The sequence below is a fragment of the Methylobacterium planeticum genome (assembly GCF_008806345.1).
Classification (GTDB): Bacteria; Pseudomonadota; Alphaproteobacteria; order Rhizobiales; family Beijerinckiaceae; genus Methylobacterium; species Methylobacterium planeticum.
The window spans coordinates 55,890-112,274 of record NZ_VZZJ01000006.1 but is presented as its reverse complement, the minus strand read 5'-3'; the positions used below and the strand labels follow the sequence as shown (position 1 = coordinate 112,274).

The following is a 56,385-nucleotide window of genomic DNA, read 5'->3' as shown; positions in this document are numbered from 1 at the left end:
TGCGCCGCAGGATCAGCGCGTAGGCGAGGCCGACCGCGAGGAGCCCGACCGTGGCCGCTGGCAAGAGACGGGGCGCCGCCAGGGCCGCCGCCAAGAGGGCCTGGACAATGGCTCCGAGCGCCATCGCGGGCACCAGGAGCCCGATCGCCAGGAGGCCGTCGATCCGCGACAGGGCCTCGCCCACGAGGTGGGCGAGGCTGCGGGCCTCGTCCCGGGCCCCGACCGGCGCGCCGAGGATCGCGCTGCTCGCGATCTCCCGCAGGCTCGCGGCAGCGCGCGATTGCGCCGCGAAGCAGAGATAGCCCACCCCCCAGGCCAGTCCCGCCAGCGCCAGGGCGGTCAGGGCCAGCGCCAGGAAGCCCGCGAGTTCGAGCCCCACCGGGTCGAGGGACCAGCCGGAGGCGAGGACGAGGTCGGCGCGGTCGCCCGGGAGCGGCAGTACGACGCGCAGGAAGGGCAGCGAGCCGCCGTCGTCGCGGGTGAGGACGCCGATGAGGTCGCGCAGGCAGAGCAGCGCCAGGGCGCAGAGCGGGCCGCCGAGGCCGAGCGTCAGGCCGATCGCGGCCGCGTGCCGGCCCGGCGCGGTGCGCCAGGCGAAGAGGATCGGGTCACGTTCCATCGTCGCCCCTGCCCGGCCGGAGGACCGGGGTCTCATCAGGATTCGGGCTTAGTGGATCGGGCGCGCGAGGCAAAGCGCGACAGCGCACCCGGCCGACGCCGCGCCGCCCGACTCCGGTGCCGATCGGCGCCTGCGACGAGGACGCGCCGCCGGTCGCCCGAACGGGAGCGGACCGCGGCCGCGACGGCCCGGCCCATTGATTTATGAGGGGGACGCCCTTCCTAAGCTGAGGCACAGAGTTTTCCGAACGCGCTAGGACGGCGATGACGGGACGATCCGGATTGCGGCACTCCGATCCCGTACCCGAGGCTCCGAGAGCTGGCCCGAGGGCCGGCTGATGGCGCAGCTGTTCTCGCCGGGCGCCGACGCGATCTACCGCCTGTCCCTCCTGACCGCCCTCGCCTGCCTCGCGGGCGTGCCCGTGATCGCGGCGGCCATCATGCGCTCGGACTACGTGACGGGCGTCGGCATCGCGCCGTCGCAGCCCGCACCCTTCAGCCACAAGCACCATTCGGGCGAGCTCGGGATCGATTGCCGCTACTGCCACACCGCCGTGGAGACCCAGGCGACCGCCGGCATCCCTCCGACCCATACCTGCATGACCTGCCACTCGCAGATCTGGGCGGGCTCGGACATGCTGAAGCCCGTGCGCGACAGCTACGGCAGGAACGAGCCCCTGGAATGGGTGCGGCTGAACCGGTTGCCGCAATATGTCTACTACAACCACTCGGTGCATGTGACGAAGGGGATCGGCTGCTCGACCTGCCACGGCGACGTGACGGCGATGCAGATGACCTACCGCGCCAACGCCTTCGAGATGCGGTTCTGCCTCGATTGCCACCGCAATCCGGAGAAGTACGTCCGCGCGCAGGATCAGGTCTGGAACATGAACTGGACCCCGCCGCCGGATCAGGCGACCCTCGGGCCGAAGCTCGTGGCGCAGAACCACATCCGGGGCGGCGAGCGCCTCGCCGAATGCTCCGTGTGCCACCGCTGATGCGCGCCGCGACCGATCTCGCCGCCCTGCGGGCGCGGCTCGCCGGCGGCGACGGGCCGGCCTTCTGGCGCAGCCTCGACGCGGTGGCGGACACACCCGCCTTCCGCGCCTATCTCGACGCCGAGTTTCCGGCCGCGGCCCGGCTCGCGGCGGCACCCGAGCGGCGCGGCTTCCTGAAGCTGATGGCGGCCTCCTTCGCGCTCGCGGGCCTTTCGGCCTGCGACGGGTTCGACGGGCGAAGCCGCGAGGTGCCCTACGTCAACCAGCCGGAGCGGATCGTCCCCGGCGCCTCGCTCGCATACGCCTCCTGCGCGCTCTTCGACGGCTTCGCGAACGGCGTTCTGGTCACCAACCGCAACGGGCGCCCGCTCAAGATCGAGGGCAACCCGGACCACCCCTGGACCCGCGGCGGCACCGACGTGTCGGCCCAGGCCTCGGTGCTCGGGCTCTACGATCCCTTCCGCTCGCAGGCCGTGCAGCATCTCGGGCGGCCGAGTTCGTGGGCGGCCTTCCGCGGCGCGCTGGCGGGGCATCTCACGGCCTGGAGGGAGGCCGGCGGACAGGGCCTCGCGCTGCTCACCGGGCCGATCACCTCGCCCGCGATGGCCGCCGAGATCGAGCGGGTCCGCCGGGCCTATCCGGGCCTGCGCTGGTTCTCCTCCGCTGGCGTGCCCCGCGACACCCTCTACGACGGCGCCCGCCAGGCCTACGGACGGCCCCTCGAGACCCTGCCGCGGTTCGAACGCGCCAAGGTCATCGTCTCCCTCGACGGCGACTTCCTCGATGCGGGGCCCGGGCAGGCCGGGCTGTCCCGCCGCTGGATCGAGGCGCGCCGTGCCGCCCACGCGGCCGGCGGCCTTCTGCCGATGCACGCCGCCGCGCCGACCCCGAGCCTCACCAGCGCCAAGGCCGACCACGCCGTTGCGGCCGGCACGCCCGAGATCGCCCAGATCGCCCGCGATCTCCTCAGCCTGCAGGACGGCGGCACCGCGACCTTCGCGGACGGGCCGCTCGGGCCGTGGCTGACGGGCGCCTTCGCGGCCCTCAAGGATGCCGGAGGCGCCGGGATCGTCACGGCTGGCCTCGCCCAGCCCGCCGAGGTCCACGCCCTCGTCCACCGCCTCAACGGCGCACTCGGCAATACGGGGACGAGCCTGGTGCACGTCGCGCCCGTTCCGCTCCTCGGAGCCGAGCCGGTCGCGTCCCTCGCCGAGGCGATCGACCGGGGCGCCGTCCAGGCGCTCTTCACCCTCGGCGCCAACCCGGTCTATGACGCGCCGGCGGCGCTCGAGTTCGGCGAGCGCCTGGAGCGGGTGCCGCTGAAGATCCACGCGGGGCTTTATTACGACGAGACCGGGGCCTATGCGGATTGGCACCTGCCCCTCGCCCATCCCCTCGAGGCCTGGGGCGACGGGCGCGCCCTCGACGGCACGGTCGGGCTGATCCAGCCGACGATCGCGCCGCTCTACGAGGGCCGCTCGGCCCACGAGATGCTGGCCCTCCTCGACCGCGGCGAGCCCGGGGACGGCCGCGCGCTGCTGCGCGACCACTGGCGCGGGGCGGGCGAGGACGACGCGGCCTTCGAGACGCGCTTCGCGGAGGCGCTGCGCCTCGGTTTCCTCTCAGATTCCGCGCTGCCGGAGGAGTCGGTCGCCCTCACGGGCGCCGCGCCGCCGCCGGCCGCGCGCACGGGGGCGACGGACGCCATCGAGGTGGTGTTCCGGCCCGATCCGACGATCTGGGACGGCGCCGCCGCCGATCTCGGCTGGCTGCAGGAGCTGCCGAAGCCGCTGACCAAGGTGGTCTGGGAGAATGTCGTCGCGCTGAGCCCGAAGCTCGCCGAGCGCCTCGGCATCGCCACGGGCGACATCCTCCGCGTCGAGGCGTCCGGCCGCGCGATCGAGGGACCGGCCTGGATCATGCCGGGGCAGGCCGCGAACACCGTGACGCTCACCCTCGGCTACGGCCGGGCCTTGCCGGACCACCTCTCGAACGGCCTCGGCTACGACGCGTCGGCGCTGCGCGGCGATTCCGGCTGGACCCTGGACGGCGCCGCGCTGAGCAAGACCGGCCGGAACAAGCCGCCCGCCACGACGCAGGACCTCGGGACCCTGCAGGGGGAGGACCTCGTGCGGGTCCAGGCCGTGGGCGCCCCGCCGGTCGGCGAGAGCGGAAGCGACGGCCTCCCCTCGTTCTACCGGGCCCCGGAGGCGGCCGATCCGGGAGGCGCGCGCGCCTGGGGCATGGTGATCGACCTCGACGCCTGCACCGGCTGCAATGCCTGCGTGACCGCCTGCCAGGCCGAGAACAACATCCCGGTGGTCGGCCGCGAGGAGGTCGAGCGCGGGCGCTGGATGGGCTGGATCCGGGTCGACCGCTACTACGCGGGCGGCCTCGACGAGCCGGACATTCATTTCCAGCCCGTCCCCTGCATGCATTGCGAGCAGGCGCCCTGCGAGGTCGGCTGCCCGGTGGAGGCGACGCTGCACGACGGCGAGGGACTGAACCTGCAGGTCTACAACCGCTGCGTCGGAACCCGGACCTGCCAGAGCTACTGTCCCTACAAGGTCCGGCGCTTCAACTACCTCGACTATACGGGCGAGATGGCGCCGGTCGAGCAGCAGCAGCGCAACCCCGAGGTCACGGTGCGGGCCCGCGGGGTCATGGAGAAATGCACCTACTGCGTCCAGCGCATCGCCGCCGCCCGCATCGACTCGGCCAAGGACGCGCACGCGCCGATTCCCGACGGCGCCGTCGAGACCTCCTGCCAGAATGCCTGCCCGACCCGGGCGATCACCTTCGGCGACCTTTCGGATCCCAACAGCCGGGTCTCCGCCGCCCGCAAGGATCCGCGCAACTACGCCCTCCTCGGCGCGCTGAACACGCGTCCGCGCACCACCTACCTGGCGAGCCTCGCGCCCGCCGCGAAGGCGGGGTGAGGCGCATGGCCGGTGCCGCCCTCGACACCGCCCGCCCGGGGCCGGTCGGCCCCGAGGCCGTGATCGGCGACATCGGCAGCACCGTGACGGGGATCCCCCTCGTCCACCCGGCGAACCGCCGCTGGTGGATCGCCTTCGCGGGGGCGCTGGCGCTGCTCGGCGTCTTCGGCGCCGCGATCGCGTGGCTCCTGCTCAACGGCGTCGGCATCTGGGGCAACAACAACGCCGTCGTCTGGGCGCTCGACATCGCCTCCTACGATTGGTGGATCGGCATCGCCTCGGGCAGCCTCCTGGTCTCGGCGGTGCTGCTGCTCCTCGGCGCCGAGTGGCGCGGCGCCATCAACCGGATCGCCGAGACGAGCGCGCTCCTCTGCACCCTCGCGGCCGGGCTCTACCCGATCCTGCACCTCGGCCGGCCGTGGTTCTTCTACTGGAACCTGCCCTACCCGAACACGCTGGCGCTCTGGCCGCAATTCCGCTCGCCCCTGGTCTGGGACGCGATCGACATCGTGTCCTACCTCGTGGTCTGCGTCAGCTTCTGGTACATCGGCCTCCTGCCCGATCTCGCCTCGCTCCGCGACCGCGCCCACGAGGCCGCCCTCGCGACCGGGAAGCGGCACGGCCGGGTCTGGCGGCTCGCGCTCCTCAAGGCCCAGCTCTACGGCATCCTGGCCGCGGGCTGGCGCGGCTCGGCCTCGCACTGGCAGCTCTGGGTCCAGGCCTACCGCACCATCGGGCTGCTCGGCGTCCTGCTGGTCATCTCCCTCCAGACCGGCGCCTCCGTGATGCTCGCCGGCTCGGTGCTGCCGGGCTGGCACGACACGATCATGCCCGTCACCTTCCTGGTGAACGCGGTGTTCTCCGGCGTCGGGGTCACGGCGGCCCTCGCGGTGATGATCCGCGCGGTCTACCGCCTCGAGGCGCTGATCACCGAGCGCCACCTCGCGATCCTCGCGCGTCTGATGCTCTGCCTCGGCCTCGCAAGCCTCTACTGCTACGGGACCGAGTTCTTCTCGACCTTCCTGCACGGGGACGCCTACGCGCGCGCTACCCTCGTCCGGCGCATCTCGGGGGCCCATGCCTGGGCCTTCTGGACGATCGTCGCCTGCATTCTGCTGCCGGTCCAGGCCTTCTGGTTCGCGTCGGTGCGGCGCTCGGCGTCCGCCGTCGCGGTGATTGGGATCCTCGTGGCGATCGGCGCCTATGCCGACCATTTCATGGTCTTGGTCGTGACCCTGCAGCAGAACTTCCTGCCCTCGTCGCGCCTCGCCTACAGCATCAGCCTCTGGGGCCTCGCGACGCTCGCGGGCTCGGTCGGACTGTTCCTGACGCTGCTGCTCCTGTTCCTGCGCTATCTGCCCGTTGTGTGGATCGCCGAGACGCGCCGGCTCGCCCTCGATCCTGCGGCGACTGCCCGTGCCGCCGCGCGCGAGCCCTCCGATCCCCTCGCGGCGACCGAGGGTGACCCACGGGATGCACCCCTCTGGGGGGTCAGCGCCGAGTTCGCCTCCGAATCCGAGCTTGCCGCCGCCGCCGAGGCGCTGAACCGCTTCCAGTCCGCGCATGTCCACCTCGACGCGCACGGCCCGGTGCCGATCCCGAACGTGCTGCATGCCCTGCGCATCCGCGACCGAACCATCCGCCCCTACGCCATCCTGGGGGCACTCCTCGGCGGCGGTGCCTTCCTGGCCATGTGCATCTACGCGACCGCCTACGACGACACCTTTCTGATCGGCGGGCGCCCGCGCTTCTCCTGGCCCTCCTTCGTGGTGCCGAGCGTGTCCTTCGCGATGATGAGCGGCACGCTGGCGATCCACCTCGCCCTCCTGGTGCTGAACAGGCTGCCGCGCCTGAACCACCCGGCCTTCAACATTCCGGGCTTCTCGCGCGCCACCGCGGAGCGCTTCTTCCTCTCGGCCGAGGCGCAGGGCGATGCCTTCGACGTCGAGCGCATCGAGGAGACCCTGGCGGACCTGCCGGCCGGCGCCGGGCGCCCGATTACGATCCGGCGGATCGTCCGATGAGCGCGCGGCGCGCCCTCGTGCTCGTCGGTCTCCTCGCCCTCGCCGCCTGCGGCGAGGCCAACATGACCGAGCAGGACCGGGCGGACACCTGGGACCGCAACGAGTTCTTCCCGCGCAGCATGACGATGCGCCAGCCCGTCGCCGGCACCGTGCCGCGGGTCGACCCGGCCCGGGAGATGCCTCAGCCGGCGACGATCACGGCCGCCATGCTCGATCGGGGCGCGGAGCGCTACGGCATCTTCTGCTCACCCTGCCACGGCAAGTCCGGCAACGGGCGCGGCATGATCGTCGAGCGCGGCTTTCCCGCCGCGACGGTGCTCAGCGATGACCGGACCCGCGCCATGAGGGCGGCCGAGATCTATCGGGCGATCGGCCAGGGCCACCGCGCCATGTACGGCATGGCCCAGATGATCCCCTCCGCCGACCGCTGGGCCATCGTCGCCTATATCCGCGCCCTGCAGACGAGCCAGAACGCCGAGGTGGCGAGCCTGCCCGAGGCCGATCGCGCCAGGCTGGAGGCCCTGCGATGATGACCGCCCTCTCCGCGCCCCGACAGGTTCTCGCCGTGACCGCCGGCCTCGCGTTCCTGGCGCTCTCCGGGCTGGCCTTCGGCTGGCGCGCGGCGATGCTCTCCTACCTCGCCGCCTGGCTCGTCCTTCTGGCGCTCCCGGCCGGCGCCCTCCCGGTGGTGATCGTCATGGAGCGCCTGGCCAGCGCCGGAGGCACGCCCGATACCGGGCTTCTCGCCGCTCTGCGCCGGCTTCTCGCGCTGATGCCGGTGGCCGCGCTCCTCGGCATCCCGATCCTGGCGACGCTCGGCCTCCTCTATCCCTGGGCGCGCGGCGCCGGAGCCGCGACCCCGCTCGCCGGCATCTGGCTCACGCCCGCCTTCGTCGCCGGCCGCGCGGTCCTGGTCCTCGGCACCTGGCTCTGGCTCGCCCGCCGGTTCTCGGCGCCCCGCGAGCGCGACGCGCGGAGCGCGATCCTCGGCGTCGGACTGCACGCGGTGATCGGGACGCTCGTCGTCACGGATCTCGTCCTCTCCCTCGACCACCGCCTCGGGTCGAGCCTCGGCGGCCTCCTGCTCCTCACCGCCTGGAGCGGCCTCGCCGTGGCGGCGGCGGTGCTGCTGGCGCCGGGCCCGGCCGGTTCGCCCGAAGGCGAGGCGCGGCTCATCCTGCTCGTCGTCCTGACCGCGCTCTGGGCCTTCCTGCACTTCGTCCAGTTCCTCGTCGTCTGGTCGGCGAACCTGCCGGCGGAGGTGCTCTGGTACTTCGCACGCGGCGGCTGGTCCGGCCGGGGTCTCGCGATCCTCGGCGGCGGCGTCGCATTGCTCGGCGCGGTCCTGACCCTGCGGCCCCGCCAGCGCACCGCTCGCCTCCTTGCCTGGCCGATCGTGGCGCTGCACGCGGTCGAAATGTTCTGGTTCGTGACGCCCGCGCTCCGCGACCGCTTCGGCCTCGGCTGGACCGATCTCCTCGCCCTCGTCGTCACGCTCTGCCTGACGCTGGCCGTCCTGCCCCTCGCGGCCCGCCTCGTGCCGGAGCCGGAACCCGCGAGGGCCGCCGCATGAGCGGGTTCAACGCGCGCTCGGGGCTCGGCCTGATCCCGGCGATCCTGGCGGCCCTCGCCCTGCGCCGCAGCGGCGTGCTTCCGAAGCGTGCCGAGGCGGCGGAGGAAGCGCACGGCTTCGAGCCGGGCTACGAGGAGACCGACGTCCAGGTCGGGCGGACGGCGCTCGTCATGGGCGCCCTGGCGGGCAGCGCCCTCCTGGCGGTCGCCCTGATGCTCTGGTTCCTGACCAGCTATTCCGCGCATGAGCGCCGGTCGCAGCCCGCGCTGACGCCGCAGCAGACGGCCCGCGTCAACCCGCCCGCCCCGAACCTTCAGCCAGACCCCTTCGCCGACATCGACCGGCTGCGCTCCGCCGACGCCGCGCGGCTCGACGGCTACGCCTACACCGACGCCGCGCGGCGGCGCGCCCGCATCCCGATCGATCGCGCCATGGCGCTGACGGTCGGCCGCGCCCTGGACCCGTGAGCGATGGGACCGCACCAGACCCCCCTCCATCTCTGGCCGGCTTCCGCCTCCGCCGTCGCGGTCGAGACCGACTACCTGATCCTCGCCTTCACGGTGCTGACGCTCCTCCTGACGGTGCCGGTCTTCCTCGGCATCACCTACTTCGCGATCCGATACCGCGACGGCGTCGAGGCGGACCGCGAGACCAGCGGCCTCCGCTCGAACCTGATCGAGATCAGCTGGATGCTGATCCCGTTCCTCCTGACGCTGATCTTCTTCGGCTGGGGCGCGCGCCTGTTCATCCTATCCAAGAACCCGCCCGCGGACGCGATGGTCGTCGAGGCGATCGGCCGGCAATGGATGTGGAAGTTCCAGCACCCGACCGGGCAGTCCGAGATCAACGACCTGCACCTGCCGATCGGCCAGCCGATCCGGATCCGCATCATCAGCCAGGACGTGATCCACGCCCTTTACCTGCCGGCGTTGCGGATGCAGATGGCGGCCCTGCCCGACCGCTACACCGAGCTCTGGTTCAAGGCCGACCGGACCGGCACCTACCGCCTCTACTGCTCGGAATATTGCGGCACCGACCACTCGGTCATGGACGGCAACCTCACCCTGATGACGCAGAGCGACTACCAGCACTGGCTGACCCACGGGGGCGCACAGATCACGGCCGTCGCGGCGGGACGCGCGATCTACAACGCCTATGGTTGCGGTGCCTGTCACGATGCCGGGTCCACCGTGAAGGCGCCGAAGCTCGCCGGCCTCTACGGCCGGGAGGTGAGGCTCGCGGATGGCCGCAGCGTCACGGCCGACGAGACCTACCTGCGCGAGAAGATCCTGAACCCGAACGGCAACCGGCTCGCCGAGGGCTACAAGCAGATCATGCCGAGCTTCGCCGGGGTGATCGCGGCCGACGATCTCGGCCGGCTGATCGACTACCTGAAGGCCTACAACCAGGCCGCCGACGGGGAGGCGACGCGATGAGCGGCACCAGCGCGATCGATTCCGGCATCGCCGAGCGCGAGCCCCACATCCCGGAGCCGACCCTCGACCGGCCGGCCGACTACCTGCACGCGCAATCCACCCTGCGCTCGTGGTTCCTCACCACCGACCACAAGCGCATCGCGATCCTCTATCTCGCCAGCATCACGGCGTTCTTCATCATCGGAGCGGTGGCGGCGGGCGTCGTGCGCCTCGCCCTCGTGGTGCCGAACGGCGCGATCATGACGAACGACACCTACAACAAGGCCTTCACCATCCACGGCGTCGTGATGGTGTGGTTCTTCCTGATCCCGTCGATCCCCGCGACCTTCGGCAACTTCCTGATCCCGCTGATGATCGGCGCGAAGGACCTGGCCTTCCCCAAGCTCAACCTGACGAGCTGGTACATCTTCATGGCGGGCGCGCTCTTCACCATGGTGTCGGTGGTGCTCGGGGGCGTCGATACCGGCTGGACCTTCTACGTGCCGCTCTCGACCGCCTTCTCGAACACCTGGGTGCTGCCCGCGCTCATCGGGGTCACGATCGTCGGCTTCTCCTCGATCCTCACCGGGCTGAACTTCGTCGTCACGATCCACACCATGCGCACCCCCGGCATGACCTGGTTCCGGCTGCCGATCTTCGTCTGGGCGCATTACGCCACGAGCCTGATCTTCCTGCTCGCCACCCCGGTGATCACCACGGCCCTGATCCTGCTGATCATGGAGCGCGCCTTCCATATCGGGGTGTTCGACCCGGCCCATGGCGGGGACCCGGTGCTGTTCCAGCACCTGTTCTGGTTCTACTCGCACCCGGCCGTCTACATCATGGTGCTGCCCGGCATGGGGGTGATCTCCGAGATCGTGCCGGCCTTCGCCCAGAAGAAGCTCTTCGGCTACCGCTTCGTCGCCTACGCGTCGATCGGGCTCGCCTCGGTGACCTTCTTCGTCTGGGGCCACCACATGTTCGTGAACGGGCAGAGCGACCTCGCGAGCCTCGCCTTCTCGGTGCTCTCCTTCGCGGTGGCGGTGCCCTCAGCGGTGAAGGTCTACAACTGGACCGCGACGATCCATAAGGGCCGCATCCGCCTCGACACGCCGATGCTCTACGCCATGGGCTATATCGGCCTGTTCGTGCTCGGCGGCCTCACGGGGCTCTACCTCGCGACGCTCGCGATCAACCAGCACATCCACGCCACCTACTTCGTGGTGGCGCATTTCCACTACATCATGGTCGGCGGCACGGTGCTGGCCTTCCTCGGCGGCCTGCACTTCTGGTGGCCGAAATTCACGGGCCGGATGTACAACGAGGCCTGGGGCCGGATCTCGGCCCTGTTCATCTTCATCGGCTTCAACGTCACCTTCTTCCCGCAATTCATCCTCGGCTATCTCGGCATGCCGCGGCGCTACGCGACCTATCCGCCCGAGTTCCAGCTCCTCAACGTGCTGTCCTCGGCGGGCGCCACCATCCTGGCGGCGGGCTACGTCTTCCCGATGATCTACCTCGTCTACTCCCTGTGGTTCGGGAAGCGCGCGCCCGCCAACCCCTGGGACGCGAAGGGGCTCGAGTGGGAGACGACCTCGCCCCCGCCGCCGCACAACTTCCTGTCCCTTCCGAGCGTCCCGCCCGTGCCCTACGATTACCCGATCCAGGAACGGGAGACCCGGAGCCAGCACCGGTGAGCCGCGGGGCCGAGGCGCAACCGGCGGCCGGCGTCGGCGTCGCGCGGGTCGCGCATTTCGCCACGGTGGAGCAGCAGCGCCACGCGGCGGTCCTGGGGATCTGGGCCTGGCTCGTGACCGAGCTCCTGCTCTTCGCCGCCCTGTTCCTCGTGGCCCTGATCCTGCGCGTCCAGCACCCCGAGGCCGTCAGGGCCGCGGCGCTGCACCTCAAATTCTGGGTCGGCGCGGTGAACACCGTGGTGCTGATCTGCTCGAGCCTCACCATGTCGATGGCGATCGCGTTCTCGCGCATGGGCTGGCAGCGCGCGATGGTGCGGGCGATGCTGGCGACCGCCGCGCTCGGGAGCCTGTTCCTCGTCCTCAAGGGCTACGAGTATTACGCGGATTACGAGGAGCACATGATGCCGTTCCTCACGGTGCGCCCCTACGCGCTCGCCGAGACGCCGGCCACGCGCCTGTTCGTGAACCTCTACTACGTGGCGACCTCGCTGCACGGTCTGCACCTGTTCACCGGCATCAGCATCCTGCTCGGCATGACCTGGATGGCCGCCAAGCCCGGCTTCCTCAGCCGCCACCAGAACTGGATCGAGGTCTACGGCCTCTACTGGCACTTCATCGACCTGATCTGGATCCTCGCCTTCCCGATCCTCTACGTGGTCAACCGATGATCGGCGAACGAGGCCCCCGGGATGACGTCGTGACGCCGCTCCGCTCCCTCGGGCCGGAGGACCGCGCCCTCCTCCGGCGCCACCTGCGCGCGCCGATCCTCACCTTCCTGGCGCTCCTCGGATTGCTGGCCGTCAACGTCACCCTCGGGGCGACGCTGCCCTTCGCGCATGTCTGGGTGGTCGAGCTCCTCGTGGTCACCGTGATGGTGGCGATCATCCTGCTGGTCTCGATGGAGGTGCGCCGCGAGCCGCCCCTCGTGCGCCTGTTCGCCGGCCTTGGATTCTTCTGGGTCGCGATCCTGATGGGAATGACGCTGACGGATTATCTCGCGCGCTGAGCCCGCACTGGCCGGTTGTTCCGCACACCCAAGGCTTCTAAACCTCGGCCGAAGCCCCCGCGCGCCGGGCGCTGCCTCCCGCCCGCGCGAACATCAAGGCCGAACGAGTCCCCATGTGCGAACTGCTCGGCATGAGCGCGAACGTGCCCACCGACATCCGCTTCTCCTTCGCCGCGCTGGCGCGGCGGGGCGGCGAGACCGGTCCGCACGTGGATGGCTGGGGCATCACCTTCTACGAGGGGCGCGGCTGCCGCAGCTTCCACGATCCGGAGCCGAGCGCGCGCTCGGAACTCGCCAAGCTCCTGCGCAACTATCCGATCAAGAGCCGGATCGTGATCGCCCATGTGCGCAAGGCCAATCGTGGCCGCGTGTCGCTGGAGAACACCCACCCCTTCACCCGGGAGCTGTGGGGGCGGCGCTGGACCTTCGCGCATAACGGGCAGCTCCGGGGCGTGAAGAAGCTGCCCCTGAGGGGCTTCGAGCCGGTCGGAACCACCGACAGCGAGCACGCCTTCTGCTGGATGATGGGCCAGCTCCAGGCCCGCTGGGGCGCGTTGCCGCGCCCGGCCGTCCTCGACCGCGCCGTGGCCGATCTCTCGGCCGAGCTGCATGCGCTCGGCGTCTTCAACATGCTGCTCTCCGACAGCCGCAGCCTCTACGCACATTGCGGCAAGCGCCTCTGCTACCTCACGCGCTGCGCGCCGTTCGGCACCGCGACCCTGATCGACGAGGATTGGCGGGTCGACTTCGCGCAGGAGACCACCGAGCAGGACATCGTCACGGTGATCGCCACCCAGGCCCTGACCCGCGACGAACTCTGGACCGACGTGGCGCGGGGCGATGTGCTGGTGCTGCGGGATGGCGGCATCCGCCTGCTCAAGCCCCGCTCGGGCCCGGCTTCCCGGTTTGCGACGCGCCAGCCGCCTGTTGACGCGCGGGCTTAAGCTCGACCGTGTGGCGGGCCGGAAGGGTGCGCTCCGCGGCGCGATGCGCTACAACAGACGCAAACCCCCGCGCTTGCCGGAACCGGACCGCCGGCCAGCGCCGACCTTCCAAGAACAAGACGAGCCATGAGAAGCGACGAGATTCAGACCGCCCCTGACCGCCGCTTGGATCAGGATTCGGATGCCCGTCCGAACCTGTCGCCGAGCATCCGCACGCATCTCGGCGACCACCTGCGGACGGCCTACGAATCGATCGGCCAAGCCGATCTGCCGAGCCGCTTCGCCGACCTGATCGAGAAGCTCGAGGCCGCCCTGAAGGCGCGCGGCGAAGCGATCGAGCCCGAGTTCCGCAACGGCCTGCTCGCCGCGGTGCCGAGCCTGCGTGCCTTCGCGCTGTCGCTGACCTCGAACCCGGCCCGCTCGGACGACCTCGTGCAGGACACCCTGCTCAAGGGCTGGCAGCACCGGGCCCGCTTCCAGCCCGGTACCAACCTCAACGCCTGGCTGTTCACGATCCTGCGGAACATCTTCTACTCGGATCACCGCAAGCGGGTCCGCGAGGTCGAGGACCAGGACGGCTCCTACGCGGCGCGCCTCGCCACGGCTCCGCACCAGGGCGACCGCCTCGACGTCGAGGATCTGCAGAGCGCGCTGGCGAAGCTCCCGCCGGACCAGCGCGAAGCCCTCGTGCTCGTCGGCGCCGAAGGCGTCTCCTACGAGGAGGCCGCCACCATCATGGGCTGCAAGGTCGGCACCGTGAAGAGCCGGGTCAGCCGCGCCCGCGGCCGCCTCGCCGAGCTTCTCGGCTACGACGAGGAGGATCTCGGGTCCGACCGGTTCATCCAGTCGGCGATGCCGAAGGACGCCTGATCCCGCGCCATCCGCGCGCCAGGGCTTGGATTCCGGGGCCGCGCGGCGGCCTCGGCGCAACGGATTTGCACGTGTGACGCGCAGTCGAACAAAAGTTCACCATGTAAACTTTTGACGCATCCGTTTCCGGAAGTCGTGCGTTACCGGCCCAAGCTCCACCCTGCCGTCAGGCTTGGTGGAGAGCTGGAAACGGAGACTTCTCACATGAACATCAAGACGCTTCTCGCAGCTTCCGCGATCGCCCTCGCCCTCCCGATGGCCGCGCAGGCCCAGGGCCTCGTGCGCGGCGCCGAGCAGGGCGCCCGCGACGGCGGCGACGCGGCCGGGCCGGTCGGTGCGATCGTGGGTGGTGCGGTCGGCGCCGCCACCGGCACGGTCGGCGGGATCCTCGGCATCGACGACCGTCCGCGCTTCCGCAGCTACGTCACCGAGCGTCGCGTGCGCTCCTACGATTACGACGGCAGCGTCGCCGTCGGTACGGTGCTGCCGGGCTCCGGCGTGACGTATTACGACGTGCCGGACGATTACCGGGTGAAGCCCGGCTACCGCTACACCGTCGTCAACGATCGTCCGGTGCTGGTTGACCGCGGCCATCGCATCGTCGAAGTGATCGACTAACCCGATCGACCCCGATCCGGCGGCGCCATGCGGCGCCGGCCGTGACGAGCCCCGGCGCCAGAAGCGCCGGGGCTTTTTTCGTGCCGGTCCCGTGTCGAGATTCACAGAGGTGGAATATCCGAAGGTCGGACTGCGCAACGCTCCGCCCGACCGCACGTTGTTGCGTTCAGGTGGTGGGAGATTTCAACCGATGCGTGACGACGACGTTCAGCCGCAGGTGGTTCTTCCGGAGCCGGTGCGCGATCACCTCGGTCAGCAACTGCGCACGGTCTACACCGTCGAGGGCGGGAAGCCGCAATTCCTCGGGGACGCCGAGACCCCGCCGGAGGAATTCGAGCCGCAGATCAAGCGCTTGGAGACCCGCCTGAAGACCCATGAGGAGGGCACCGTCGCGGTCGAGAACGCCCTCGACCGGATCCTCGATGCCTTCGGGGTCCAGGCGGAGGACGGCAAGGACGCCGCCCGATAGGCGATTCTCCGCGCCTGCGCCGGGTCCGTCAGGCTGCCGGCCGTGTCGCCAGGATATACGCGGATCTCGGCCAGGATCTTCACGTCGGCCGGCACTTCGGCCACCGCTTCCGGCTTCTTCTCCTCGCGTGCCGCGAGCTTGTTCATGGCGCGAATGACCAGGAACAGCACGAAGGCGACGATCATGAAGTTGAGCGCAACCGTGATGAACTGCCCGTAGCCGAGCACGGCGCCCTGCTTCTTGGCCTCCGCGTAGGCGAGGCCGGCCTGAACCTTCGACGAGAGCGGAATGTAGTAGTTCGAGAAATCGAGCCCGCCGGTGATCGCGCCGATCACCGGCATGAACACGTCCTGCACGGCCGACGTGACGATCGCCCCGAACGCGGCGCCGATGATCACGCCGACCGCGAGATCGACGACGTTGCCCCGCAACGCGAACTTCTTGAATTCCTCGAGCATCCCGGGCTCCCGTCATCCGGCCGACCGAACCGGCCCGCGCGAGCCTAGGGGCCGGATGCGTGCCGCGACAGGGGCGGGCGCGCCCTGTCCACGGCACGATGACGCGGGACCGCCGGCTCAGACGCCCCCCGGCGAGGAGCTCTCGGCCTGCGCGGGCTCAACCTGCGCCGGCACGTCCAGGCGGGCCGGCTCGAGCTTTGCCCGGCGCCGGTACTGGGCGGCGCCGACCGGGATCACCGCGAGGTAGGCGAGGCTGATCGCCACCATGGCCTCGAACGGGTAGCTGATGAACAGGCCGAAGGTCGCCACGCCCGCGAGGAAGATCGGCAGCACCCAGGCCCGCGGCACGCGCTTGCCCATGGTCTTTCCCGAGAAGGTCGGGACCGTCGAGACGACGAGGAGCGCGATGCACAGGACGTAGCCGAGGACGATCGGGGCCGCCCATTTCTCGAAGGAGAGGCCGAGGAAGTGCAGGTAGAGCGGCAGCATCGCAGTGAGCGCCCCCGCGGGGGCCGGCATGCCGACGAAGAAGTCCTTCTTCCATTCCGGCCGGTTCGGGTCGTCCAGCATGGCGTTGAAGCGGGCGAGGCGCAGCCCCATCGCGATGGCGAAAATCAGCGCCACGATCCAGCCGAGCGAGCGCAGGTGGAACAGGGCGAAGCCGTAGAGGATGAGCGCCGGGGCGCAGCCGAAATTGACGAAATCGGACAGCGAATCGAGTTCCGCCCCGAAGCGCGAGGTGCCTTTCAGGAGCCGCGCCACCCGCCCGTCGACGCCGTCGAGCACGGCTGCCACCACGATGGCGATCACGGCGGGCTCGAACTTGCCCTCGAAGGCGAGGCGGATCGCCGTGAGCCCGAGGCAGAGCGCCATCAGGGTGATCATGTTCGGGGCGATCATCCGGAACGGCACCGGCTTGAAGCGGCGCGGCTTCGGCTCGTTCGGGTCCGGGTCGAAGGGCGGGAAGAGATCGTCCATGGGGGCCGCCTCCCTCAGATGCGCCGGAATTGCCGCTCGGGCCCGCCGGAGAGGTCGGCGAGCACCGTCTCGCCCGCCACCGCCTTCTGGCCGAGGCCGACGAGGACCCGGGTACCGGCCGGCAGGTAGACGTCGACCCGCGAGCCGAAGCGGATCAGGCCGAAGCGCTCGCCGACATTGAGGGTGTCGCCGGCGCTGACGAAGCCGACGATGCGGCGCGCGACGAGGCCGGCGATCTGCACCACGCCGATGCGCAGGGGCTCGCCCCTGTGCATCGTCTCCATCACGAGGCCGTTGCGCTCGTTGTCCTCGCTCGCCTTGTCGAGCTCGGCATTGAGGAACAGGCCCGGCGTGTAGTGGATCTGCCCGATCCGTCCCGTCACCGGCACCCGGTTCACGTGGCAATCGAACACGTTCATGAAGACCGAGACCCGGACCATCGGCACGGGCGGCAGGTCGAGCTCGGGGGGCGGCAGCACCGTCGCGATCAGGTTGACGCGGCCGTCAGCCGGCGAGACCACGAGGCCGTCCGCCACCGGCGTGACCCGCTCGGGATCGCGGAAGAAGTAGCAGACCCAGAGGGTCAGGATCAGGAAGATCCAGCCGAAGAACTGCGAGAAGTAGCCGGCCAGCACGGTCAGGACGATGCCGATCAGGATGAAGGGGTAGCCCTCCTTGTGGATCGGCACGAGGACACGCCGGATCGTCTCGAAGAGATCGGTCATGGAGGTTCAGGCACTCTTGCGGTCGGCGGGACGGGAACGCCCGCTCCGGCCGGGCGGATGGCAGCCCCGGAGGCTCCCGTCAACCGCCGCGCCGGATGCGCGCCCCGCGGCGGCTACTCGGCGAGGACGGGTTCGGGCACCGCGCCGCGCCCGGCCGGCGCCGAATCGACGCGGCGCAGGGCGGCCTCGTCCTCGGCGCGCTTGAGGGCCTCGCGCGCCGCGTCGGCCTCGCGCTGGCGGTTCCACATCGCGGCGTAGACCCCGCCGGCGGCGAGCAGCCCCGCATGGTCGCCGCGCTCGACGATCACGCCGCGATCGAGCACCAGGATCTCGTCGGCGTTGACCACCGTCGAGAGCCGGTGGGCGATGACGAGCGTGGTGCGCCCCCGCGCGACCCGGTCGAGGGCGTCCTGGATCTCGCGCTCGGTGAAGGAATCGAGCGCCGAGGTCGCCTCGTCGAGGACGAGGATCGGCGGGCTCTTCAGGATCGTGCGGGCGATGGCGACGCGCTGCTTCTCGCCGCCGGAGAGCTTGAGGCCGCGCTCGCCGACCGGCGTGTCGTAGCCCTCCGGCAGGCCGGAGACGAAGCGGTCGATCTGCGCGAGGCGCGCGGCCTCGCGCACCTCCGCCTCGCCCGCGTCCCAGCGGCCGTAGCGGATGTTGTAGCCGATCGTGTCGTTGAACAGCACCGTGTCCTGCGGGACCATGCCGATGGCCGCGCGCAGGCTGTCCTGGCGCACGGCCGCGATGTCCTGCCCGTCGATGAGGATGCGCCCACCCTGCGGCTCGTAGAAGCGGAACAGCAGCCGCGACAGGGTCGACTTGCCGGCCCCCGAGGGCCCGACGATCGCGACGGTCTTGCCCGGCGGGACCGCGAAGGAGATGCCTCGCAGGATCGGCCGGTCCGGGTTGTAGGCGAAGCGCACATCCTCGAACCGCACCTCGGCGCTGCCGACCGCGAGGGCCGGCGCGTTCGGCCGGTCCACGATCTCGGGGTTGCGGTGCAGGATCGTGAACATGTCGTCGATGTCGATCAGCGCCTGTTTGATCTCGCGGTAGATCATGCCCATGAAGTTCAGGGGCATCGAGAGCTGCACCAGCATCGTGTTGACGAGGACGAAGCCGCCGATCGTGGTCCGGCCCGCCATGATGTCGCGCGCGGCGAGCCACATCACGATCGTCATGCCGATGGTGAAGATCACCGCCTGCCCGGCATTGAGCACCGCGAGCGAGACGTAGGTCTGGGTCGAGGCCTTCTCGTACTTCGCCATCGAGCCGTCGTAGCGGGCGGTCTCGCGGCCCTCGGCGCCGAAATACTTCACGGTCTCGTAGTTCAGGAGCGAATCCACGGCCTTCGTGTTCGCGTCCGTGTCCGAGTTGTTCATGCGGCGGCGGATCTCGATCCGCCACTCGGTCGCCTTGTAGGTGAAGCCCAGATAGGCCCCGACCATCCCGAGGACGACCACCGAGTAGAGCCAGTCGAACTCGTAGGCCAGGACGCCGATGACGAGCAGGAACTCCACGATGGTCGGCACCAGCGTCAGGACCATCAGGCGCGACAATTCCTCGATGCCGCCCCGCCCGCGCTCGAGCACCCGGGTCAGGCCGCCGGTCTTGCGCTCGAGGTGGAAGCGCAGGGACAGCCGATGCATGTGCTCGAAGGTCTCGAGCGCGAGGCGCCGCACCGCGTGCATCGCCACCTTGGCGAAGAGCCCGTCGCGCACCTGCGTCAGCCCCGCCATGAGGATCCGCGTGAGGCCGTAGAGGCCGATCAGCAGCATCGGGGCCGCGAACAGCCCGGCCGGCACCGGTGTGCCCTCCTTTGCGCCGATCACCGCCACGAGGGCGTCCGTCGCCCACTTGAAGGTGAAGGGCGTCACCATGGTGGCGAGCTTCGCCACGAGCAGCAGCCCGAAGGCGAGGAAGACGCGCTTCTGCAGGTCCGGCCGGCCGTGGGGCCAGAGATAGGGCCAGAGCCGGCGGTAGGTCGCGACGAGGCCGGGGCGTTCCGGCGGCACGGGGGTGCCGCGCGCCGCGGGCGCGGGATCGGGTGTCATGCGGGGCTTATCCGGGAGGCGGGCCAATCCGGGATGGATCTCTCGGCCGGCATATAGGCGCGAACCGCGCGCGCAGCCACCTGCCCGCCGGGCAGCCCCGCCCTGCGCGGGCGCGGCTCGCCCACCCCGGCGCCCACCCCGGCGCTCGGCCGGATCAGCCCCGGCGGCCGCCCTGGCGCTCCGCGGCCGCCGGCGCGTCCGCGGGCAGCACGAAGATCTGGCCGGGATAGATCAGGTCGGGATCGCGGATCTGGCCCTGGTTGGCATCGTAGATCACGGTGTAGCGGTCGCCCTTGCCGTAGGTGCGCCGGCTGATCTGCCAGAGGCTGTCGCCGCGGGTGATCCTGGCGGTGCTGACCTCCGCCACGAAGACGTCCCGGGGGGCCGCCCCAGGAGACGGCGTCGGGCCGGCCGGCGCCGGGGAGGCCGAGGCTTGCGCGGCGGGAGGCTGCGCGTCGGGAGGCTGCGCGGCTTCGGTATGGCGGTTGCCCGGATGCGGCTCGCCCGCCTTGCGGGTGGGCGCCGGCATCTCGGGCCTGATTCCGGGCAAAGCCATCGCGGCCACGAGCGGGTTGCTGCCCGGCCCGGGCTCCGGATGCTCGCGCGCCGCGACCTTCGGGGCCGACGCCGGGAAGGCGAAGGGCACCTCGGCGCGGTGACGCACCTTGCCGGTGACGGAATCGACCTGATCGATGCGGATCCGGTAGTCGCCGGCGCGCACGCCGCGCCCGATCGTGAAAGTCACCCGGCCGTCGGGGCCCGCGCTTCCGGGGGCCACCAGCGTGTCGTTGAGGTAGAGGCGGAGCGTCGCGCCGGGCGGCGCCTGGCTCGTGACGTAGAGCCGGCCGCCATCCTGCGCGTCGACGCTGACGATCTTGACCGGATCCGCCGGCCCCGGCTTCGCACCGGCGGGCTTCGCGGCCGGAGGGGGCATGTGCGCCACCGGCCCGGCCTCGGCCAGGCGCGCCGCCTCGGCGAGCTCCGGCTGCGACAGCACCACGGTCGGCTTGTCGGGGTCCGTCAGCGCCACGAGGGGCTTGGTGTCGCGCGTCCGGGCGACGACCACCGCGACGCTCTGCTTCGAGCGCGTCTCGCGTCCGTCGGACCCCGTCGTGCGCAGCACGATCTCGCTGTTGCCGGTGGGCAGGGCCGGCGGCACGATGGCGAATTGCCCGTTCGGGTCGACGAGGGCCTTCGCGACCGGCCTGTCGCCGACCAGCATCTCGACGGTGGTGTTCGGGGCGGCGCGCCCGGCGATCACGGTTTCGCCGTTCGGCTCGACCCGGACGATGTCGAAGGCGGGCAGCGTCTCGGCCGGCGGTGCCGGCGCCGCGCCCGGCGCCGAGGGCGGGCCGGCCAGAACCCCGTCATGGCCCGCATGCGCCTGCCGGCCGGCCTCGCTGCGCTCGGTCGGCGCGCCCGAACTCCCCTGCCCGCCCGGGCTCGCGGATCCGGGATCCTGCGGCAGGCCCGCGACCGGGTGCGGGATGCCGCCCGGCGCCATCCGCTTCATCATCTCGCCGCCGCCGAACAGGGCCACCACGAGCAGGAACCCGCCGACAAGTCCGACGCTCGCGAGACCCAGGCTCCGCCGCAACTCCGCCGTCATGGCGTCCTACTCCAACCGTGTCGATCTCACCCGCGCCCGCGCCAGGGTGTCGACAAAAACCGTCGACTGATCGCCGCATATTAACGTACATGGCCAGGACACCAAGTCTGTCCCGCCTGCCCCGGGACGAATCTCGCGCGAATTCAGCAGTTTGGCACTGTATGTGTCCGTCCCGGACAGGCTCTGCCGGGCGCTTCGCGCGGTACGCGAATCAAACGATGGAGGACGCCGGATGGCTCCGGTGAAGACGGTCTGTGTGTATTGCGGCTCGGGGTTCGGAGAGGATCCGGCCTTCCGGCAGGCGGCCGAGACGCTCGGCGCGGCCCTGGCGGAGGCCGGGATCGGCCTCGTCTACGGGGGCGGCAATGTCGGGCTGATGGGCACGGTCGCGCGGGCGGTCCTCGACGGCGGCGGACATGTCACCGGAATCATCCCGGACTTCCTGAAGTCGCGCGAGCGCATGCTCGACGACATCCAGGAGACGATCGTGGTCGGCGACATGCACACCCGCAAGCGCATGATGTTCGATCGCTCGGACGCCTTCGTGGCGCTTCCCGGCGGGATCGGCACGCTGGAGGAGCTCGTGGAGCAGCTGACCTGGGCCCAGCTCGGACAGCACCGCAAGCCGATCCTGCTGGTCTCGATCGCGGATTTCTGGACGCCGCTGCTGACGCTGTTCGACCACATGCGCGGACACGGCTTCATCCGCGCGGGGCTCGACCTGAACTACCTCGTGGCCCAGGACGCCGCCTCGGTCGTGCCGATGCTGCGTGAGGCGGCCGCCCGCACCGAACCCTCCCCGGAGGCCGAGGAGTTCATCGCCCAGAAGTTCTGAGCGGGCGGCGAAGGAGCGAGCTGCGCCCTCCCCTTCGCCGGACGTTTCACGCGGCGGCGAATCAGTGCAGCCAGCTGGTGAAGAAATAGATCAGCAGAATTATCGGCAGCGGAATGCCGATGAGCCAGAGTAGACCACCTTTGAGCATCGCAAGTCTCCGTCGAACACGAGCACTCTTCAACGAAGCCTGAGATATTCGGGTTCCGCCAAGACGGGCGCCCCGCGGCGGTGGACGTCGGAAAATTGTGGAAAGTGCCTCGCTCTGCTTGGCGGGGCGTCCGCGTCATCCCATGCCGGGTTCAGGCGATGGCCCGGGCCTCGCCGTTCCAGCGCCGCAGCAGCCCGGGGATCTCGGAGGACGGGACGGGGCGGCTGAAGAGGTAACCCTGCACCTCGTCGCAGCCCTCCCCGCGCAGGCGCGCCAGCTGCGCCTCGGTCTCGACGCCCTCGGCGGTGGTGGTCATGCCGAGGCTCGCGCCGAGGCCGATGACGGCGCGCACGATGAAGCCCGAATCGTCCGCCTGCCCGAGGTCGCGCACGAAGGACTGGTCGATCTTGATCTTGTCGAAGGGGAAGGAGCGCAGGTAGCTCAGGGAGGAGTACCCGGTGCCGAAATCGTCCATCGAGACCCGGGCGCCGAGGCCTTTCAGGCTGTGCAGCATCGCGGTCGTGGTGCCCGGATTGGCGACGAGCACCGATTCGGTGATCTCGAGCTCGAGGCGCCGGCCCGGCAGGCCGCTCACCGCGAGGGCATCGCGCACGGCACCGATCAGGCGCGCCGAGGTGAACTGCACGGCCGAGACGTTGACCGCGACCTTGAGCCCGTCCGGCCAGCGGCTCGCCTCCTGGCAGGCCCGGCGCATCACCCACTCGCCGAGGGGGATGATCAGGCCGAGTTCCTCGGCGAGCGGGATGAACTCCGCCGGCGAGATCCGGCCGCGCTCGGGGTGGTTCCAGCGCAGCAGGGCCTCGAAGCCGCAGACGCGCTCGGCGTTGAGGTCGTAGATCGGCTGGTAGTGAAGTTCGAAGCTCTCCGCCGTCACGGCCTCGCGCAGGTCGCGCTCGAGGAGGCGCCGGGCCTGGAGGCGGGCGTCCATCTCGGGCTCGAAGAAGCGGAACGAGCCGCGGGCCTCGGCCTTGGCCCGGTCGAGGGCGACGTCGGCGTTCTTCAGGAGCTTCTCGCACGACATCCCGTCGCTCGGCGCCAGCGAGATGCCGATGCTGACCCCGATCGTGATGGTCTGGTCGGCGAGCGTGTACGGCGCGCCGAGGACGTCGATGATGCGGCGCGCGAGGACGGCGGAATCCTCGGGCCGGTCGACGCCGCGCTGGACGATGGCGAACTCGTCGCCCCCGAGGCGGGCGAGGCTGTCGATCTCGCGCACGCAGGCGCCGAGCCGGCTCGCGGCGGCGCGCAGCAGTTCGTCGCCGATCACGTGGCCGAGGGTGTCGTTGACGAGCTTGAAGTCGTCGAGGTTGAGGCAGTGAACCGCGAAGCCGCTGTCGCGCCCGGCCTGCGCGATGGCGCTGTCGATCTGCTCGCCGAGGAAGATGCGGTTCGGCAGGTTCGTGAGCGCGTCGTGGCGGGCCATGAAGGCGATGCGCGCCTCCGCGTGGCGCCGCTCGGTGACGTCCTCGTAGGTCGCCACGAAGCCGCCATCGGCGGTCGAGCGCTTCTCGATCGCCACGATGCGGCCGTCGCCGAGCTCCTGCAGGAAGGTGCGGTTCTCCGGGCGGCCGAAGGCCTCGGCCTCCTCGTGCTGCAGGTCCGAGAGGGTGCGGCCCGGGTGGTTGCCGGCCTGGAGGCAGCGGCGGAGCACGTCGTTGGCGGTCATCCCGGCGATGATCGAGCCGGGCGCGAGGCCGTAGATCTCGCAGTAGCGCCGGTTCACCACCATCAGGCGGTAATTCGCATCGTAGAGGCAGAGCCCTTGCGACATGTTGTCGAGGGCGGCGTCGAGGCGCAGGTTCGTGGTGGTGAGGCGCGCCTCCTGCTCCTTCAGCACGCTGATGTCGCTGCACACCGCCACGAAGCCGCCGGCCTGGGTGGCGCTGCGGCTGACCCGGAGCCAGCGCCCGTCGGCCAGGCGGACCTCGCCGTCCCGCACCAGGGTGTGGACCGAATCGAGCACGCGGGCGGCCGGGTCGGCGCCCCGGGCCACGAGGCCCTCCACCGGCGTGCCGGCCTCCATGGCGCCGGCGCTGCCGCCGAAGAAATCGGCCGCCTGCGCGTTGGCGAGCGCGATGCGGCCCTCGGCATCGACCACCACGACGCCCTCGCGCGAGCTTTCGAGCGCGTCGGCGAGCATGGCCTGGGCGGAGCGGCGCTGGCTGACCTCGCGGGCCATCATCGCCCGGATGTTGTCGCGCATCGTCCCCATGGCGCGCAGCAGGGCGCCGAGCTCGTCGCGCCCGCCGATCGGGATCGCGTCGTCGAGGCGGCCCGCCGCGATGCGCTCGGCCACCGCCGAGGCGGCCTTGACCGGGCGCATGATGCGCCGGTTCAGGAGCCAGGCGACGATCGCCGAGAGCAGCAGCGCGATGCCGGTGGCGGCGGCGTAGAAGCGGATCTCGCTGGCGACGACGTTGCGGGCCGTCTGCCGGTAGGTGAAGCCGTCGCCGGCGGTGTAGTTCACCAGCATGTCGATCTGGCCGTCGACGATCGCGGCCTGTCGGTCGAGCGCCTCCCAGGCGGTCGAGGAGGTCGCGGTCAGGTCGAGGCCGCGGCGGATCTCGTCCCAGGTCGAGACGGCGCCCTGCACGGCGATGCCGGCGCGGGTGGCGCGGTCCGATTGCGAGCGCTCGACCGCGATGGTCAGGTCCTCGGCGAGGTTGATCGCCAGATCGGCCAGTTCCTCGTCGAGCCTCGTCCGGGCCGCGGCGTCCGGCGCGATGGTGCGGCGGACGAAGGCGGCGCGCATCTTGGCGAAGTCCGTCGCCGCCGCCCGCGCGTAGTTGATCGACATCAGCGACTGGTCGTAGGTGCGGTTGACCAGCACGCCCGCCTGGCGGATGCCGAGGGTCGCGTAGAGGCCGAGCGCGCCGGTGATCAGGCTCATGATCAGGAAGGCGACGAAGATGCGCCCGCGGATGGTCGACAGCAGGTCGGCGACGCGCCGCGGGCCCGCCGCCGCCGACGTCGGTTCGCCATCACTCGGTTCGGTCCGGTTCCGTCGCATCGAAACGCAGCTGCCCTCATGTTCCGCAGAGCCATCGTAGTTCGCACATATTAAGAGGGCATTAGCCGCGTGGTCCGGGGGGCTCTCGCGGCGCGAGCACGCTCGGCCCGACGATCGGGGCGCGCCGGTAGACTTGCCGAAACCTGCCCGACGCCCGTTTCGCGCGCTGAATTGCCTCAATGCGCATCCCTGCTGGGCGGAAATTGTGCGCGCGGCCGAGAACGGATGATGTCCTCAGCGGATTCTTAAGGCTTCGGGTCCTAGTCTGGCGAACCGCGCCAGAGGCCGCCGATGACCACCACGACCCTCCCCCTCGCCGATCCGCCCGCCCTTCGCCCGGACCTCGCCGCGGCGCGGAGCCTGAGGCGTCTCGCGGCAACGAGCGGTCTCGCTCTCCTGGCGGGGGCGCTCGCCGGGATCGTCCTCGTGACGGGGCTCGAGGCCAGCGGCCGGATCGTCTCGCAGAAGGGCCGGGCCTTCCTGCCCGTCAGCCTCGCGGTGGAGCGCGGCGAGACCGTCACGATCGTCAACGACGACAGCGACCTGCTGCACCACCTCTACGTCGAGTCCGACCGCTTCACCTTCGATTCCGGCGACCAGATGCCGGGCAGCCGCACGGCCATCACCTTCACGGAAGCCGGCACCTTCCAGGTGCTCTGCGGCATCCATCCGAAGATGAAGCTCGCCGTCCGGGTGAATTGAGCGGACCGCGCGCGACGTCTGACCAACGCGTCGCAGTCGCGTCTCAGCGGGCCGCGGCCTGGACCGGCTTGCCGGGCGCCGGATCGGGCGCGCGCTCGATCGGCTGGCCGTCGCGCAGGTCCGGCGGCGGGCTCAGCACGATGCGCTCGTGGCCCGACAGGCCCTGATCGAGTTCGATCGTCTGCCCGAAATCGCGCTTGATGTGGACGCCGCGCCATTCCGCGTGCCCGTCCTCGCGGGCGACCGCCACCTGCGTGCCGCGCTGGTTGAAGACCAGGGCCTCGGCCGGGATGATCACGGCGGGTTCGAGGCGCGGGATCTTGAGGGTGACGTAGACGTAGAGCCCGGCCCGCAGGGCCCCGTCCGGGTTCGGCACGTCGACCTGCGTCGTCAGGGTGCGGGAGGCGGTGAGGAGCGCCACGGAGCTGCGCTCGACGAGGCCCTGGAAGGCGCGGTCGGGCATCTGCGGCACCCTGATGGTCGCCTCGACGCCGGCGCCGACGCCGACCGCCGCGTTCTGCGGCACGTTGACGGAGATGCGCAGGATGTCGTCGCGGTCCATGGTCAGGAGCGCGGTGCCGGCCGCGTCCGCCTTGACGAGGTCGCCGACATCGACGGTGCGGGTGGTCACGACCCCGTCGAAGGGCGCGACCACGTCCTTGAAGCCCGTCAGCGCCTTGAGCCGGTCGACGGTGGCCGCCTGAGCCTTGATGTTGGCCTCCGCCACCTTCACGCCGGCCTCCGCCGAGGCGAGGTTCGCGCTCTGGCTGAGCACGCCGGCCTGCGAGTTGTCGGCGTTCTGGCGCGAGGCCCAGCCCTGGACCGCGAGGGTGCTGGTGCGGCTGTTCGTGACGTTGGCGAGGTTCACGTTGGCGCGGGCCTGGTCGACCATCGCCCTGGCCTGCAGGAGCTGCGCCTCCATCTGGCCGAGCTGCGCCTGGGATTGGGCGAGCTGCTGGTCGAGATCGGGCGCGGCGATGCGGAGCAGGATGTCGCCGGCCTTGACCCGGGACCCGATATCGACCCGGCGCTCGGCGATGTAGCCGGTGGCGCGGGCGAAGATCGCCGCCTTGGCGAAGGCCTGGGTCTCGCCCGGGAGCGTCAGGTCGATGGGCTTGTCGGCCCGCTCGACGGCGGCCGTGCGCAGGCGCGGCACGAAGTCCTTCGCCTTGCGCTGCGTCTCGGCGGCGGCCGCCCGCTGCTGCCACTGCCCGTATCCGCCCCATCCGAGGAGTCCGAGGGCCACGAGCCCGACGAGGACGAACGGTCCCTTGCGCGGCGGCGGCGGGATGTCGTGCACGTCACCGTGCGCTTTCATGAATCGCGGATCCTGAAGCCCGGAGGCGGCTGCGGAATGTGGCAGACCATATACGTCGGCGCCGCCCGGTCCTAGAGCCTCGCAGTGACGCACCGGGCCGCGTTGCAGGGCCGGCACAGCTGCGCGATGACGCGTGCGGGATCCGAAGGCGGAATGGTGGGCGCGACAGGGATCGAACCTGTGACCCTTCGCGTGTGAAGCGAATGCTCTCCCGCTGAGCTACGCACCCGGACCGAGGGCCTTCTAGGGCCGCCGATGCGGGCGCGTCAAGGCCCCGGGACGCGGGCCGCGCCCCTCGCGCCGGCCCGATGAGCCCGCGGCGGGCCCGGGCCTGCGACCCGGCCTCCTCCCGTGCGAAACCGCGCTCCTGCGCACGAAACCGAGCGGGCATCGCCCGAAGGCTCCCCGCCGACCCCGCGGGCTCCGATGCGCGAACCGGATCGACGCCGCGCGAAAATCCGCTAGGACGTCGGCCATGACAGCACTCGTCCGCTTCGCCCCCTCCCCCACGGGCTACCTGCATATCGGCAACGCCCGCCCGGCCCTCCTGAACGCGCTGTTCGCGCGGGCCGAGGGCGGGCGCTTCCTGCTGCGCCTCGACGATACCGACCGGGAGCGCTCGACCGAGGTCTTCGCGGCGGCGATCGAGGAAGACCTCGCCTGGCTCGGCATCGTGCCGGACCTGCGCGCCCGCCAATCCGACCGGGTCGCGGTCTACGATGCGGCGGCGGAGCGCCTGCGCGCCCTCGGGCGGCTCTACGCCTGCTACGAGACCCCGGAGGAGCTCGACCGCCGCCGCAAGCGCCAGCTCGGCCGCGGGCTGCCGCCGATCTACGACCGCGCCGCCCTGGCGCTGACGGATGCGGAGCGGGCCGCCTTCGAGGCGGAGGGCCGCCGGCCGCACTGGCGCTTCAAGCTCGACCACCGCGTGGTCGCCTGGGACGACCTCGTGCGCGGCGAGGCGCATATCGACTGCGCCTCCCTCTCCGACCCGGTGCTGATCCGGGCGGACGGCACCTACCTCTACACCCTGCCCTCCGTGGTGGACGACGCCGAGATGGGCGTCACGCACGTCATCCGGGGCGAGGACCACGTCACGAACACGGGCGTGCAGGTGCAGATCTTCGAGGCGCTGGAGCGGCCGGTGCCGGTCTTCGGGCATCACAACCTGCTCACCACCGCGGATGGCGAGGGCCTATCGAAGCGCCTCGGCCACCTCTCCCTGCGCGGCCTGCGCGAGGACGGCTACGAGCCCGCCGCGGTCCGCTCGCTGGCGGTGCTGACGGGCTCGGCCGAATCGGTCCGTCCGGTGGCCTCCCTCGACGCGCTCGCGGGCCTCGTCGACCTCGCGCAGATCTCGCGGGCGCCCGCCAAGTTCGATCCGCAGGATCTCGACGCGCTGAACGCCCGCCTCGTCCACGAGATGCCCTTCGGCGAGGCGCGCGACCGGCTCCTCGCCCTCGGCGTCCCGGAGGAGGAGGCCGAGCCGTTCTGGGGGGCGGTCCGGGCCAATCTCGGCAAGGTCGCGGAGGCGCGGGACTGGTGGCCGGTCGTCGCCGGCCCGGTGGTTCCGGTGCTCACGGACGCGGCCGTGACGGCGGCGGCCGCCGACACGCTGCCGCCGGAGCCCTGGGGACCGGAGACCTGGAAGGCCTGGACCGGCGCGGTCCGCGAGCGCACGGGCGCCAAGGGCAAGGCCCTGTTCATGCCCCTGCGCCTCGCCCTCACGGGCCTCGACCACGGGCCGGACCTCGCCGGCCTGCTGCCGCTGATCGGCCGGGACCGGGTCGCGCGCCGCCTCGGCGGCGAGACCGCCTGAGGCGCGGGGTCAGCGGCCCGGCGCGCCCGCCCGCGCGCTCACCGTCATCGTGTCCGCCGTGAAGGTCCCGTCCGGCTCGATCGCGAAGTGGCGGCGCACGGCCTCCGAGGCGCCGGCCTGGAGCGAGCGGATCGCCGCCACGTGGGTCGCGGGCGTGCGCATCCGGGCGATCCAGCTCGCGAAGTCGAGGCGCAGGCGGCGCAGGACCGGCGGCTCGGCGTCGAAGCCCGCCGCGCGCAGCATCGCGCCCCATTCGGAGGCCGTGTAGTCCCGCGCGTGCGACGGGTCGCGCAGCAGCTCGACCGCCTGGAGATGGGTGTCGAGGATCGGGGCCTCGGGGGCGATCAGGTCGGCCACGATCAGGCGGCCGCCGGGCCTCACCACGCGGCGCGCCTCCGCGAGGGCGGCGGGCACGTCGGCCCAATGGTGCGCGCTGAAGCGGGTCAGCACCGCGTCGAAGCTGGCATCCCCGAAGGGCAGGGATTCGGCCGCCCCCCGCCGGGTCTCGATGTTGACGAGCCCGCGCCGGCGGGCCTCGGCCGCCACGGCGCCGAGCATGTCGGCCGAGAGGTCGTAGGCGGTGACGCGCCGGGCCGCCTCCGCCACCGCGAAGGCGACGTGGCCGCCGCCGCTGCCGAGGTCGAGCACGTCGCCGGCGGGCTCGGCCCGCATCCGCGCGGCGATCTCGGCGAGGTCCTCCCCGGCGGCGTGGACCGCGCTCGCCACGTAGGCCGCGGCCTGGGGGCCGAACTGGTCGGCGACGTGGGTCTCGTGGCTGCGGGGCGCGGAATCCGTCGTCATCGCGGCATCTCCGTCAGGGGATCTTGAGGGGGGCGAGGCGCGAGAGCCGGATCGCGATCGCCAGGGCGACACCGTAGAGGCCGCCGACGAAGAGCACGACGCCGGTCCAGCCCGAATGCGCGAAGAACCAGCCGCCGGCGGTGCCGAGGACCGAGGAGCCGAGATAATAGAGGCAGAGGTAGATCGAGGAGGCCTGGGCCCGGTCGCGCAGGGCCCGCCGCCCGATCCAGCTCGACGCCACCGAGTGCGCCCCGAAGAACCCCACCGTGACCACTACGATGCCGGCGATGATGATCCAGAGGTGCTGCGACAGGGTCATCAGGATGCCGGCGAGGCCGACGCCGATGGCGAGCCAGAGCACCTTGCGGCGCCCGAGGCGGCTCGCGATCTCGCCGGTCAGCGCCGAGCTCGCTGTGCCTGCGAGGTAGACGACGAAGATCGCCCCGATCGCGGTCTGGCTCAGGGAGAAGGGCGGGTCGAGCAGGCGAAAGCCGATGTAATTGTAGACGCAGACGAAGCCGCCCATCAGCAGGAACGCCTCGGAGAACAGCCAGGGCAGGCCGGGGTCGCGGAAATGCTGGCCGAAGGTCGCCGGCACCGCCCGCCAGGCGAGCTTGCTGCGCACGAAGCGGCGGGAGGGCGGCAGCGCCTGCCAGAACGCGATCGCGGCGAACAGCGCCAGCACCCCGATGGTGCCGAGGCCGAGCCGCCACGAGCCGTGATCCGCGATGATCCCCGCGATCAGGCGCCCGACCATGCCCCCGAGGGCGTTGCCGCCGATCAGGAGGCCCATCGACAGGCCGATGGCGCGCCCGTGCATCTCCTCGCTCAGATACGCCATGGCGACGGCGGGCAGCCCGCTCGCGGTCAGGCCCGTGAGGGCGCGCAGGGCCAGGAAGCCGTGCCAGCTCGGGACCAGGGCGGCCACGATCGTGAGGATCGCCGAGGCGAAGAGCGAGGCCGTCATCACGGGCTTGCGGCCCCAGACCTCGGAGAGCGGGCTGACCACGAGGAGCGCGATCGCCAGCATGGCGCAGGGCAGCGACAGGGCGAGGCTGCTCTCGGCCGGCGACACCCCGAAATCCTCGGCGTAGATCGGCAGCAGGGGCTGCACCCCGTAGAGCACCGCGAAGGTCGAGAACCCCGCCGCCGCCAGCGCGAGGGTGGTGCGGCGAAACACCGGCGTCCCGGCCTCGATCAACCGGTTGCTCGCCTCGTCCATGCTCATGCTGCTCCCGCGGGCCGTGCCGGCCCCAGGGTGTTGAGCCCCGATCCCGCCCCCGTCAACCGCCGGTCATGCCACCCGCGCGGCAGCCGCGCAGGGCTGTCACGCCCCGGCCGCAGGCCGCACGTCGCGGGTGGCGCGACCGGCGGTCGACGGGGACGGCGCGAGCGGCCCGCCGCGCCCCCTCTCCCGTGCGGGAGAGGTTTGCCCGCGGAGCGGGCCGGGGTGAGGGAGGCGACTTGTCCGGAGAGGTCGCACCCCTCACCGTTCCGCTGTCGCGGATTCGACCACTCCCGGACGGGAGAGGAGGGCGCACCGCGGTCCGAAGTTCATTGTGGTTCCGTGGTGAGTGTGGGTGGCACGCCGCGCCCCCTCTCCCGGGCGGGAGAGGGTTGGGATGAGGGATCCGACCTCTCCGGATGCGTCGCACCCCTCACCGTTCCGCTGTCGCGGATTCGACCACTCCCGCACGGGAGAGGAAGGCGCACCGCCATCCGGAGTGCGTTGTGGTTCCGTGGTGAGCGCGGGTGGCACGCCGCGCTCCCTCTCCCGTGCGGGAGAGGGTTGGGGTGAGGGATCCGACCTCTCCGGATGCGTCGCACCCCTCACCCGGTGCGCGTTCCGCGCACTCGACCTCTCCCGGACGGGAGAGGTGGGGCGCTCCGCCGTCGGCGCGGCGGCGTTCCGGGGCGCTGGCCGACGAGCCCGGGACGGCGTCGCGGATGGCAGGACAGGCGCGGGTGAAGCGACTCGCCCCCTCGCCCGTGCGGGAGAGGTTTGCCCGCGGAGCGGGCCGGGGTGAGGGATGCGACTTGTCCGGAGAGGTCGCACCCCTCACCGATGCGCTCACGCGAACGGTCCCGGACCGGGGAGGCGTGGCCCTCGCCGTCACCGCGGCGGCGCGCCCTCGGCTTGCCCCTGCTGGATCAGCGGCGTGATGCGCCGGACGGTGACGCGGCGGTTCTCGCGGGAGGCGTTCTGGGTGTTCACCTTGAGGTACTGCTCGCCGTAGCCCTGCGTCGTCAGGTTCTCGGGCGGGACCTGGAATTGCTGGGTGAGCACGGTGGCGACCGATTGGGCGCGGCGATCCGACAGGGAGAGGTTGTCGATGTCGGCGCCGACCGCGTCGGTGTAGCCCTCGATCAGGAAGACCTCCTGCGGGTTGGCGCGGATCGACTGGTTGATGGCCGCCGCGATGGTGGCGAGCCGGGCCGCCTGGTCCGGCGTCACCGTGAAGGAACCGGTGTCGAAGTTGATCGTGTCGATGTCCACGCTGCGCATGCGGGCGCGCAGCTGCGGGCTGTTGCGGACCTGATCGAGGGTGTAGCGCCGGTCCACCGCCATCACCGGCGGGGCCGAGAGTGCCTCGTAGACGCTGCGCTCGTCCGCCCCCTCGTACTCGACCACGTAGCGGTCGCGCGGGATCCGGATGTCGGGGGGCGGCAGGTCGACCACGTCCTCGTAGATCGGGCGGGCCCGGCCCCCGTAGGCGTTGTCGATGAGCACGACCTCGCGCCCGTCCCGGAAGCGGCGGGAGCGCCGCAGCAGCCGGCCGTCATCGTCCACCACGGTGACGATGACCTCGCCGCCCGGCCGCTGCAGGTAGGTGACCGTATCGCTGCCCCGGCGCTCGCTGCGGTAGCCGCGCCGGTCGAGATCGCGAAAGCGCTCGTTCTCGTCGTGGCGGATGAAGTAGCCGCCGCGGTCGCGCACGATGAGGCGGCCGGGCTCGCGGATATAGGTGCGCCCGTCCTCGTTGAACTCGCGGCGGTCGCGGCGGATCCGGTCGTAGTCGCGGACGTCCGCGTCGTCCTCCCGGAAGCCGCCCGGGATGTAGTTCGGGCGCCCCGGCGCGTTGAAGCCGTCGCGTGCGCCGCGCCCGCCGCGGTCGTCGACGCGGCCCGCCGGCGGCCCGCCGAGACCGGGCTGGCCCGCATCCGGGACCGGCTGGCCGGGAATGCCGGGGCGGGCGTTCGGCGCCGCGCCGGGGGCCGTCTCGAGATTGCCGCCGCCGGTGCCGGGCGGCGCAGCGTTCGGCTGAACGGGACGGCCCGGAACGCCCGGGGCCGCGTTGGGCGCCTGGACGGGGCGGCCGGGGCCGCCCGGCGCCGCGTTGGGAGCCTGGACCGGACGGCCGGGCACGCCGGGAGCCGCGTTCGGCGGCGCGTCGGGGCGCGGCGCGACGGCCCCTGCGCCCGCATCCGGCGCGGCATTCGGCTGGACCGGGCGTCCGGGGACACCGGGGGCGGCGTTCGGGGCCGTGCGCTCGGCCGGCCCGGTGCGCTGATCGTTGGGCCCGCGGGGCTCGGGCGCCCGCTGCGGGGCCGGAGCCGGCGCGGCCGGGGCGGGCGCCGTCGGGACAGGCGCCGTCGGGGTGGGCGCAGTCGGAGCTTGGCGCTGGGCCGGCGCGGTGCCGCCGTCCGGCGCGCGCCGCTCCCGGCCCGGTCCCTCGCGGCGATCCGGGCCGGGCGCCTCGCGGCGCTCCTGATCCGGCGCCTCGCGGCGGTTCGGGGACGGCGCCTCGCGGCGGTCCGGCGCGGCGCGGTCGGGGCGATCGGGGGCGCGCTCGCGGGCGGCCGGGCGCTCGTCGGGGTCGCGCCTCTCGGGACGCGCCGGGGGGGCGCGGTCCTCGCGCGGTTCGGGCCGCTCCTGCCGCTCTTGCCGCGGCGCAGGCCGCTCGGGGGCGCGCTCGGGACGCGCCTCGGGCGCGCGCTCGGGACGCGCGGCCGGCCGTTCCTGCGCACGCTCCGGCGCAGGCCGCTCGGGCCGCGGCTCCGGTCGCTCGGGCCGGGGCGGGGCCGCCCGCTCGGCCGGTCCCCGCTCCGCGCCGGGGCCGCGCTCTGGGCGCCCGCCGCCGCGCGGGCCTTCGCCGCCGCCGCCGCGCGGGCCTTCGCCGCGGGGCTCGCGCTCGCCGCCGGGGCCGCCCTGCGCCAGGAGAATGGTGCCCGAGACCGCGTCCCCGGACCGCGACAGCGTCGGGCCCGAGAGGAGGAGGCCGGGCAGCATGGTGCCGGTCAGGAGCAGCAGGCGGGTCGTCCGCATCAGGTCATGTCTCGCATTCTGGGTCGGGGCGTTCCCAACAGGGTCGGGCCGATATGGTTCCAGAATGCCGGAGGTCAAATCGAGACGCGGGCGATGCTGTCGCGCGTGCCCGTTCGGTTGGGGTGGATGCTTCGGAGGATCTGCGCCGGGGCCGGCGCGCCGCGTCAGGGCGTGGCGGTGACGGGGCCCGGGACGGCCAGGAGCTTCGGCACCGCGATCACGTTCGGGGCGATGACGCGGATCGGCGCGCGCTCGTCCTTGGCCGTCGCCACCGCGGCGTCGGGCACGAGGGGGGCCGCCTCGCCGGCGCGTCCGGCCGCGTCCGCCGCGAGGCCGGCGGCGGTCTTGTCGGCGCGCCCGACGAGGGTCAGGCGGACCTTCGGGCGCGACAGGGCCTCGGCCTGCATCGGCGTGACGAAGATGTCGCCCTTGTGCCGCACCAGCATGCTCTCGGCCTTGACCAGGGACTGGGCCCAGCTCTGGCCCTCGCGCTTGCACGAGCAGTTCGGCACGAAGGCCTTCTGGAACTTGAAGGCGTTGGCGAGGGAGGCGTAGGCGCGGCTGCCCTTGACGGTGGCGGCGTGCTTGAGCGCGTCGTCGCCCCGAGGCATCGAGTAGGCCGCGGCCTCGGCACCGGGGCAGAGCGCCTGGCACAGCTCGTTCGCGCCCTCGCGCCCGTCCGGCAGGTTGTTCATCGGGAAGTAGGCGCCGTCGCAGGTGCGCACGCAGATCACCTGCGAGCCGCCGCGGGCGTAGAGGTCGGACGCGGCGTCGGCTCCGCGCGGCTGGTCGGCGCAGGCGCTCGCCACGGCGGCCTGGAGCTGGCGCCGCCGCGCGGCCGCGACCTCGCCGTTCTCGGGCCCGTAGCCGGCGTTGAGGGCGCGGATGCGCTGCTCGACGGCGCCGCATTGCGGGGGCCGCGTGTCGAAGAACAGGAACTTGCCGCCCTCGCAGTTGAGGGTGCGGAAATAGGCTTCGAGCCGGGCGATCTCGCTCTGGAGCGCGCGGGCGACGCTCGCCCCGTCGCTCACATTGGCGAGCTCGGCGCGGTAGCGCTGGCAGGCGCCGGAGGTCTGCGCCGCGGCCGCGCCGATGCCCGCCACGGCGACGCAGAGGGCGGCGGCGAGCACCCGGACGAGCTGACGTGTCTGCGAACGGATCAGCGGCATGACTCTCGTGGCAACGGGTCTGAAGCTTGGCGGTTCCAGTGCCGGGCCGAACGGTCCGGAAGGTGACGGAGCTTAACTTTTTTAAACCCCCTCGCTCCCCGGCGACAGCCCCCCTACATGCCCGACAGCGCACTTGCGGGGAATGGTCGGATGATGTGGCTTCGGGGTCTCACAGGCGGCACGGCGGCCGCCAGGACGGCGCGCAGGATGGCGGCGGCCGGAGCCATGGCGGTCGGCCTGATGGCGGCCGGGCTCTGCGTCCCGGCCTCGGCGCAGGAGCCGGACCGCATCTTCGACAAGTCGACGGTGTGGCGCCCGCTGACGCCCAACGACAAGCTGGTGGTCTACGGCATCGACGACCCGATCGTCGGCGGCGTGGCCTGCCACTACACCCAGCCCGAGAAGGGCGGCATCAAGGGCACCCTCGGCCTCGCCGAGGACGTCTCGGACATCTCCCTCGCCTGCCGGCAGGTCGGCCCGGTGCAGTTCAAGGGCAAGTTCGGCCAGGGCGAGGTCGTGTTCAGCGAGCGGCGCTCGCTGATCTTCAAGTCGATGCAGATCGTGCGCGGCTGCGACGCCAAGCGCAACACGCTGATCTACATGGTCTATTCGGACAGGGTGATCCAGGGCTCGCCCAAGAACTCGACCTCGACGGTGCCGCTGATGCCCTGGGGCACCGAGGCGCCGCCGAAATGCGCCGACTTCCTCAAGGGCTGAGGCTGCGGAACGGATCCGTCGCGGCGCGCCGGCCGCGGCGGGCTCAGTCCCGGCAGGTGATGCGGATCGGGCGCTCGTCGAGCTTCGGTGCCGGCGCGGCCTCGATCGCGCCGGTGTACTCGTCGGCCGCCGCGATGCCGTAGGAGCCGGCGGCCGCGAAGCCCTGCGCCTCGCACCAGGCGTTGGCGACGACCTGGCCGCACTCGCTCTTGCCGTCGCTGAGGCAGTCGCCGACGCCGTAGCCCTCGCTCGAGGGGATCAGGAAGGTCTTCTCGACATGGGCCGGGGCCGGCGACGGGGTCTCGCCGTCCGGGCCGGCGATCGCCGTGTGCGCGAGCGACGCGATGAGGGCAGCGCTGAACAGGGCGCCGAGGCCGAGAGCCGAGCGTCGCATGAAAGATTCCTCGTCACTGGGAAGTCCGGTTGGACCGAAGTTCCGACGGGTGGGTAAACAAAGGCTTTAGGCGTCGGTCCGCATTTGCCGGAGGCGCCGGGGCGTTCGCCCGTCGACGTTCTCGAAATGCTCACCGTTTTGGGTTAGCGCAGGTCAGCCGCCGGAGCCGTCGCCTCCGCGCAACACGGCCGGGAGACCCGTCGGCGGCCCCAGGGACGAGAGTTGGTTTCATGGCCCCGTTGTTGCGGCTCTACAACACGCTGACCCGCGAGAAGGCGCCCTTCGCGCCGATCGATTCGTCGAACGTGCGCATGTATGCCTGCGGCCCGACCGTCTACGACGCGGCCCATATCGGCAACGCGCGGCCGATCATCGTCTTCGACCTGCTGTTCCGGCTCTTGCGCCACCTCTACGGGGCGGAGCACGTCACCTACGCGCGCAACGTCACGGACGTGGACGACAAGATCAACGCGCGGGCGGCCGAGCGCGGCATCTCGATCCGCGAACTCACCGACGGCACCCTCGCGGCCTTCCACGCGGATATCCGGGCGCTCGGCGTGCTGATGCCCGAGGAGGTCAACGTCGCGGGCGCGCGCCCGCGCTTCGTCGAGCCCCGGGCCACCGACCACATCCGCGAGATGGTCGGCCTGATCGAGGGCCTGGTCGCCGCCGGCCACGCCTACGTGGCGGAGGGGCACGTCCTGTTCGACGTGCCCTCGATGCCCGATTACGGCGCCCTCTCGAAGCGGCCCCTCGACGAGATGGAGGCCGGCGCCCGGGTCGAGGTCGCGCCCTACAAGCGCTCGCCCCTCGATTTCGTGCTGTGGAAGCCCTCGAAGCCCGGCGAGCCCGCCTGGCCCTCCCCCGCCGGCATCGCGGCGCCCGGGCGCCCCGGCTGGCACATCGAGTGCTCGGCGATGTCGTGGAAGCATCTCGGCGAGACCTTCGACATCCACGCGGGCGGCATCGACCTGATCTTCCCCCACCACGAGAACGAGGTGGCCCAGTCGCGCTGCTGCTTCGGCACGCCGGTGATGGCCCATGTCTGGCTGCACAACGGCTTCCTGCAGGTCGAGGGCGAGAAGATGTCGAAGTCCCTCGGCAACTTCGTCACCATCCGGGAGGTGCTGAAGGACTGGCCGGGAGAGGTGGCGCGCCTCGCGATGCTGCGCACGCATTACCGGCAGCCGATCGACTGGACCCTGCGCAGCCTGGAGGAGGCGAGCCGGACCCTCGACCGCTGGTCCGCGATCGCCGGCGACGTCCCGGCCGGCGCCCCGGTGCCCGAGGCGGTGCTCGGGCCGCTCCTCGACGACCTCAACACCGCGGCGGCGCTGGCCGAGCTGCACCGGCTCGACGATCCGGCCGCGCTGAAGGCGGGTGCGGGGCTGTTCGGCCTCTTGGCGCGGACGCGCTCGGAGCGCGAGGCGGCGACCGTCGCGGCCTCGGGCGTCGATGTCGGGCGGATCGAGGCGCTGATCGCGGCGCGCCGCGAGGCCAGGGCCGCCCGCAACTGGGCCGAATCCGACCGGGTCCGCGACGCGCTCGCCGGGATGGGCGTGACCCTCAAGGACAACAAGGACGGGACCACGACCTGGAGCGTCGCCGGCTAGGGCGCCAGGCCGGGCGCCGTCCGCGCGGGCGTCCTCCCGGGACGGGTGATGCCCGTCCCGGACATGCCGGTCACTCCGCGGCGTCGAGGCGCGGGCGCTCGATCTCGGCCTGCTCGCGCTTGACGAGCTCGGCCGTGAGGAAGGCCACCTCCAGCGCCTGCTCCGCGTTGAGGCGGGGGTCGCAATAGGTGTGGTAGCGGTCCTGCAGGTCGTCGGCGGTGAGCGCCCGGGCGCCGCCGGTGCACTCGGTGACGTCCTTGCCGGTCATCTCGAGGTGCAGGCCGCCCGCGACCGAGCCCTCCGACCGGTGGATGTCGAAGAAGCTCCCGATCTCCTGCATCACCCGCTCGAAGGGCCGGGTCTTGTAGCGGCCCGCCGCGATGGTGTTGCCGTGCATCGGGTCGCAGGCCCAGACCACGTTGCGGCCCTCCCGCTCGACGGTGCGGATCAGGTTCGGCAGGTGGTCGCCGACCTTGTCCGCGCCGAAGCGGCAGATCAGGGTGAGGCGGCCGGCCTCGTCCTCGGGGTTGAGGGCGTCGATCAGGCGGATCAGCCCCTCCCCGGTCATCGAGGGCCCGCATTTGAGGCCGATCGGGTTCCTGATGCCCCGGGCGTACTCGATATGCGCGTGGTCGGGCTGGCGCGTGCGGTCGCCCACCCAGAGCATGTGCCCGGAGGTGGCGTACCAGTCGCCGCTCGTCGAATCGACGCGGGTCAGCGCCTCCTCGTAGCCGAGCAGCAGCGCCTCGTGGCTGGTGTAGAAGTCGGTGGTGCGGACCTCCTGGTGCGTCTCGGGATTGATCCCGATGGCGCGCATGAAGTTCAGCGCCTCCGTCATCCGCTCGGCGCAATCGGCGTAGCGCGAGGATTGCGGCGAATCCTTCACGAAGCCCAGCATCCAGCGATGCGAGTTCTCGAGATTCGCGTAGCCGCCCTGCGCGAAGGCGCGCAGCAGGTTCAGGGTCGCGGCCGATTGCCGGTAGGCCTCGAGCTGGCGGCGCGGATCGGGCAGCCGGGCCTCGTCCGTGAAGGTCAGCCCGTTGACGATGTCGCCGCGGTAGCTCGGCAGGGAGACCCCGTCCAGCGTCTCGGTGGGCGAGGAGCGGGGCTTGGCGAACTGGCCCGCGATGCGGCCGACCTTCACCACGGGCGAGCCGCCCGCGAAGGTGAGGACCAGCGCCATCTGCAGGAAGACGCGGAAGAAATCCCGGATGTTGTCGGCGGAGTGCTCGTCGAAGCTCTCGGCGCAATCGCCGCCCTGAAGGAGGAACGCCTCGCCCGCCGCGACCTTGGCGAGGCTCTTCTTCAGCTTGCGCGCCTCACCGGCAAAAACCAGGGGCGGAAACGAGGCGAGCTGCGACTCGACCGCTTCGAGGGCGGCGGCGTCCGGATACTGGGGAACCTGCTGGATCGGCAGGTTTCGCCATGTCTTCGGTGTCCAGCGCTCGCCCATCGTCAACTCCCGTGCACCTCTCGGTGGATCTCGCGCGCGGGACAGGCCCCGCGCGGAAAGCCGGGCTTATAGGAGGGTTTGTGCGCCGATGCGAGGCTTTATCCGCGCATCACCCGTGTGCGGGCGGCCCCTTGCGAAGTCCCGGCGCGTGCCGGTTCGGCCAAGGGGCCGCCGAGGGGCCGCCGAGGGATCGCGCATCCGGGGCCGAGCCGGGCGCCTCAGGCGGCCCGGACCGTGGCGAGGAAGCGCCCGACCTCGTCGCCGAGATGCTCCGACTGGCGCGACAGCTCGGAGGCGGAGGTGAGCACCTGGGAGGCCGCCGCGCCCGTCTCCTCGGCGGCGCGGGCGACACCCGAGACGTTGCTCGTCACCTCGGTGGTCCCGGCCGCGGCCTGGGCCACGTTGCGGACGATCTCCTGGGTCGCCGCACCCTGCTCCTCCACCGCCGCGGCGATCGAGGTCGCCACCCCGTTGATCTCGCGGATGCGGCCGGAGATCGACTCGATGGCCGAGACCGCCCGTCCGGTCACCGCCTGGATCTCCGAGATCTGGTCGGAGATCTCCCGGGTCGCCCGGTCGGTCTGCGAGGCGAGCTCCTTCACCTCCGTGGCGACCACCGCGAAGCCGCGCCCCGCCTCGCCGGCGCGGGCCGCCTCGATGGTGGCGTTCAGCGCCAGGAGGTTCGTCTGGCCCGCGATGTTGGCGATCATCGCCACCACCGCGCCGACCTTGCTGGCCGAGTCGCTGAGGGCGTTGACGAGGAGGGCGGATTCGTCCGCCTCGCCGACGGCGACCTGGGCGAGGTCCGCCGATCCGCCGGCCCGGCGGCCGATCTCGTCGACCGAGCCGCCGAGCTCCTCGGCCGCCGCCGCCACCGCGGCGACGTTCGCGGCCGCCTGCTCCGCCGCCGCCGCCACCGTGGTGGATTGGGCCGCGGTCTCGGTGGCGGTCGCCGTCAGGGTCTGGGCGGTCGCCTGAAGCTCGGTCGCCGAGGCGGAGACCGAGCCGACGATGCCGCCCACCGCCGTCTCGAACCGGTCGGCAAGCTCGATCATGGTGCGGCGGCGCTCGTCCGCGGCGGCGGCGTCCGAGATCCGGGCGATCTCCGCCTGCTCGGCGGCCTTCTGCGCCACCATGGACTTGATGCCCTCGACCGCACGGCCCACGGCCCCGATCTCGTCGCCGCGCGAGACTTCGCGGATCTCGGCCGTGGCGTCGCCCCGCGCCATCCGCTCCAGGGCCGTCACGAGGCTCCCGATCGGCCGGGTGATGCCGAAAGCCGCGATCAGGATCGCGCCGAGGAAGCCGGCGGCGACGCCGAAGGCGCTGAGCAGGATCAGGTTGAGGCGAGCCTGGTTCGTCTGGACCGTGAGGTCGTCCGAGCCCCGCTTGATCGCGTCCGAGATCGCCTCCGACAGGGTGATCGAGCTGTTCGTCAGGGCGTCGAAGGCGGGATCGATCGCGCGGTGGACGAGCTCGACCGCCTGATCGTTGCGGTTCTCGAGCGCGAGCGCCCGGACCGCGCTGGCGTCCCGGATGAAGACCTCGATCTTGGCGCTGACCGCGTCGATCTGGGGCACGAAGGCGGGAACCAGCTGCCGCACATCGGCAAGGAGCGCCCGAAGCTTCGGCACGGCCGCCTCGAAGCGCCGCTCGGCGGCCTGCATCTGCGTCGGTTCCGTCTCCGCGATGGCCCGGAAGATCGCGTAGTTCATCTCGAAGATGTAGCGGTTCATCCGCCGCGTGTCGGCGGCGGCCTTGGCGTCGCGTTCGAGGAATACCGAATAGGCGTCGTCGATCGCCGTCATCCGGGCCTGCGCGTAGAACACGCAGCCGGCGATGACCACCCCGACCAGGGCGATCACCGAGACGATCTTCTTCGTGATACTGATGCGTGCCAGCAAGGCCATTGAACTTCTCCCAAAGCCCGGGCAGTTCAAGTCGTTTGTGATTAAAATTCGGTAAAGCGGGCGTCTACCGGGAAAAGTTCCGGGCTTTTTCGCGAGAAGCCCGGTCATTCCTCAGACGAACGCGTGATCAATCCCGTCGCAGGTCCGCGAATACAAATCTAAAATTGTACATTACGGAAAAACAACCGCAGATGACCGGCATCGCGAGCCCGCTCAGCCGGCCTCGCCGTCCTCGACCTCGATCCCGTGCTCGGCCAGGATCCAGAAGATGGCCTCGAGGTCCTCCGCCGAGACGTCGCGGGGCGGAAGAGCCTCCTCGAGGTCCTCGTAGGTGAGGCAGCGGCTGCGCTGCGCCTCGGCCTTGGCGAGAAGCTCGTCGATGGCGCGGCGGATGTCGGCCGCGAGGGCGTCGTGGCTCGGCAGGCGGTAGCTGTAGGCCGGACGCAGGGCGTCGGCCAGCATCCCGTCGATGATCGCCTGCCGCTTCGCGTGCGCGTCGTTTCGCTTGCCCATAAGTCTGATATGGCTCGGCGACGGCCGCCGTCGAGGCCCTTTTCCCCGGCGCCGGGATCAACCCACCGCGACCGGATGCTTCGTCACGGCGGGCACCCGCATGGTGACGAGCTCCTCGCTGGCGGTCGGGTGGACCGCGATGGTGCGGTCGAAATCCGCCTTCGTGGCGCCCATCGTCACGGCGATCCCAACCGCCTGGATGATCTCGCCGGCATCGTGGCCGACGATGTGGACGCCCACCACCTTGTCGCTCGCGCAATCGACCAAGACCTTCATCAGGACGCGCTCCTCGCGCCCCGACAGGCTCGCCTTCATCGGGCGGAAGCTCGCCTTGAAGACCTCGATCCGGCCGAAGACCGCGCGGGCCACGTCCTCGTTGTGGCCGACGACGCCGATCTCGGGGGTCGAGAACACCGCGGTCGGGATCAGCCGGTGGTCGACGCAGGACGGCCTGTTGCCGAACACCGTGTCGGCGAAGGCGTGGCCCTCCCGGATCGCGATCGGCGTCAGGTTCGCCCGGTTCGTCACGTCGCCGACCGCGTAGATCGAGGGCACCACCGTGCGCGAGGTGGCGTCGACCGGGATCGCCCCGACGGCGTCCGTCTCGATGCCGACCCGGTCGAGGCCGAGCCCCGCCACGTTCGGGCGCCGCCCGGTCGCCACCAGCACCTGGTCGACGACGATCTCCGAGCCGTCGTCGAGGCGGGCCGCGATGCCGCCGTCGCGCCGCTCCAGGCTGTTGACGGTGCGGCCGAGGCGCAGGTCCATGCGCCGGGCGTAGGCCTCGCCGAGCGCGTCGCGCACCTCGTCGTCGAAGCCGCGCAGCAGCCGCTCGCCCCGGTGCAGCAGGGTGGTGCGGCTGCCGAGCGCCGCGAAGACGCCCGCGAACTCCACCGCGATGTAGCCGCCGCCGACCACCAGGATGCGCTCGGGCAGCGCGTCGAGCTCGAACACCTCGTTCGACGTGATGGCGTGCTCCGCCCCCGGGATCGCCGGCTCCTTCACCGGCGAGGCCCCGACCGCGACGAGGATGACCCGGGCGCGGACGCGCTCTCCCGTCCCCGCGAGGCGCACCGTGTGGGCGTCCTCGATCACCGCCCGCTGGGGCAGGATCTCGACGCCCGCCCGCATCAGGTTGGTGTCGTAGATGCCCTCGAGCCGCGCCACCTCGGCGTCGCGCCGGCGCTTCAGCACCGACCAGTCGAAGCGGGGCGCCGCCACGTCCCAGCCGAAGCCCGCCGCGTCCTCGAACTCGTCGGCGAAGCGGCCGGCATAGACCATGAGCTTCTTCGGCACGCAGCCCCGGATCACGCAGGTGCCCCCGACCCGGTACTCCTCCGCGAGCTTGACCCGCGCCCCGTAGCCCGCCGCGATCCGCGCGGCCCGCACGCCGCCCGAACCGCCCCCGATGACGAACAGATCGACGTCGTAGACTTCGTTCATGAATTGTTCCGTTCAGAATACACGCGCTGCGGGAGGAAGCCCTCGCGCAGCCAGGAGATGGCGACCCCGAGCCCGGCCGTCCACCAGGCCTGCCAGGCCCCGTGCTCGACGAAGGCCACGGCGGCGGCGGCGGCAACCAGGGCGAGCGCGGTGGCGCGCGGCCCCGCCGGAATCCCGGCCAGGGCCCGGAGCGTCAGCATCAGGACGGCGCTTGCGAGAACCGCGCCGACGATGCCGAGCTCAACCCAGACTTGCAGAAAGCTGTTATGCGGATGGCCGACCGCCAGGATCGTGCGCATCTCCGGCTCGATCGCCAGCGCCGCCGGCACCTCGGCGAAGCGCGCCGAGACCCCGTAGCCCGCGCCCCGCCAGGGATCGGCCGCGACCGCGGCGCCGAAGCTCCGGGCGATGGCGACCCGCGCCCGGGACGAGGACTGGACCAGCCGCTCATGCGCCGCCTCGGGCATCACCCGGGCCAGGAAGTCGCCCTCGATCGGGGCGAGGGCCACCGCGAGGCCGAGGCCGAGCCCGGCGAAGGCGAGGCTCCAGCGCGCCGGCAGGAGGCGCGCGAGGCCGAACATCAGGATGCCGGCAAGGAGCCCCAGCGCGGCGGCGCCGCTCACCGAGCGGAGGATGCCGGCCGCCGAGAAAGCCAGCACGATCAAGGCGATGAGCCGCTGCCCGCGGCGCCAGAGCACCAACGCCACGGGCCCGGCGGCAAGGAGGATCGTCAGCGCGGGGCGGTTGAAGACGAAGTCGGCGACCCGCTGCCCGAGGGCCCGCTGCAGCGGCAGGCCGGCCCCGAGGCCGACGATGATCGCGAGGGCCGCGAGCACCAGGGCGCCGGCCGCGAGGGGCGCCGCGAAGCCCGGGAGGCGCCCCGGCGCGAGGCGCGCCAGGACGTAGGCGGCCGCGAGCGTCGGCAGGAACTCGCTGGCGCTGCGCCAGCCGGTCGCGGGGAACGGCGTCCAGGCGAAGGAGAGGCCGCACCAGGCCAGGAAGGCGAGGGCCGAAAGGCCGAGCGGCGTGCGCAGCGGCTCCCGCAGCGCCGCCCCGGTCGCCGCGCGGTCCTGCGCCAGGGCTGCCAGCAGGAACAGCAGCGCCGCGACCCCGATCAGGATCGGGCTCGACCGGTTCGCCAGCGCCATCACAACCGGCACGAGTGCCAGCGTCGCCGCTCCGGCCGCCGACAGGCGCTCCGGCAGGGTCACGGTGCGGGACACACGCCCTCCGGGCGCTCCGCCGCTACTGCATCTGGTGGCCGCGCTTGCCCATCTCGGCCCGGACCCGGACCATCACGTATTCCGAGACGTCCTGCGTCCAGGTCTGCATCGCCTGGACCATCTCGTCGAGCACCTGCGGTTGCGTCTCGACGTAGCGCTTGCCCGCGGGCGAGCGGAAGAAGGTGGCGATCTCCTGCAACTCACCCTCCGTCAGCTTCGAGGCGTAGATGCGGGCTGCGGTGTCGATCATCCGCTGCTTCTGAAGCTCCAACTCGGGCTCGAGGGAGGTCAGGACCTCGCCGAGGTCCTTGGTCAGCTCGGGCCGCGTCACCGCCTGCTGGCGGATCTGATCGCCGAAGGCCGGGATGATCGAGTCGAAGGAGCGGGCGATGCCGGAATTCAACATCACCTCCCGGGCGAGGTTGAGGTGGTTCGGGGAGATCGTCGGGGCGGCCGGAATCGGCGCGGCCTTCGGGGCCGGCTTCTGGGCGGGGGGCTTGGTCTGCGCGCCGGCGACCTGCGGCAACGCGAGGAGGAGACCCGCCAGGGCGGCGGCGAGGAGGCGGCGGGACATGGCGAGGTGCTCCGAGGAAACGAAGGGGACAGGGTTCACCGCGGTGCCGCGAGGGGCGGCGCGCCGGGGGCGTGAGGCATGGGCGGGCGGTTCGAGGCGGCGCCCTTCTGGCGGCTTACCGTCATCAGAGCGTGCCGAGGACCGTGATCTCGGCCGCGCCGCCGATGTCGGCGGCGAGGATCGCCGCCGAGGCGATGCCGAGGAACAGGCCGTGCTCGACCACGCCCGGCACAGCCCAGAGCGCGCGGGAGAGCGCCTCGGGATCGGGAATCCGGTTCAGATGGGCGTCGAGGATCCGGTGGCCGCCATCGGTGACGAGGGGCGCGCCCTCCGGGGTCAGGCGCAGCACCACCCTGCCGGCACAACCGGCGCTTGCAAGCGCGGCCTCCACTCCCAGTTGTGTGGCGCGGAGGCCGAAGGGGTTCACCTCGATCGGCAGCGGAAAGGCGCCGAGGGTCTCGACCCGCTTCGCCGCGTCCGCGATCACCACCATGCGGCGGCTCGCGCAGGCGACGATCTTCTCCCGCAGGAGCGCGGCGCCGCCGCCCTTGATTAGCCGAAGCTCGTCGTCGACCTCATCGGCCCCGTCGATGGTGAGGTCGAGGACCGGCTCCGCCTCCAGCGTCGCGAGCCGGATGCCGGCCCGGGCGGCGGCGGCGTGGGTCGCCTCGGAGGTCGGAACGCCGACGATGTCGAGGCCGTCGCGCACGCGCCCCCCGAGCAGCTCCACGAAGGCGTTGGCGGTCGACCCCGTGCCGATGCCGAGGCGCATCCCCGGCTCGACGAGCTCGAGCGCCCGCGCGGCGGCGGCGCGGCGCAGATCGGGTCCGCTCATCGGCGGATTCCGGTGCGGACGGATCCGGTCAGGGGGAGGACGGCTTGGCACATGACGATGGCGGCCCGGCTACTCGTCGACATTTCGGGGCTGGCCCTAGCACGGCTGCGCCTCCGGGTGGAAGGCGATGAACCGCGCAAGCGCGATCAGGGCCGCCCGCCCTGCGGCGGCGTGGCGCTCGGACCCGCCCGGCCCGGGGCTGCGCCCGTCGCGGGCGCTTCGCCCGTCCCCGCCGTGGCCGGGTTCGCCTGCGGCGTGCAGACCACGACCTCCTCCTTCACCTGCACATAGCAGATGCTCATCTCGCCGGTCCGGTAATTGACCCGGAACACACCCGCCTCGCGTGTATGGCGGGAGGCGACCAATCCGTATTCGGAGGGCGCCTGGACCCCGGCCCCCTCCCCCGCGCCGAAACACAGCGTCTGGCCGATGCCGCCCCCCTCGCGCAGCCCGTACTGGCACGAGGTGACCTCGCCCGTGACCTTGTCGACGCGGTAGACCCGGTTCAGATCCACCTGGGGCGCCGGCACGAAGTCGTAGGAGCCCGCGAGGGCGGGAGCGGTCGCCAGGAGGCCGGCGAGGATCGGGAGAACGGTTCGCATGTCAGGTCTCTGGCGCGGAGAATGCAACCTGTCCGTCAGGTTTCGGGCGAGTCTGGGGCACGGCTCGGCTTGATCGCAGGAACGCCTGTCTTTAGCCAGATTGCCGATCGAGAAAGCGCTTGCGCGCGGCCCGGACCGGCTGCGCAACCGGGATCCGCGCAGCTCTCTGCGCACCGCACGGCGATCTCTGCTAGGGATCGGCCCAGCGCATCCGCCGCCTGACCATCACCGCTCCACCGAAGGACCGACATGCCCAACCTGCCGCCCATCGCCGTCTTCGACCTGGATGGCACGCTGGCCGAGACCGCCGGCGACCTCATCGGGACCCTGAACGTGCTCCTGCGGCGGGAGAAGCTGCCACCCGTGTCCGTGGAGGATGCCCGGGACTTGATCGGGGCCGGCGCGAAGGCCTTGATCCAACGCGGGTTCTCGGCTGCCGGCGAACCCCTTTCGACGGAAGGGCTGGAGCGCCTGTTCGGGGAGTTCCTGGCGCATTACGGCGAGCACCTGTGCGACCACACCTACCTCTACGAGGGGGTGCTCGACGCCCTCGACGCCCTCGAGGGCGACGGATTCCTGCTCGCCGTCTGCACGAACAAGAACGAGGCGCACGCCGTCGCGCTCCTCGACAAGCTCGGGATCGCCGGACGCTTCGCGGCGATCTGCGGGCGCGCCACCTTCCCGTTCTCCAAGCCGGATCCGCGCCACATCACGCTTACGATCGACCGCGCGAAGGGCGATCCCGGCCGCGCCGTCATGGTGGGCGATTCCCGCGCCGATATCGACGCCGCGAAGGCTGCGGGCATCCCGGTCGTCGGCGTGACCTTCGGCTACACGGATACGCCCGTGGAGCAGCTCGGCCCGGACCGGGTGATCGCGCATTTCGATGAGCTCGTCGGTGCCGTCGAGGCCCTGGTGCCCCGCGAGCGGGCCCGCGCGGCCTCGTGAGCGCGCGGGCGACCGCTCAGGCGTAATCCTCCAGCGGCTTGACCTCGCCGCGCCGCAGAAGCGTGTAGAGGAAGGGCACGAAGAGCAGCGTCGAGGGTGTCCCGAAGGCGATGCCGCCCATCACGGCGCGGGCCAGGGCGGCGTTCTGCTCCCCGCCCTCGCCCGTCCCCAGCGCCATGGGGATGAGACCGAGGAACATGGCGCCCGCCGTCATCAGGACGGGCCGCAGGCGGGTCTCGCCCGCGAGCAGCGCCGCCTCCACGGCGCTGCATCCGGTCGCCTCCCGGTGCTCCTTCGCGAAGGTGACGAGCAGGATGGAATTGGCGGAGGCGATGCCCACCGACATGATTGCGCCGAAGAGGGACGGGATCGAGAAGGTGGTTCCGGTCACGAAGAGGCTGGCGATGATCCCGCAGAAGGCGAGGGGCAGCGCCGCCAGCACGACGAACGGGTCTCCCCAGCTCTGGTAGTTCACCGCCATGAGGAGGTAGACGGCGATCAGCGCGATGCTCAGGCCGACCCCCAGGCGGAAGAAGGCCGAATCCATGTTCTCGATCTGGCCCCGGATGGTGATCTTGTCCGGCGCGGGCAGAGCCTTCTGCTCGTCGGCCACGATGCTGCGGATCTCGCGGGCCACCGATCCGAGATCCGCATCCTGAACCGCCGCGTAGACGTTGAAGGTCGGTGTCGTGTTGACGTGGTTGATCACGGTCTGGGTGCCCTCCCGCCGGAGGCTCGAGACGCTCGAGAGCAGCGTCAGGACCCCCGGCTGATCGGAGGCGCCCTGTACGAGGAGCGGGGTGTTCTGCAGCGCCGTGAGCGACGCGTTCCGGTATTCCGGCGTCTGGACCCACAACTGGTACGGGATCCCCGTCTTGGGATCCGTCCAGAAGTTCGGAGTCACCTGGAAGGAGCCCGACAGCGACACGTTCAGGCCCTGCGCGACCTGCTGTTGCGTCAAGCCGAGTTCCGACGCCAGACGGCGGTCGACGTCGACGAAGAATTGCGGGGTTCCGACGATCTGATGCAGGTGGACGTCGACGGCGCCGCGCGTCTCCTTGAGGCGCCGGACGATGTTCTGGGCCGTCGCGAGATCCTTCTCGCTGTTGCGGCCGGAGATCTGGATGTCGATCTGCGCCAGCGTGCCGAAATTGAGAATCTGCGTGATGATGTCGGACGGCTGGAAATACGCGACCAGATCCGGGTAGCGCTCGCGCAGGACCTCGCGCAGCCGCTTGGTGTAGGCCGCGACCGACCCGTGCCCCTCCTTCAGGTTGATCAGCATCTGCCCGTCATTGTAGGCGACGAACGATCCGTCGGAGAATGCGAAGTTGTAGTTGTTCGACGGGAGGCCGATGTTGTCGAGGATCTGATCGATCTCGTTCTCCGGAATCACCTCGCGGACGGTGCTCTCGACATCCGCGAAGATCTGCTGCGCGGTCTCGATGCGCATTCCGGGCCGCGTGCGCAGGTGCAGCGTCATCTGGCTGGACGCAACCTGCGGGAAGTAATCCTGCCCCACCACCGTGAACAGGGCGGCGCTTCCGGCGAAGATCACGGCGACGAAGGCCAGGGTCGTGAAGCGGCGGCCGATGACGACGTGGAGCAGCCCGAGATAGCCGCGGTGGAAGCGCGTGAAGCGTGCCTCGAAGCCGTGCCGGAACCGGCCCGCGAGAGCGAAGACCGGGCGCCCGATGACGGCGAAGGCACGCGCGATACGGCCCTGGCGTGGCGTCTCGACCGCCTCGCCGTGGTGCTCGGCGTATTCCCGCGCCACGAGGACGTCGATCAGCACCGGGACGAGGGTTCTGGAGAGCAGGTAGGAGGTCAGCATCGCGAACACGACCGCGAGGGCCTGCGGCGTGAACAGGTATTTCGGCGTGTCGGTCAGGGCGAAGACCGAGACGAAGGCCGCACAGATCGAGAGGGTCGAGATCAGGGCCGGCTTCGCGATCCCCGCCGCGCCCTCGACCACGGATTTGCGGAATGGCTCGCCCTCCTCGAACAACCTGTAGGTGTTCTCGATTGCCACCGTCGCGTCGTCGACGAGGATGCCGACCGCGAGGGCGAGGCCACCAAGCGTCATGACGTTGATGGTCTCGCCGAGCGCGGCGAGAACCGACAGGGAGGTCAGGATCGACAAGGGGATCGAGATCAGCACCACGATCGTCGAGCGCCACGACCCGAGGAACAGCAGGATGGTCAGGCCCGTCAGGCCGGCGGCGATGATCGCCTCGTGAATCACGCCCTCGATCGCCGCCGAGACGAAGACGGATTGATCGAACAGCGGCTTGAGGGTCATCCCATCGGGGGCCGCGGCGCGGATGTCGGGCAGCGCCTTCTTGACGTTGTTGACCACGTCGAGGGTCGAGGCCGTGCCGTTCTTGAAGATGCGCATCAGGACGGATTCGAGGCCGTCGGCGCGCACGATGTTGACCTGGGGCGGTCCCCCGTCGCGGACGAAGGCCACGTCGCGCACGAGGACCGGCTGGCCGGCCACCACCTTGATGGGGATCTCGTTCAGCGACTCGATCGCCTCCGGAGTCGCGTTGAGACGGATCGGATATTGTTGCTCGCCGATCTTCGCGAGGCCGGACGGGACCGTCAGGTTCTGCGCCGTCATGGCGTTCGTGACGTCGAGGGGCGTCAGGCCCAGGGCCTGCAGCGCGTGCAGGTCGAGATCGACCATGATCTGGCGGGGCGAACCGCCGAAGGGCGACGGCAGGGTCGAGCCCGGCACCTGCACCAGGCGCTGGCGGATCCGGTACTGCGCGTAGTCGTAGACCTTGGTGAGGCTCTCCTTCGTCGAGGCCAGCGAGAGCTGGATCACCGGCACCGAGGAGGCCGAGAAGCGCAAGATGATCGGCGGCTGCACCCCTGGCGGCATGGTGGCGCGGATCGAGTTCGTCGACGAGACCACCTGGGCGATGGCGAGGTCGATGCTGACGCTCTGGTCGAAATAGATCTTCATGACCGACGTGCCCTGAAGGCTCGTCGATTCCATCCGGGTGATGTTGTTGACGTTGTTGGAGATTCCGTACTCGCTGTAGGTCGTGATCCGGCGCTCCATCTCGGGCGCCGACAGCCCGTTATAGGTCCAGACCACCACGACGACCGGGATATCGACGGTGGGCAGCACGTCCTTAGGCGCCATGATCACCGCCGCGGCGCCGCCAAGCATCATCAGCACGGCGAGCACGTAGACGGTGATGCGGAACTTCAGTGCGTACTGAACGAGGCCCATTGCGTCTCCGCGACGCCGCTGCGCGCGGCGATCACCACTCTGTCATCGGCCTCTGCACCGAGCGCGCCATTTGTTTCGGGAACGTGTCCGCTCGGTGGTACAACCAGCGATGTGTGGTCGCAGACGGGCTCGGCGCGTCGATCGGGCCTCAACCCAGGAGTGCAGCCTTGTCGACCTTGAGCGCCAGGGCGATCTCGTCCAGCACCTTGTGCTCGACCTCGCTGATGCCCCCGAAATCGGCAACGTCCGCGGCGATCAGGAACACATCCTGGCGTTGCGTCGCCGGCCGATCGGCGATGGCCGAGACCAAACGGATGTTCTCGATCCGCCCAGCCCGCGTCCTCGCCCGCGCAATCGCCTCGTACAGCGCCTGCTCGATATGGAGCGTGTCGTAGGATTTTTCCAGGATCGGGTTCGCGCGCATGCCGGTGATGGCGGACTCGATCTCCTCCTCATCGATTTCGCCGTCGGCGAGCGTCACGTTCGCTGCTGCGGAAACCGCCGCTTCGAGGAAGACGGCATCGCCCGCATAGGACATGATCGTGCGACCGAACCGTAGGATCGCGTCCTGAAAGATACTCATTCCGGCCTCCCGCTGCGCTGAGTGGCGAGATTGCGGCCCGAGAAGTCAAGCGCTCGATACGAGTGATCCTCAGACGATCGGCTCATGTCCGGGCCAATCCCGCCCGAGATGCGCCGCGACGGTCGCGGGATCGGCACCGACGGCTTCGACGGCCGCTTGAACCTGCTCGACCGGTACCATGAAACGCCGCGCCCAGTACGCGCGCTCCCAGGGCTCCGTCATATTCAAAACCGTCGGTTCCGGTGATGTGGTTTGATCATCCGCCATCGGCATTCCTCGACCTTCGAGCGCGCCGTCGGACCGCAATCCGCTCCTATGGCGACGGATCGTGAACGCCATGACCCGCCGATTCGTGCCGGGACGCCCGCATTTTCCGCGAGCCCTGCTTCAGCAGCAGCGGAAGCCATTGCGGTTTCCGACGCCGAACCGAGCGTTCTCTCGGTTCCGGAAGAACTCCCGCTCCGTCATCGGGGTCTGATCCGGGTGCGTCTTACGGACATGTGCCGCGTACACCTCGTAGTCGCCCTGCCCCACCATCAGGCGCGCGCCGTCGCAGACGCATTTCGAGAAGGATTTCCAGCGATCCCGAAGATCCTGCGACGACGCGGTCATGCCCATTACTCCGCCGGAACGGCTGCGGCATCCGTCTCCAGCGCCGTCCAGCGGTCGGCCCGGAAGGCACGAATGCAGGACAGGATGCCGAAGGCGGCGATGGCGACGACGAGGCCGATGAAGAGGGCCGCCAGCACGGCATCGATCCGATCGTTGAACACGATTTGGTTCATCTGATCGATGGTCTTGGCAGGGGCCAGGATCTTCCCCTCCGCGAGCGCCGTCGCGTAGCGATCGGCGTGAGACAGGAATCCGATGCGTGGATCGGCCGAGAAGATCTTCTGCCAACCGGCCGTGAGTGTGCAGATGCACAACCACAGCGTCGGGACGATCGTCACGAACGCGTAGCGCTCACGCTTCATCTTGAAGATCACGACCGTGCAGAGCGTCAGAGCGACGGCTGCGAGCATCTGGTTGGAAATGCCGAAGAGCGGCCAGAGGGTGTTGATGCCGCCCAGCGGGTCGGTGACGCCCTGGTAGAGGAAGTAGCCCCATGCCGACACGCAGAGCGCCGTGGCCAAGATGCTCGGCACCCAGGCCGTGGTCTGCTTGAAGGATGGGACGGCGAGGCCGATCAGATCCTGGATCATGAAGCGGCAGGCGCGGGTTCCGGCGTCCACGGCCGTGAGGATGAACAATGCCTCGAAGAGGATCGCGAAATGGTACCAGAACGCCATCATCGCCTTGCCGCCGATGGCGCTGGAGATGATGTGCGCCATTCCGACGGCGAGCGTCGGCGCGCCACCGGCCCGCGAGATGATCGTGGTCTCGCCGACATCCTTGGCGGCCTCGGCGATCGTCTCGGGGGTCACCATGAAGCCCAGATTGGTCACGGCCGCAGCCGCTGTCTCGGGCGTCGTCCCGACCAGGGCGGCCGGCGAGTTCATGGTGAAGTAGACGCCAGGATCGATGACGCAGGCGGACACGAGCGCCATGACGGCGACGAAACTCTCCATCAGCATGCCGCCGTACCCGATGAAGCGCGCATCAGCCTCGCTGGCGATGAGCTTCGGCGTCGTGCCGGAGGAGATCAGCGAGTGGAAGCCTGACACCGCGCCGCAGGCGATGGTGATGAACAGGAAGGGGAAGAGTTGGCCTGACCAGACCGGCCCGGTGCCATCGACGAACTTCGTTACTGCGGGCATTTTCATGTGCGGAGCCACGAAAGCGATGCCGAGGGCCAGACCGATGATCGTGCCGATCTTGAGGAACGTCGAGAGGTAGTCGCGCGGAGCGAGCAATAGCCAGACGGGCAGGATCGACGCGACGAAACCGTAGCCGATGAGCATCCAGCAGAGCTGCGTGCCGGTGTAGGTGAAAGCCGGCCCCCAGGTCGGATGATCGGCAACGCTTCCGCCGTAGATGATCGCGAGCATCAGCAAGATGAAGCCGATGATCGAGACCTCACCGATTTTCCCCGGGCGGATGTAACGGGAATAGACACCCATCAGCAACGCGATCGGGATCGTCGCCATGACGGTGAAGGTTCCCCATGGGCTGCCCGTGAGCGCCTTGACGACGATCAGCGCGAGGACTGCCAGCAAGATGATCATGATCAGGAAGGTCCCGATCAGGGCAATGATGCCGGGAATCGTCCCGAGCTCCGCGCGGATCAGCTCGCCCAGCGAACGACCGTCGCGGCGCATCGACACGTACAGGACGATGAAGTCCTGTACAGCGCCGGCGAAGACGACCCCCGCCAGGATCCAGAGGAGCCCGGGAAGGTAGCCCATCTGTGCGGCGAGCACGGGGCCGACCAACGGCCCGGCGCCGGCGATAGCCGCGAAATGGTGGCCGAACAGGACGCTCCGGTTGGTCGGAACGTAGTCCAAGCCATCGTTGTGGCGCACGGCCGGGGTGGGGCGCGTCGGATCGAGGCGCATCACCTTCTCGGCGATGAAGAGCGAGTAGTACCGATAGGCGATCAGGTAGACGCAGATTGCCGCGACGACGATCCAGAGGGCGTTCACCGCCTCGCCGCGCTCCGTGGCGACGATGGCCAAGGCTGCGGCGCCGAGCGCGCCTACGAGGGCCCATGGCCCATGCTTCCGTATCACTTCCATGGACGTCCACTCCGATGCCGGTTCTCGGGGCCGGCGGGCTAGCCTCCTTTTGTCAAAGATTTGCCTACGAGAAAATACGCCTGATCCGCATCTTCCCTACATCCGCCGGCAATGTGTCGCCCCTGTCGCGACGCGTCTCACGCCCCGACGCCGTTTGACGCCTCCGACGCGCGAACTTAGATCGCTCCCGACAGATCAAGGATGGGAGACGAGTTATGGCAAAGGTCGCGTTCCTGGGCCTCGGGGTGATGGGTGGTCCGATGGCGGGACATCTCGCGGCCAAGGGCCATGATGTCACGGTCTATAATCGCACCGGTGCGAAGGCTGAGGCGTGGGTCAAGGCGCATGGCGGCGCGCATGCGGCGACCCCGCGGGACGCGGCACGCGATGCCGAGATCGTGTTCGCCTGTGTCGGAAACGATGACGACCTGCGCAGCGTGACGCTCGGCGAGGACGGGGCGTTCGCGGGCATGCGGCCGGGTGCGATCTTCGTCGATCACACCACGGCCTCCGCCGAGGTGGCTCGGGAACTCGCGGAGGCAGCCGACGGTCAGGGCCTTGGCTTCATCGATGCGCCTGTCTCGGGCGGTCAGGCCGGTGCAGAGAACGGCGTCCTGACCGTGATGTGCGGCGGTGACGCCGCGACCTATGCGAAGGTTGAGGCGGCGATCAATTCCTACGCGCGGGCCTGCCGCCTGATGGGCCCAGCGGGCTCCGGACAGCTCACGAAGATGGTCAACCAGATCTGCATCGCGGGCCTTGTCCAGGCCCTCTCCGAGGGAGTCCACTTCGCCAAGCGCGCCGGTCTCGATGTCGAGGCCGTGCTTGATGTCATCTCCAAGGGTGCAGCTGGATCTTGGCAGATGGAGAATCGCGGGCGGACGATGAACGCGAACAAGTTCGATTTCGGCTTCGCGGTGGACTGGATGCGCAAGGATCTCGGGATCCTGCTCGACGAGGGCCGGCGCAACGGCGCCGCGCTGCCGATCACCGCGATCATCGACCAGTTCTACGCCGACGTTCAGGGAATGGGCGGACGGCGTTGGGATACCTCCAGCCTCATCGCACGTCTGGAGCGCTGAAGCCCAACGCAGCCGTCGCGGCTTCCGGCATCAGCCATTGCCAGCCTGGTCCCATCTGGTGCCGAAACCAGGTGAACTGGCGCTTGGCGTAGCGACGGGTGTCGGCCTGACCCCGGACGATCGCTTCCTCGAGGGTCATCGTACCTTCGAGATGTGCGATCAGCCCTGGAACGCCATGTGCCCGCATGATCGGCAGGAGCGGATCGAGGCGTCGGTCGCGCAGCGTCTCGACTTCCGCGAGTGCGCCGGCATGGATCATACGGCGAAAGCGCAGGTCGATCTGCTTCCGCAACTGGTCGCGATCAGGCGCCAGAAAAATCTTCTGCAGATCGAAATCGGCAAGCGGCCCGGGCGTGCGAGTTTGCTGGAAATCCGCGATGGGTCGGCCGGTCGCGATTTGAATTTCGAGCGCGCGCAGCACGCGAGCCCGGTCGCTCGGTCGTAGTTTCGCAGCACCCCCGGGATCGAGGCGGACAAGTTCCGCGTGAAGTGCTTGCGTTTTGAGGGGTTCCGCCCAGGTGCGGATGTTTCGCCGAACATGTTCCGGAACCGGCGGCATCTCCGATAAGCCTTCTTCAAGCGCACGGAAGTAGAGACCTGTGCCGCCGACGAAGATCGGGAAACATCCATCGAGCCGGGTTAGCAGATCTCGCACCTCTCGGGCGAAATGCCCAGCTGAATAGTTCAAGGCTCCATCGACATGCCCGTAAAGGCGGTGAGGCACGGCGTGCTCGTCGTCTGCGTCGGGCCTTGCCGTGAGCCGTCGCAAGTCGGCATAAACCTGCATCGAATCCGTGTTGATCACGACCCCGTCGTAACGGCGAGCCAACGCTGTCGCGAGAGCTGACTTGCCGGAGGCGGTCGGCCCTGCAATGAGAATGGCCGCCGAACGATCAGCGCACCTCGGTATCGACAGCGACAACGGCGGAACACTCCTGATGACCCTCGTCGCGACCCTGATAGCAAACGAGGCGAATCCCGCCATTACCGACGCGGTGCTGGCGGAGGCGCGCGCCGTGCTGGCAACCGAGCATCAACCGCGGATCCTCCACGGCGAGGTGGCCGCGGAGTTGCTCGTGCCGGGCGCACCGGAAGCGGCACCCGCATTGACGGAACGGCTCCGGCAAGCGCTCGCGGGCGAGAACATCGATGTGGCGGTGCTGCCCGGCGGACCGCATCGGCGCAAGCGCCTGTTCCTGGCCGACATGGACTCGACGATGATCGGCGAGGAGTGCATCGACGAGTTGGCAGATGTTGTTGGTCTGAAGCAACACGTTTCTGCCATCACCGAGCGGGCGATGCGCGGCGAGATCGCCTTCGAGCCGGCGCTGCGTGAACGCGTGGCGCTCCTGAAGGGCCTGTCCGTCGATGTGATCGAGGATCTGATCCGGAACCGATTGACCCTGACGCCCGGAGGAGCGGTCCTCGTCCGCACGATGCGCGCGCACGGTGTCTATACCTGCCTCGTCTCGGGAGGGTTTACGCTGT

The 56,385-nt window shown here is 70.7% G+C and carries 48 protein-coding genes, 1 tRNA gene and 1 pseudogene (2 of these 50 running past the window's edge); 22 read left to right on the top strand and 28 right to left on the bottom strand.

Annotated features, from left to right (window positions below; all coding sequences use genetic code 11):
* Positions 1–619, bottom strand: the 5' end (the start) of a protein-coding gene (locus F6X51_RS09455) for an ABC transporter ATP-binding protein (protein ID WP_150962989.1). The gene continues 1,964 nt to the left of window position 1, outside the view; only the first 619 of its 2,583 coding nucleotides appear in the window; its start codon is at positions 617–619; its stop codon lies beyond the left edge, outside the window.
* A gap of 337 nt (positions 620–956) precedes the next feature.
* On the opposite strand from F6X51_RS09455, the gene F6X51_RS09450 reads away from it, so the two are divergent.
* The 14 genes from F6X51_RS09450 to F6X51_RS09385 all read left to right on the top strand — a co-directional run bounded on the left by F6X51_RS09450 (position 957) and on the right by F6X51_RS09385 (position 15,171).
* Positions 957–1,616 carry a cytochrome c3 family protein gene (locus F6X51_RS09450; RefSeq protein ID WP_150962988.1) on the top strand — a complete coding sequence of 220 codons (660 nt, stop codon included), beginning with the start codon at positions 957–959 and terminating at the stop codon, positions 1,614–1,616.
* Positions 1,604–4,555, top strand: a complete 2,952-nt coding sequence (locus F6X51_RS09445; RefSeq protein WP_246696723.1) for a TAT-variant-translocated molybdopterin oxidoreductase — start codon at positions 1,604–1,606, stop codon at positions 4,553–4,555. Before F6X51_RS09450 ends, F6X51_RS09445 begins: the two co-directional genes overlap by 13 nt.
* A gap of 5 nt (positions 4,556–4,560) precedes the next feature.
* Positions 4,561–6,579, top strand: a complete 2,019-nt coding sequence (locus tag F6X51_RS09440) for a quinol:electron acceptor oxidoreductase subunit ActD (RefSeq protein WP_150962987.1) — start codon at positions 4,561–4,563, stop codon at positions 6,577–6,579.
* Complete coding sequence (locus F6X51_RS09435; protein ID WP_150962986.1) at positions 6,576–7,109, top strand: c-type cytochrome; 534 nt, start codon at positions 6,576–6,578, stop codon at positions 7,107–7,109. The genes F6X51_RS09440 and F6X51_RS09435 overlap by 4 nt, the downstream gene beginning before the upstream one ends.
* Positions 7,106–8,152: a hypothetical protein gene (locus F6X51_RS09430; RefSeq protein WP_150962985.1), complete on the top strand. Its 1,047-nt coding sequence runs from the start codon at positions 7,106–7,108 to the stop codon at positions 8,150–8,152. Before F6X51_RS09435 ends, F6X51_RS09430 begins: the two co-directional genes overlap by 4 nt.
* Positions 8,149–8,619, top strand: coding sequence for a hypothetical protein (locus tag F6X51_RS09425; RefSeq protein ID WP_150962984.1), 471 nt, complete (start codon positions 8,149–8,151; stop codon positions 8,617–8,619). The genes F6X51_RS09430 and F6X51_RS09425 overlap by 4 nt, the downstream gene beginning before the upstream one ends.
* Before the next feature lie 3 nt (positions 8,620–8,622).
* The gene (gene coxB, locus F6X51_RS09420; protein WP_150962983.1) at positions 8,623–9,588 is read left to right on the top strand and encodes a cytochrome c oxidase subunit II; all 966 of its coding nucleotides are present in this window, start codon (positions 8,623–8,625) and stop codon (positions 9,586–9,588) included.
* On the top strand, positions 9,585–11,264 hold the full coding sequence (locus F6X51_RS09415; protein WP_150962982.1) for a cytochrome c oxidase subunit I: 1,680 nt from the start codon (positions 9,585–9,587) through the stop codon (positions 11,262–11,264). Before coxB ends, F6X51_RS09415 begins: the two co-directional genes overlap by 4 nt.
* The gene (locus F6X51_RS09410) at positions 11,261–11,932 is read left to right on the top strand and encodes a cytochrome c oxidase subunit 3 (RefSeq protein WP_150962981.1); all 672 of its coding nucleotides are present in this window, start codon (positions 11,261–11,263) and stop codon (positions 11,930–11,932) included. The genes F6X51_RS09415 and F6X51_RS09410 overlap by 4 nt, the downstream gene beginning before the upstream one ends.
* A gap of 29 nt (positions 11,933–11,961) precedes the next feature.
* Positions 11,962–12,270, top strand: a complete 309-nt coding sequence (locus F6X51_RS09405) for a cytochrome C oxidase subunit IV family protein (RefSeq protein ID WP_246696722.1) — start codon at positions 11,962–11,964, stop codon at positions 12,268–12,270.
* Positions 12,271–12,383: 113 nt separating this feature from the next.
* The gene (locus F6X51_RS09400; RefSeq protein WP_150962979.1) at positions 12,384–13,214 is read left to right on the top strand and encodes a class II glutamine amidotransferase; all 831 of its coding nucleotides are present in this window, start codon (positions 12,384–12,386) and stop codon (positions 13,212–13,214) included.
* A 126-nt stretch (positions 13,215–13,340) separates the two neighbouring features.
* Positions 13,341–14,084 (top strand): NepR family anti-sigma factor, encoded by a 744-nt coding sequence (locus F6X51_RS09395; RefSeq protein ID WP_150962978.1) that lies wholly within the window; start codon positions 13,341–13,343, stop codon positions 14,082–14,084.
* Positions 14,085–14,288: 204 nt separating this feature from the next.
* Entirely contained in the window at positions 14,289–14,702 is a 414-nt protein-coding gene (locus F6X51_RS09390; protein ID WP_150962977.1) for a DUF1236 domain-containing protein, read from the top strand.
* A gap of 190 nt (positions 14,703–14,892) precedes the next feature.
* Positions 14,893–15,171 (top strand): hypothetical protein, encoded by a 279-nt coding sequence (locus F6X51_RS09385; RefSeq protein ID WP_150962976.1) that lies wholly within the window; start codon positions 14,893–14,895, stop codon positions 15,169–15,171.
* Positions 15,172–15,230: 59 nt separating this feature from the next.
* On the opposite strand, the pseudogene mscL reads toward F6X51_RS09385, so the two are convergent.
* The 5 genes and pseudogenes from mscL to F6X51_RS09360 all read right to left on the bottom strand — a co-directional run.
* A pseudogene (gene mscL / locus F6X51_RS09380) lies at positions 15,231–15,629 on the bottom strand (large conductance mechanosensitive channel protein MscL); the annotation flags it as partial.
* Positions 15,630–15,746: 117 nt separating this feature from the next.
* Entirely contained in the window at positions 15,747–16,607 is an 861-nt protein-coding gene (locus F6X51_RS09375) for a CDP-alcohol phosphatidyltransferase family protein (RefSeq protein ID WP_150962975.1), read from the bottom strand.
* Positions 16,608–16,621: 14 nt separating this feature from the next.
* Positions 16,622–17,332: a phosphatidylserine decarboxylase gene (locus F6X51_RS09370; protein ID WP_150962974.1), complete on the bottom strand. Its 711-nt coding sequence runs from the start codon at positions 17,330–17,332 to the stop codon at positions 16,622–16,624.
* A gap of 113 nt (positions 17,333–17,445) precedes the next feature.
* Positions 17,446–19,389 carry an ABCB family ABC transporter ATP-binding protein/permease gene (locus F6X51_RS09365; RefSeq protein WP_150962973.1) on the bottom strand — a complete coding sequence of 648 codons (1,944 nt, stop codon included), beginning with the start codon at positions 19,387–19,389 and terminating at the stop codon, positions 17,446–17,448.
* 154 nt (positions 19,390–19,543) lie between these two features.
* Positions 19,544–20,998, bottom strand: coding sequence for a LysM peptidoglycan-binding domain-containing protein (locus F6X51_RS09360; RefSeq protein ID WP_150962972.1), 1,455 nt, complete (start codon positions 20,996–20,998; stop codon positions 19,544–19,546).
* A gap of 232 nt (positions 20,999–21,230) precedes the next feature.
* Here F6X51_RS09360 and F6X51_RS09355 point away from each other — a divergent pair, with 232 nt between their 5' ends.
* Positions 21,231–21,833 (top strand): LOG family protein, encoded by a 603-nt coding sequence (locus tag F6X51_RS09355; RefSeq protein WP_150962971.1) that lies wholly within the window; start codon positions 21,231–21,233, stop codon positions 21,831–21,833.
* Between the two features lie 299 nt (positions 21,834–22,132).
* On the opposite strand, the gene F6X51_RS09350 is transcribed toward F6X51_RS09355, so the two are convergent.
* Positions 22,133–25,012 (bottom strand): EAL domain-containing protein, encoded by a 2,880-nt coding sequence (locus F6X51_RS09350; RefSeq protein WP_150962970.1) that lies wholly within the window; start codon positions 25,010–25,012, stop codon positions 22,133–22,135.
* A gap of 291 nt (positions 25,013–25,303) precedes the next feature.
* On the opposite strand from F6X51_RS09350, the gene F6X51_RS09345 reads away from it, so the two are divergent.
* On the top strand, positions 25,304–25,714 hold the full coding sequence (locus F6X51_RS09345) for a cupredoxin domain-containing protein (protein ID WP_246696721.1): 411 nt from the start codon (positions 25,304–25,306) through the stop codon (positions 25,712–25,714).
* A gap of 43 nt (positions 25,715–25,757) precedes the next feature.
* Here the strand turns inward: F6X51_RS09345 and F6X51_RS09340 are convergent, their stop codons facing one another.
* Together F6X51_RS09340 and F6X51_RS09335 are read right to left on the bottom strand one after the other, a co-directional pair.
* Positions 25,758–27,032, bottom strand: a complete 1,275-nt coding sequence (locus tag F6X51_RS09340; RefSeq protein ID WP_150962969.1) for an efflux RND transporter periplasmic adaptor subunit — start codon at positions 27,030–27,032, stop codon at positions 25,758–25,760.
* A gap of 154 nt (positions 27,033–27,186) precedes the next feature.
* Positions 27,187–27,261 (bottom strand) — tRNA-Val (locus F6X51_RS09335).
* 246 nt (positions 27,262–27,507) lie between these two features.
* On the opposite strand from F6X51_RS09335, the gene gltX reads away from it, so the two are divergent.
* Positions 27,508–28,851 carry a glutamate--tRNA ligase gene (gene gltX, locus F6X51_RS09330; RefSeq protein ID WP_150962968.1) on the top strand — a complete coding sequence of 448 codons (1,344 nt, stop codon included), beginning with the start codon at positions 27,508–27,510 and terminating at the stop codon, positions 28,849–28,851.
* Between the two features lie 9 nt (positions 28,852–28,860).
* On the opposite strand, the gene F6X51_RS09325 is transcribed toward gltX, so the two are convergent.
* The 4 genes from F6X51_RS09325 to F6X51_RS09305 form a co-directional block, all read right to left on the bottom strand.
* Positions 28,861–29,652, bottom strand: a complete 792-nt coding sequence (locus F6X51_RS09325) for a class I SAM-dependent methyltransferase (protein WP_150962967.1) — start codon at positions 29,650–29,652, stop codon at positions 28,861–28,863.
* A 13-nt stretch (positions 29,653–29,665) separates the two neighbouring features.
* Positions 29,666–30,874, bottom strand: coding sequence for an MFS transporter (locus F6X51_RS09320; protein ID WP_150962966.1), 1,209 nt, complete (start codon positions 30,872–30,874; stop codon positions 29,666–29,668).
* An 891-nt stretch (positions 30,875–31,765) separates the two neighbouring features.
* Entirely contained in the window at positions 31,766–33,919 is a 2,154-nt protein-coding gene (locus F6X51_RS09310; RefSeq protein WP_150962964.1) for an OmpA family protein, read from the bottom strand.
* Between the two features lie 164 nt (positions 33,920–34,083).
* Complete coding sequence (locus F6X51_RS09305) at positions 34,084–35,088, bottom strand: DUF2865 domain-containing protein (RefSeq protein ID WP_150962963.1); 1,005 nt, start codon at positions 35,086–35,088, stop codon at positions 34,084–34,086.
* Positions 35,089–35,295: 207 nt separating this feature from the next.
* On the opposite strand from F6X51_RS09305, the gene F6X51_RS09300 reads away from it, so the two are divergent.
* Positions 35,296–35,805 carry a CreA family protein gene (locus F6X51_RS09300; RefSeq protein ID WP_246696720.1) on the top strand — a complete coding sequence of 170 codons (510 nt, stop codon included), beginning with the start codon at positions 35,296–35,298 and terminating at the stop codon, positions 35,803–35,805.
* A 43-nt stretch (positions 35,806–35,848) separates the two neighbouring features.
* On the opposite strand, the gene F6X51_RS09295 is transcribed toward F6X51_RS09300, so the two are convergent.
* Positions 35,849–36,199, bottom strand: coding sequence for a hypothetical protein (locus F6X51_RS09295; protein ID WP_150962961.1), 351 nt, complete (start codon positions 36,197–36,199; stop codon positions 35,849–35,851).
* A gap of 230 nt (positions 36,200–36,429) precedes the next feature.
* On the opposite strand from F6X51_RS09295, the gene cysS reads away from it, so the two are divergent.
* On the top strand, positions 36,430–37,812 hold the full coding sequence (gene cysS / locus F6X51_RS09290) for a cysteine--tRNA ligase (protein ID WP_150962960.1): 1,383 nt from the start codon (positions 36,430–36,432) through the stop codon (positions 37,810–37,812).
* Between the two features lie 70 nt (positions 37,813–37,882).
* On the opposite strand, the gene F6X51_RS09285 is transcribed toward cysS, so the two are convergent.
* The 8 genes from F6X51_RS09285 to F6X51_RS09250 all read right to left on the bottom strand — a co-directional run bounded on the left by F6X51_RS09285 (position 37,883) and on the right by F6X51_RS09250 (position 46,365).
* Positions 37,883–39,265, bottom strand: a complete 1,383-nt coding sequence (locus F6X51_RS09285) for a class II 3-deoxy-7-phosphoheptulonate synthase (RefSeq protein WP_150962959.1) — start codon at positions 39,263–39,265, stop codon at positions 37,883–37,885.
* Positions 39,266–39,483: 218 nt separating this feature from the next.
* Complete coding sequence (locus tag F6X51_RS09280) at positions 39,484–41,175, bottom strand: methyl-accepting chemotaxis protein (protein WP_150962958.1); 1,692 nt, start codon at positions 41,173–41,175, stop codon at positions 39,484–39,486.
* 213 nt (positions 41,176–41,388) lie between these two features.
* Positions 41,389–41,688, bottom strand: coding sequence for an RNA polymerase sigma factor region1.1 domain-containing protein (locus F6X51_RS09275; protein WP_150962957.1), 300 nt, complete (start codon positions 41,686–41,688; stop codon positions 41,389–41,391).
* 57 nt (positions 41,689–41,745) lie between these two features.
* The gene (gene gor / locus F6X51_RS09270) at positions 41,746–43,131 is read right to left on the bottom strand and encodes a glutathione-disulfide reductase (RefSeq protein ID WP_150962956.1); all 1,386 of its coding nucleotides are present in this window, start codon (positions 43,129–43,131) and stop codon (positions 41,746–41,748) included.
* Positions 43,128–44,282 carry an O-antigen ligase family protein gene (locus F6X51_RS09265; protein ID WP_150963214.1) on the bottom strand — a complete coding sequence of 385 codons (1,155 nt, stop codon included), beginning with the start codon at positions 44,280–44,282 and terminating at the stop codon, positions 43,128–43,130. Before F6X51_RS09265 ends, gor begins: the two co-directional genes overlap by 4 nt.
* Positions 44,283–44,376: 94 nt before the next feature.
* A complete protein-coding gene (locus F6X51_RS09260; RefSeq protein ID WP_150962955.1) occupies positions 44,377–44,928 on the bottom strand; it encodes a DUF2059 domain-containing protein in 552 nt (183 codons plus the stop codon).
* A 124-nt stretch (positions 44,929–45,052) separates the two neighbouring features.
* On the bottom strand, positions 45,053–45,763 hold the full coding sequence (rpiA, locus tag F6X51_RS09255) for a ribose-5-phosphate isomerase RpiA (protein ID WP_150962954.1): 711 nt from the start codon (positions 45,761–45,763) through the stop codon (positions 45,053–45,055).
* 146 nt (positions 45,764–45,909) lie between these two features.
* Complete coding sequence (locus F6X51_RS09250; RefSeq protein ID WP_150962953.1) at positions 45,910–46,365, bottom strand: hypothetical protein; 456 nt, start codon at positions 46,363–46,365, stop codon at positions 45,910–45,912.
* 249 nt (positions 46,366–46,614) lie between these two features.
* Between F6X51_RS09250 and F6X51_RS09245 the strand changes: the two genes are divergently transcribed.
* On the top strand, positions 46,615–47,313 hold the full coding sequence (locus tag F6X51_RS09245; protein WP_150962952.1) for an HAD family hydrolase: 699 nt from the start codon (positions 46,615–46,617) through the stop codon (positions 47,311–47,313).
* Between the two features lie 16 nt (positions 47,314–47,329).
* Here F6X51_RS09245 and F6X51_RS09240 read toward each other — a convergent pair whose 3' ends face one another.
* The 5 genes from F6X51_RS09240 to F6X51_RS09220 form a co-directional block, all read right to left on the bottom strand.
* Complete coding sequence (locus tag F6X51_RS09240; protein ID WP_150962951.1) at positions 47,330–50,557, bottom strand: efflux RND transporter permease subunit; 3,228 nt, start codon at positions 50,555–50,557, stop codon at positions 47,330–47,332.
* Between the two features lie 148 nt (positions 50,558–50,705).
* A complete protein-coding gene (locus F6X51_RS09235; protein WP_150962950.1) occupies positions 50,706–51,140 on the bottom strand; it encodes a tellurite resistance TerB family protein in 435 nt (144 codons plus the stop codon).
* 69 nt (positions 51,141–51,209) lie between these two features.
* The gene (locus F6X51_RS09230) at positions 51,210–51,362 is read right to left on the bottom strand and encodes a DUF3606 domain-containing protein (RefSeq protein ID WP_246696733.1); all 153 of its coding nucleotides are present in this window, start codon (positions 51,360–51,362) and stop codon (positions 51,210–51,212) included.
* Between the two features lie 165 nt (positions 51,363–51,527).
* Entirely contained in the window at positions 51,528–51,752 is a 225-nt protein-coding gene (locus tag F6X51_RS09225; protein ID WP_150962949.1) for a YbdD/YjiX family protein, read from the bottom strand.
* A 5-nt stretch (positions 51,753–51,757) separates the two neighbouring features.
* Positions 51,758–53,815, bottom strand: coding sequence for a carbon starvation CstA family protein (locus tag F6X51_RS09220; protein WP_150962948.1), 2,058 nt, complete (start codon positions 53,813–53,815; stop codon positions 51,758–51,760).
* A gap of 215 nt (positions 53,816–54,030) precedes the next feature.
* On the opposite strand from F6X51_RS09220, the gene F6X51_RS09215 reads away from it, so the two are divergent.
* On the top strand, positions 54,031–54,897 hold the full coding sequence (locus tag F6X51_RS09215; protein ID WP_150962947.1) for an NAD(P)-dependent oxidoreductase: 867 nt from the start codon (positions 54,031–54,033) through the stop codon (positions 54,895–54,897).
* Here F6X51_RS09215 and miaA read toward each other — a convergent pair.
* The gene (miaA, locus tag F6X51_RS09210; protein ID WP_150962946.1) at positions 54,875–55,882 is read right to left on the bottom strand and encodes a tRNA (adenosine(37)-N6)-dimethylallyltransferase MiaA; all 1,008 of its coding nucleotides are present in this window, start codon (positions 55,880–55,882) and stop codon (positions 54,875–54,877) included. The two genes, F6X51_RS09215 and miaA, sit on opposite strands and share 23 nt — an antisense overlap.
* On the opposite strand from miaA, the gene serB reads away from it, so the two are divergent.
* Positions 55,836–56,385, top strand: the 5' portion of a protein-coding gene (gene serB / locus F6X51_RS09205; protein WP_150962945.1) for a phosphoserine phosphatase SerB. The gene runs 353 nt beyond the window's last position; the window shows 550 of its 903 coding nt (coding positions 1–550); the start codon lies at positions 55,836–55,838; its stop codon lies off the right edge, out of view. The two genes, miaA and serB, sit on opposite strands and share 47 nt — an antisense overlap.

Excerpts from the sequence above, each read along its gene's own strand:
- F6X51_RS09450 (WP_150962988.1), top strand. The coding sequence starts at position 957 with ATGGCGCAGCTGTTCTCGCCGGGCGCCGACGCGATCTACCGCCTGTCC.
- F6X51_RS09440 (WP_150962987.1), top strand. The coding sequence starts at position 4,561 with ATGGCCGGTGCCGCCCTCGACACCGCCCGCCCGGGGCCGGTCGGCCCC.
- F6X51_RS09435 (WP_150962986.1), top strand. The coding sequence starts at position 6,576 with ATGAGCGCGCGGCGCGCCCTCGTGCTCGTCGGTCTCCTCGCCCTCGCC.
- F6X51_RS09430 (WP_150962985.1), top strand. The coding sequence starts at position 7,106 with ATGATGACCGCCCTCTCCGCGCCCCGACAGGTTCTCGCCGTGACCGCC.
- F6X51_RS09425 (WP_150962984.1), top strand. The coding sequence starts at position 8,149 with ATGAGCGGGTTCAACGCGCGCTCGGGGCTCGGCCTGATCCCGGCGATC.
- coxB (WP_150962983.1), top strand. The coding sequence starts at position 8,623 with ATGGGACCGCACCAGACCCCCCTCCATCTCTGGCCGGCTTCCGCCTCC.
- F6X51_RS09415 (WP_150962982.1), top strand. The coding sequence starts at position 9,585 with ATGAGCGGCACCAGCGCGATCGATTCCGGCATCGCCGAGCGCGAGCCC.
- F6X51_RS09400 (WP_150962979.1), top strand. The coding sequence starts at position 12,384 with ATGTGCGAACTGCTCGGCATGAGCGCGAACGTGCCCACCGACATCCGC.
- F6X51_RS09395 (WP_150962978.1), top strand. The coding sequence starts at position 13,341 with ATGAGAAGCGACGAGATTCAGACCGCCCCTGACCGCCGCTTGGATCAG.
- F6X51_RS09390 (WP_150962977.1), top strand. The coding sequence starts at position 14,289 with ATGAACATCAAGACGCTTCTCGCAGCTTCCGCGATCGCCCTCGCCCTC.
- F6X51_RS09385 (WP_150962976.1), top strand. The coding sequence starts at position 14,893 with ATGCGTGACGACGACGTTCAGCCGCAGGTGGTTCTTCCGGAGCCGGTG.
- F6X51_RS09375 (WP_150962975.1), bottom strand. The coding sequence starts at position 16,607 with ATGGACGATCTCTTCCCGCCCTTCGACCCGGACCCGAACGAGCCGAAG.
- F6X51_RS09370 (WP_150962974.1), bottom strand. The coding sequence starts at position 17,332 with ATGACCGATCTCTTCGAGACGATCCGGCGTGTCCTCGTGCCGATCCAC.
- F6X51_RS09365 (WP_150962973.1), bottom strand. The coding sequence starts at position 19,389 with ATGACACCCGATCCCGCGCCCGCGGCGCGCGGCACCCCCGTGCCGCCG.
- F6X51_RS09360 (WP_150962972.1), bottom strand. The coding sequence starts at position 20,998 with ATGACGGCGGAGTTGCGGCGGAGCCTGGGTCTCGCGAGCGTCGGACTT.
- F6X51_RS09355 (WP_150962971.1), top strand. The coding sequence starts at position 21,231 with ATGGCTCCGGTGAAGACGGTCTGTGTGTATTGCGGCTCGGGGTTCGGA.
- F6X51_RS09350 (WP_150962970.1), bottom strand. The coding sequence starts at position 25,012 with ATGCGACGGAACCGGACCGAACCGAGTGATGGCGAACCGACGTCGGCG.
- F6X51_RS09345 (WP_246696721.1), top strand. The coding sequence starts at position 25,304 with ATGACCACCACGACCCTCCCCCTCGCCGATCCGCCCGCCCTTCGCCCG.
- F6X51_RS09340 (WP_150962969.1), bottom strand. The coding sequence starts at position 27,032 with ATGAAAGCGCACGGTGACGTGCACGACATCCCGCCGCCGCCGCGCAAG.
- gltX (WP_150962968.1), top strand. The coding sequence starts at position 27,508 with ATGACAGCACTCGTCCGCTTCGCCCCCTCCCCCACGGGCTACCTGCAT.
- F6X51_RS09325 (WP_150962967.1), bottom strand. The coding sequence starts at position 29,652 with ATGACGACGGATTCCGCGCCCCGCAGCCACGAGACCCACGTCGCCGAC.
- F6X51_RS09320 (WP_150962966.1), bottom strand. The coding sequence starts at position 30,874 with ATGGACGAGGCGAGCAACCGGTTGATCGAGGCCGGGACGCCGGTGTTT.
- F6X51_RS09310 (WP_150962964.1), bottom strand. The coding sequence starts at position 33,919 with ATGCGGACGACCCGCCTGCTGCTCCTGACCGGCACCATGCTGCCCGGC.
- F6X51_RS09305 (WP_150962963.1), bottom strand. The coding sequence starts at position 35,088 with ATGCCGCTGATCCGTTCGCAGACACGTCAGCTCGTCCGGGTGCTCGCC.
- F6X51_RS09300 (WP_246696720.1), top strand. The coding sequence starts at position 35,296 with ATGGCGGCGGCCGGAGCCATGGCGGTCGGCCTGATGGCGGCCGGGCTC.
- F6X51_RS09295 (WP_150962961.1), bottom strand. The coding sequence starts at position 36,199 with ATGCGACGCTCGGCTCTCGGCCTCGGCGCCCTGTTCAGCGCTGCCCTC.
- cysS (WP_150962960.1), top strand. The coding sequence starts at position 36,430 with ATGGCCCCGTTGTTGCGGCTCTACAACACGCTGACCCGCGAGAAGGCG.
- F6X51_RS09285 (WP_150962959.1), bottom strand. The coding sequence starts at position 39,265 with ATGGGCGAGCGCTGGACACCGAAGACATGGCGAAACCTGCCGATCCAG.
- F6X51_RS09280 (WP_150962958.1), bottom strand. The coding sequence starts at position 41,175 with ATGGCCTTGCTGGCACGCATCAGTATCACGAAGAAGATCGTCTCGGTG.
- F6X51_RS09275 (WP_150962957.1), bottom strand. The coding sequence starts at position 41,688 with ATGGGCAAGCGAAACGACGCGCACGCGAAGCGGCAGGCGATCATCGAC.
- gor (WP_150962956.1), bottom strand. The coding sequence starts at position 43,131 with ATGAACGAAGTCTACGACGTCGATCTGTTCGTCATCGGGGGCGGTTCG.
- F6X51_RS09260 (WP_150962955.1), bottom strand. The coding sequence starts at position 44,928 with ATGTCCCGCCGCCTCCTCGCCGCCGCCCTGGCGGGTCTCCTCCTCGCG.
- rpiA (WP_150962954.1), bottom strand. The coding sequence starts at position 45,763 with ATGAGCGGACCCGATCTGCGCCGCGCCGCCGCCGCGCGGGCGCTCGAG.
- F6X51_RS09250 (WP_150962953.1), bottom strand. The coding sequence starts at position 46,365 with ATGCGAACCGTTCTCCCGATCCTCGCCGGCCTCCTGGCGACCGCTCCC.
- F6X51_RS09245 (WP_150962952.1), top strand. The coding sequence starts at position 46,615 with ATGCCCAACCTGCCGCCCATCGCCGTCTTCGACCTGGATGGCACGCTG.
- F6X51_RS09240 (WP_150962951.1), bottom strand. The coding sequence starts at position 50,557 with ATGGGCCTCGTTCAGTACGCACTGAAGTTCCGCATCACCGTCTACGTG.
- F6X51_RS09235 (WP_150962950.1), bottom strand. The coding sequence starts at position 51,140 with ATGAGTATCTTTCAGGACGCGATCCTACGGTTCGGTCGCACGATCATG.
- F6X51_RS09230 (WP_246696733.1), bottom strand. The coding sequence starts at position 51,362 with ATGACGGAGCCCTGGGAGCGCGCGTACTGGGCGCGGCGTTTCATGGTA.
- F6X51_RS09225 (WP_150962949.1), bottom strand. The coding sequence starts at position 51,752 with ATGACCGCGTCGTCGCAGGATCTTCGGGATCGCTGGAAATCCTTCTCG.
- F6X51_RS09220 (WP_150962948.1), bottom strand. The coding sequence starts at position 53,815 with ATGGAAGTGATACGGAAGCATGGGCCATGGGCCCTCGTAGGCGCGCTC.
- F6X51_RS09215 (WP_150962947.1), top strand. The coding sequence starts at position 54,031 with ATGGCAAAGGTCGCGTTCCTGGGCCTCGGGGTGATGGGTGGTCCGATG.
- miaA (WP_150962946.1), bottom strand. The coding sequence starts at position 55,882 with ATGGCGGGATTCGCCTCGTTTGCTATCAGGGTCGCGACGAGGGTCATC.